The organism is Oleiphilus sp. HI0066, from assembly GCF_001635725.1.
This window is the reverse complement of record NZ_LWFH01001001.1, coordinates 1-57,671: the sequence shown is the minus strand read 5'-3', so window position 1 is coordinate 57,671 and position 57,671 is coordinate 1. Positions and strand designations below refer to the sequence as shown.

Here is a 57,671-nt window from a genome sequence, read left to right as displayed (position 1 = left end):
CTAACAACCGCTCCAGCTTTTGGCTCAATAGCACCAAACACGACGCGCTTTAAACGTGCATGAACAATCGCTCCGGTGCACATGGTGCATGGCTCTATGGTGACATATAGGGTCGCTTCAGGGAGTCGATAATTACCAACACGTTCGCAGGCATCCCTAATTGCCAGAACTTCTGCATGGGCTGTCGGGTCGCAACTGCCAATTGGCGCATTGCAACCCTGCCCTACAATCTCATCATCTATGACAACAACAGCCCCTACAGGAACTTCCTGATTTCCAGCAGCTTGCTCGGCCAGAGCCAAGGCCTTTTGCATCCAGAAAACATCGTCTTTTTTCATGATGAGTATCTTTCTAGTTGATCTGAATAACGAATTATTCCCACTCAATTGTTGCAGGTGGCTTAGACGAAATATCATAAGTCACGCGCGACACACCAGAGATTTCGTTAATAATTCGATTAGAAACTAACTCTAAAAACTCATACGGCAAGTGAGCCCATCGCGCGGTCATGAAATCAATTGTTTCTACTGCCCGAAGCGCAATCACGTATTCATAACGACGCGCATCTCCAACAACACCTACAGATTTCACTGGTAGGAATACTGCAAAGGCTTGGCTTGTTTTGTGGTACAAGTCGTGACGGTGTAATTCTTCAATAAAGATATTGTCCGCAAGACGCAATAAATCCGCGTACTCTTTTTTGACTTCACCCAAAATACGAACACCTAAACCCGGGCCTGGGAAGGGATGACGATAAACCATGTCGTAAGGCAAGCCCAATTCGAGACCAATCTTACGCACCTCATCTTTGAACAGCTCACGCAATGGCTCTACAAGTTTGAGCTTCATGTCTTCTGGCAAGCCACCTACGTTGTGGTGCGACTTAATAACATGTGCTTTGCCTGTCTTCGATGCTGCAGATTCGATAACGTCAGGATAAATAGTGCCTTGCGCCAACCACTTAACATTCTCGATTTTGGCTGACTCTTCATCGAACACTTCGATGAACGTGTTACCAATAATCTTGCGCTTATCTTCTGGGTCTGATGCGCCCTCGAGGCGACTTAAGAATAAATCAGCCGCGTCTGCGCGAATCACTTTAACGCCCATGTTTTTCGCGAACATTTGCATGACTTGATCGCCCTCGTGCAAACGCAACAAGCCATTATCAACGAACACACAGGTCAATTGATCGCCAATCGCCTTGTGCAATAAAGCAGCGACAACAGATGAATCAACACCACCCGATAAACCAAGCAACACGTGATCACTACCCACTTGCTCTCTAATCGTCTCAATTGCATCCGCTACAATTTTGCTTGGCGTCCAAAGCGCATCACACTGCGCAATCTCGAGCACAAAGTGTTCTAAAATACGCTTACCTTGAAGAGTATGCGTTACTTCTGGGTGGAACTGTACCCCGAAGAAATTGCGAGATTCATCGCACATCCCCGCAACAGGGCAAGAAGGCGTTAGCGCCATCAACTCAAAGCCTTCTGGGATTTCTACAACTTTATCGCCATGACTCATCCAAACATCAAGTAGAGACTCACCATTCTCACCAAGATGATCGCGTACATCAGCAAACAAACGGCTATTACCTACTACTTCAATTTGTGCATAACCAAATTCGCGAACTTCTGAGCTTTCAACACGACCACCTAATTGTTCCGCCATGGTTTGCATGCCATAGCAAATACCAAGAACCGGTACACCTAAGTCAAACACAGCTTGCGGGGCTCTAGGGGTGTTATCGCCGGTTACAGACTCAGGACCACCTGCGAGAATAATCGCTTTAGGCTGATACTCTTTGATCTCTTCGTCGCTCATATCAAATGCGCGAATCTCACAAAACACACCAATTTCACGAACACGACGAGCAATAAGCTGAGTGTATTGAGAACCAAAATCTAAAATAAGCACACGATGTGCATGAATGTTTTGCGATACAGATTCAGAACTAGACATACTTTTTAATACCTTAAAAAACAATCGGGAGCCGCTGACTCCCGATTGTTGTTACTTAAAACTTCACTCTACTTATCAACCGACGCGGTAGTTAGGCGCTTCCTTGGTAATTGTTACATCATGAACATGACTTTCCTTCATCCCTGCTGCAGTAATCTTTGTAAATTCAGGTTTAGTGCGCATTTCTTCAATATCCGCGCTGCCTGTATACCCCATACTAGAACGCAAACCGCCCATAAGTTGATGGATAATAGCAGTCATTGGTCCCTTACACGCAACTCGTCCTTCAATACCTTCTGGCACGAGTTTGTCGACACCAGATTTCGCGTCTTGGAAATAACGATCGCTCGAACCTTGAGCTTGTCCCATTGCACCTAATGAGCCCATGCCACGATATGCTTTGTAGCTACGACCTTGATATAACTCAATCTCACCAGGCGCCTCATCAGTACCAGCCAACAAACTGCCAATCATGATCGTGCTAGCTCCAGCAACAATCGCTTTTGCCACATCACCAGAAAAACGAATACCCCCATCTGCGATAAGCGGAATACCAAGTGGTTGCAGGGCTTCAGCCACGTTTGCAATGGCAGAAATTTGAGGAACGCCAATACCTGCAACAATTCGAGTGGTACAAATCGAACCAGGGCCAATCCCGACTTTCACAGCATCGGCGCCCGCTTCAGCTAAGGCAATTGCAGCCTCTGCCGTCGCAATATTACCGCCAATAACGTCAACTTGAGGGTAGTTATCTTTTACCCAACGGACACGATCAAGCACGCCCTTCGAATGACCGTGTGCGGTATCGACTACAATCACGTCGACACCTGCTGCAACGAGCGCAGCAACACGCTCTTCTGTCCCTTCACCCGTACCAACAGCAGCACCAACACGAAGCTGGCCATACTCATCTTTGCTTGCGTTTGGATAATCTTGAGACTTTTGAATGTCTTTAACCGTGACAAGCCCTTTTAATTCAAAGTCGTCATTAACAACCAAAACCTTTTCGATACGATTTTTATGCAACATATCTTTAATGGCATCACTTGTCTCGCCTTCTTTCACAGTCACCAATCGTTCTTTCGGCGTCATGATTTCTGACACTTTAGTATCTAGACGGCTTTCAAAACGAATATCGCGTCCAGTTACAATTCCAAGTAAGTCCTTGCCATCGACAACTGGGAGGCCTGAGATTTTGTTTGCTGCAGTAATCTCTAATACTTCGCGGACAGTATTATGAGGCGATACAGTAATGGGGTCTTTCACCACGCCACTTTCGAATTTTTTAACGGCTTTTACCGTTGCAGCTTGTTCCTCAACGGTCATATTTTTGTGAACAATACCGATACCACCTTCCTGAGCCATCGCAATCGCGAGATTCGCTTCGGTAACAGTATCCATCGCCGCGGACAATAAAGGGATATTGAGGTCGATATTACGAGTGAGTCGAGTTTTGAGCGACACTTGGTTGGGAAGGACTTCCGAATACCCAGGAATGAGTAGGACGTCGTCAAAAGTTAATGCGTCTTGAGCTATTCGCAACATAGGGAGGATTCCTTAGCCTTGCCGAGAAAAGCGGTTTATTATAGTCGCCCTAGCAACTTGCTGTAAATCACTAATTTATATAGACTTTTCATAACCAACTGGTCAACATAAGCCCGCTATGCTCCCTCAAGAAGCCACCAACAATAAACCGACCGCACTTAGCGTCTCAGAACTGAATCGCCAAGTTAAACGAATGCTTGAAGTCAGTTACGCACAAGTATGGGTAAGCGGTGAGCTTAGCGGCCTTGCAAGACCAAGTTCAGGCCATTGGTACTTTTCTTTAAAAGACCAAAAAGCGCAAATTCGCTGTGCCATGTTTCGCGGTGCCAATCAACGACTACGCTTCCAACCAAAAGACGGTGATGAAGTTATTGTTCGTGGGAAACTCAGCCTATATGAAGGTCGCGGCGATTATCAACTGATCGTCGATAGCATGGAGCCAGCTGGGCTCGGCGCACTTCAAGCCGCATTTGACGCTTTGAAGCTTAAGCTAAATCAAGAAGGTCTTTTTGACAGACAGCATAAAAAACCAATTCCTCAAATGGCTAAGCGCGTTTGTGTCATTACATCTCGTTCGGGAGCCGTCATACACGACATCATCCACGTTACGAAGCGCCGCTTTCCAGGATTGGAAATAATATTAATCCCTGTCAAAGTGCAAGGCGAAGGCGCTGCACAAGAAATCGCAAAAGCAATCCAACTCGCAAATGATAAACAGATTGCAGATGTATTGATCGTAGGCCGTGGAGGTGGCTCTTTAGAAGACTTATGGGCATTCAATGAAGAAGTTGTTGCTCGTGCAATCTTTGATAGTGCATTGCCAATTGTGAGTGCGGTTGGGCACGAAGTAGATGTATCCATTGCCGATATGGTTGCAGACATGCGCGCCCCCACACCTTCTGCTGCGGCAGAATACATCACACCAGATCAGTATGAGCTCACCCAAAAATTAGATGATCAACATCGTCGATTACAGTTTTTGTTGCGAAACAAACTTCACCAATCTCAGCAGATCTTGAATACGCATCGTAATCGACTGCAAAGTCCGAGTTACTTACTCGCCCAAAAACGATTACACGCAGAAAATTTGGTTGGTCGCTTACATCAAGCCGCGCAAACGAAAATTCAAAACAATGCAGTATCGATAAGCAAAATAGAGGGGCGACTAGAGCGATTCCACCCGAAGTTGCAACTCGCTCAAGCTAAGCACAAGACCCAGCATCTTTCTCAAAAACTCTCCGACATAATACAAAGAGTTATGTCCCAACAAGAGCATCAACTGAGCTTAGCTGTCAACAAACTTAATCTTGTCAGTCCTTTAGCAACAATGGATCGAGGGTATAGCGTCCTACTGAACAATGAAAAAAAGGCGATTGTATCACCAGATCAAGTGGAACATAACGAAGTGCTGACCGCCAAAGTCAAAGAAGGAGAGTTGCGCTTAAAAGTCCAGAAAACGGAACACCCTCAGCAAGAACTTTTTTAAGATAATAAGATGTCTTTGGCTTGATTTAGTTGCGCAGCCAAGAAATCATTGCCTCCCCTATCAGGATGACATTTCTGCATTAGCTTACGATGCGCATCTACAATTTCCTGCTTGCTCGCGCCTTCAGCTAATCCCAATACCTTGAGCGCATCATCTCTCGTGGTAATCGTCGCTTTTTTAAGTTCGTCACCAGACTCATCTTTATCTTGCTTTCCCTTCCTTCTTTCAGACACGAACCTTCGTAAAACAGGCACATAGCGCAGTAAAGGATAAATACGTCGAGCAAAAGGGATTAAACCTGTCACAACCGCAGCGATGTAATGCAGTCGACCGGTTAATGTCAAAAACAACACACCAGCAAATAGCACGCTAAACAAAAAGCCAAAAACAAGCTTCTTTCTTCGTTGAGGAGAACCCGAATTATAAGCTTTCACAAATAGGATGATTGCAATCAAAACAATCACTGGAATCAACAAACGAAACACTGAAACTACCCTCAATGCATTGTAGAAAAATCGTACCACAAGCCAACATGATCACATATCTACCATTCTTATCAGCCGAATTAGTAGCCTATGCTAAACTTAGCGCTATCAGTCGGTTGGGCTTAGCTCATCATGATAAGTGCACTAATATTACCGGCTGAGCACTAAATTATAAAAATAGCGAGGCATAGCTCTTCAAATGAGCGATACAGATTATTACAGTGTTCTACGTATAAAAGCATTCAATGATTTAGCAAATCGAGCAAAACCAGGCATTTTTATTTATGCCATCGTTTGGTTTGCCATTGCGTTCTCGCTTAATCTGCATGAATCAAGCCCTCTATTCTTCCAAATCAATAGCGGTCTGATTGTCTTAATATTTATCACTCGCTTAACCCATCTATTTCTACGAAAACAAGTAGACAAACATAACGTCAACTTCTTAGAGATGTGGCTTACAACAAGCATTCTTCTTGCGGCGTTGCACTGGGGATTGATGAGCGCGTGGATTTTCTATGACAGCGAATTGACGAACATTGAGCCACCGATGCTCATTGTTCTAGCCGCCTTCGCAATGGGGGGAACCAGCACTTTAAGCATCTCTCCACTCATTCGAAAACTTTATCCAGTCGTTTTATTTTATCCAAGCATTATCTATTTCTTATGGAATCAAAACGCTAATGACCTCTTATATGCAGGCTTAATGGTCACGTCATGGGGATATATTTTAATTGCCTCAAAATCAGCCGAGCATGATTATTGGCAGGCTATTTCAAACAATCTTATTGCCGAAGAACGCGCCAAAGAACTTGAAAAACTAAGCGTCACTGACCCTCTCACTCAAATCAAAAACAGAATGTTTTTCGATGCCGAGTTTGAAAAAGAATGGCAAAGAGGTGCTCGCTTGAAATCATGCCTATCCATATTGATGGTAGATCTCGATTACTTTAAACAGATTAATGATAACTATGGCCATATCTTTGGCGATGAAGTTCTAATCAAAGTCGCGAGCTGCTTGTCAGAAACACTTATGCGCCCTGCAGATTGCGTTGCACGATACGGCGGTGAGGAGTTTATATTATTACTTCCTAACACTGGCGAAGAAGGCGCATCAACAATCGCAGAACGTTTAACCAGAAAAGTAGCTGAACTGCACTTTGAGCATGATGAAAAGAAAGTTCAAATCACATGTTCTATCGGCGGTGCAACGGCATACCCTCACCCAAACCAAGACCGCGCAGACCTTGTAAAACGCGCAGACAGTGCGTTGTATGAAGCAAAAGATCAAGGTCGTAATCGATTCATATTCAATGAAGAAGCGCTCGACCCTTCTGTACCGTTAATTGGGCGGTAATGCGTAGCTCCCTGTTACATGGGCCACTAGCTCTTTCGATTCCGAAGTAACAATATCAACTTCACAGTAAGCGATACATTTACCTAACTTTAGAATTTTACCTTCAGCAATAATATCTTCCTCGCCTGGGCGCTGCATAAAGTTAATATTCAAATTACTCGTAACCGCCATCGCGACCTTGCCCATAGAACCTAAAATCGCGACATACATCGCGGTATCACCAGCAGCCATTAGAACTGGGCCGGATACACTCCCACCAGGGCGCTTATTTTTGTCGTCAAATGGGATACGAATTCTTGAGAATCCCTCTTCAATCGTTTCTACGCGCAAATCAATTTCTTCAGCCATGGGGATCCATGCGCGAATCAAGCTTTGAACTTCTTCTGCTTGTAAGGCCATATTAAATGTTCTCTTGTTATTCAAACTTAGACTATACGATTAGTCTCAGGCTCTTTAAAATAAGCGCCATTGAGCAATACGATCACCTGCCCTCTCATACATGGCAATACTTGATCACGTTAACTGACTATCTCTACTACAGGACAATCACAGCAAATGCGCGCTAGCCGATTCCTTATCGCAACTCAAAAAGAAACCCCATCTGACGCTGAAGTTATTAGCCACCAACTCATGCTGCGAGCAGGTTTGATTCGTAAACTCGCATCTGGTTTATACAATTGGCTCCCCATGGGCTTGCGAGTGCTACGAAAGGTCGAACATATCGTTCGAGAAGAAATGGATCGAGCAGGTGCACAAGAGCTTTTGATGCCAGTTGTTCAACCAGCTGAACTATGGGAAGAGTCTGGGCGCTGGCAACAATATGGAGGAGAATTACTTCGTATTAAAGACCGTCACGAACGCGATTTTTGCCTTGGCCCAACGCACGAAGAAGTTATCACTGACATCATTCGCGATGAACTAAAAAGCTACAAACAGCTACCTGCTAACTTTTATCAGATCCAAACCAAATTCCGTGACGAGCGCCGCCCACGTTTTGGCGTGATGCGCGCACGCGAGTTTGTCATGAAAGACGCTTACTCGTTTCACGTAAACAAGGAATCATTAGACGAGACCTACGAGCAAATGCATGCGGCATATGTTCGTATATTCGAGCGATTAGGCCTTGATTTTCGTCCAGTACAAGCCGATTCAGGGAGCATTGGTGGCAGTTCTTCTCATGAATTCCATGTGCTAGCTGGTTCAGGCGAAGATGACATCGCTTTCTCAACAGAAAGCAGCTATGCCGCAAATATAGAAATGGCCGAAGCTCTAGCACCTACTGGAGAGCGTAATGCGCCAAGTCAGGATATGGCTGAGGTTGCGACACCAGAACAGAATACAATTGCTGAAGTAGCTGAAGCGCTTAATATCAGCGCAGAACAATGCGTGAAAACGCTCATTGTGCTAGGCGAAGCACCTGAAGGCGAAGACGATGCCGAAGCGCCTTTGGTAGCGCTTGTTCTACGTGGCGATCACGAACTGAACGATATCAAAGCCGAAAAAATTGAAGGGGTCGCATCTCCGTTACAATTTGCACCGGAAGAACGTATCGAGAAAGAACTAAATGCAAAAGTTGGTTCACTAGGCCCTATCGGTTTAGACATATTAACAGTCGTGGATCGCAGTGCTGCGCATCTTTCAGATTTCTGCTGCGGCGCAAACAAAACAGGTTTCCATTTAACTGGCGTTAATTGGGAAAGAGATGTCGCACTCAACACAATCGCAGACCTTCGCAATGTTGTTGAAGGCGATGCAAGCCCTGACGGTAAAGGGTCACTCGTTATTAAGCGTGGCATCGAAGTGGGACACATCTTCAAGCTTGGAGATAAATACAGCTCAGCCATGAATGCTTCTGTGCTCGATGAAAATGGTAAAGCCAAAATTATGGAAATGGGGTGCTACGGCATTGGCGTTTCACGCATCGTCGCCTCTGCAATCGAGCAAAACAACGACGACAATGGCATTATCTGGCCACAAGCTATGGCGCCTTTTGATCTCGCCCTCGTGCCTTTAAATATGCATAAATCCGAAGCTGTCGCAGAAAAAACTGAAGAGCTGTATGAAGCGCTTAAAGCCAAAGGTATCGATGTGCTAATGGACGATAGAAACGAGCGCCCAGGCTTCAAGTTCGCTGACATGGAATTGATAGGTATTCCGCATCGCGTAGTGATCAGTGATCGAGGTCTGAAGAACGGCACACTCGAATATAAAGGCCGTTCAGATGCTGAAAACCAAGAATTCTCTGTCGATAGTGCAGTAGAGGAAATTTGTAATAGGCTTGGTCTTGCATAAACAAGCTTTATATCGCATTTATCGCATTGTTCTGGCGGCCATTTTACTATGGCTGCCCGTTCTTGGTTGGGCCATACAAGAACCCGATACCGAACTAACCAAGCTATTACAAGAAGCAGTCACCGATGCATCAAGCTTTGATGATCGCTTTGACGCGGAAGTTTGGCTAGTCGATATGTCGAGCAGGTTAAAACGTTACATCAAAGACCCAAAAGAGCGTGTTGATTTTCTGAAGCTCGTGCACTCTGAAGCAAAGCGCGCAGGGCTTGAACCCGAACTCGTTCTATCAGTGATTCATGTCGAGAGCTTATTCAAGCGTTTTGCTATCTCCGTCGTGGGTGCTCAAGGCCTAATGCAGGTCATGCCATTCTGGAAAAATGAAATTGGTCGAACCGAAGACAATCTCATGGATACAGCCACTAACTTACGCTATGGATGCACAATACTTAAGCATTACATTAACCGAGAAAAAGGTAATCTAATTCGAGCACTCGCTCGCTATAATGGCAGCCTAGGCCGAACAAAATACCCTGAAAAAGTACTATTATTCTGGGAACGATACTGGTTCGTGAAACACGTTTAGCCTATATCACGCACGACATGCAGCAGATTATTGTTGATTTACGCATATCAAGAGAGGAATGGCTCAGGCTCTACCGAGGAGAGTCGCAGCTTGTTCGGGCTATGTCTCGCGATGGCCGTAGCGTGCAATTTCCAGCCAATATCCTAAGCTCTTTCACCACACATGATGGAATCAGTGGAACATTCGCTATTCAATTTAACGAGCAAGGCAAGTTCCAAAGCATTACTCAGATCGCCTAACAACAGCACCTTTAAAAGCGCAGAAAAATAGAGACCACTATGACCACACTTTCTCATCACGACATCATTAAACTCAATGAAAAAGAGCTCGTAGCAGCTTTAAAGTCGATGTCTACGAATGAACTCGAAGTACATGCAAACAACATTATGCATGACTTAGGGGGCGATGATTATGGGACGATCATGAAGCTTGTTATGCAAACACTAGAACAAGATCAACACGCAGGCTCAGATCGCTTTAAAACCATTCAAAACGTATTACGTGACAACCTTCCAAATAAAGCGCATATGAGCGATATATACGAGCGCCTAGCGAGTATTGTGATGCTAATTATCATGCAAAAATATCGCGAAATACTGAGTACAAAAAAATCATAAGATCAGTTGAACAATGGAATTCGCGCTCACAACTTATCGACTTCACCTTCAATGAGCTCAGATCAAATCAAGTCTTTGATCTGAGCTCTTAACCATTGGCGCAAGGGATCATTTTGAGTGCGCTCATGCCATATCTGATTAATCCGAATTGATTGATCTGGCAAAGGCAAAGAGTGTACTTGCAGTGAAGGGTATAACTCACATGCCTTTTCTGCGATCGTACCCAAACAAGTCACCACTAAATCGGAATGCACGACCACACTTGCCGGAGATAAGAAACTCGATACTCCTGCAATCACATTTCTCTTTTTACCCATACGTTTTAAGGCTTTATCGATATTCCCGTTTAAATCTCCCGTTAAAGTCGTGACCAAATGGTGACAACGCAAATAACTTTCTAAATCAAGCTGATCACCCACAATACTATTTGAGCGATCAACCAACACTTTGAACGTCTCAGTATCTAAGTACTGATTTCGAAATGAATCAGGCAAATCAGAATAAAACCCCGCAATCGCAATATCACACAAGCCATTCTCTAGTTCTGATCGAGGCAAACGCCCCATTGTATTTTTGAATACTAGACTTAAGTTAGGCGCATGTTCTTGAACATAAGGGAGCAATGTTGGCAATAAACGCTGCTCCATATAGTCCGTACTGTAGATAACAATCCGATCTTCGCGATGAAGAAACTCTTGCTCATCTAGATCCAAATAAAAAGCCTCAAGCTTATCGACAAGCTGTGCAATTTTTGGCGCTAACTCGTGTGCTTTAGGTGTAGATGTTAAACCCCGCTGCGTTTTTACAAACAAAGGGTCACCAATTTCTGACCTTAGTTTGTTCAAACGCTGGCTCAAAGCCGGCTGACTAATAGCTAGACGCTCAGCGGCTCTCGATACATTCAACTCTTGATATACCGCGTGAAATGTCACTAAAAGATTTATATCTTTATTTCTGATATCCAAATTTCTTATGCCTGATATGCAATCATTCAATTTCTCTTATTTCAAAGACTACCCTAATCTCAAGCTCGAAAACATATTCATTTGTCAGGAGACTTATTGATGCGCGTACTAATGGTTTTAACATCACATTCACAACTCGGCGAAACGGCTCATGCAACAGGGCTTTGGCTAGAAGAGTTCACAACCCCGTACTACACATTCAAAGATGCTGGCGCTGATATCGTTATCGCGTCACCTAAAGGCGGGGCAGCGCCGATTGATCCGAGCAGCACTAATCCAGAAGCACAAACCGAAACAACTGAGCGTTACTATCAAGACGAAGGCTTACAAGAACTCATCGCTAACACTCAAGTATTGACCGATATGGATGCAGAAAACTTTGATGCGATTTTTTATCCAGGCGGCCACGGCCCTTTATGGGATCTCGCCAATGACGAGAAATCGATTTCTTTGATTGAAACATTCTGGAATCAAGAGAAACCTATTGGCGCCGTATGCCATGGCCCCGCTGTTTTTAAATCAACCAAAGATGAATCTGGACAATACATTGTGTCTGGTCGAAAAGTGACGGGGTTTTCTGATAGCGAAGAGGCAGCAGTAGAGCTAAGTGAGGTCGTACCATTTTCTGTAGAAGAAATGCTCAAAGCAAATGGCGGTATATACTCGGCGAAAGAAAACTGGCAAGAACACATTGAAGTGGATGGTTTGCTAGTGACAGGCCAAAACCCGGGATCTTCGCACGCAACTGCAGACGCGCTTTTAAACTTGTTGAAGTAGCCTGTACAGCACGCTATCCAGTAAACCGATAGCGTGCTTATCTATTTTTAAGCTCACAGCGATCGTTCTGGTATCGCATTGAAAACTTCTTTATCTATCGAACGCAAACGCAAATCACGTTGAGGAAATGGTATTTCAATCTCGTACTCACTGAGTTTGGTTTCGATCTCCCACAAATACATACCAATTGGGTGCTTATCGATAGGCAATTCATTTCCATTTACCCAAACAATTAACTCAAAATCTAATGAACTGTCGCCAAAATTGATCAACCACACATCTGGCTTGTGTGCCCCGTGATTAATGGTGCATGACAGCTCGAGCGAAGCTTCAATAGCAGCGCGTTTAACAATTTCCTTATCAGAACCATACGCGACACCAAAAGGGATATGCAGACGGCGCACGTCATCACTCAAGGTATAGTTGATCACTCTCCCTGAAATAAATTCCGAATTAGGGACAAGTAAATCAATGTTATCCCACGTCGTGATTTGAGTACTTCGAACATTTATTGCTTTGACTCTGCCTCGCGTACCCGAGTCGAGTTCAATTAAATCTCCAACCTTTATTGGCCTCTCGAACAGTAGAATCAAACCAGAAATAAAGTTGTTAAAGATAGACTGCAAGCCAAAGCCAACACCGACACTCAAAGCACCTGCGACAATCGCTAACTTCGTAAAATCAATGCCCAGTAAGGCAAAACACAAAAATACGGCAATGAGTAAAATCAGGTAGTGCAATAATCGGCCAAGCGTAAACATGCCTGACACTGAGAAGCTTTCATGTTTAACGGTAAGGCGGTTTAAGAAGCGACGCAGTAAGGATGAAAAGGTAAAAGCCCCAACCAGAACGACAACTACCCACACCAAATCAATAACGGTAATATCTGCCTCACCAATACTGAACAGCGCAGTATTCGTCGCATCGCTATACCAATCTTTTACATTGCTCGCGGCATGATTCGTCGTTTCACCGGCAGCAGCACTAATATCCGAAACAGTGCTGCCGATTACGCTTGTTGAAAATAGAAGAAGGAACAGTAGTCGAAGCATTCAAAAGCAATCCTTATTTGAAAGATTGCATGAACTATAGACGCTAATTTATGACTTGTTAGAGGATCTTTGACGCATCGCCTCAAACAGGAAAACACCCGTTGCCACAGAGACATTGAGACTACTTACCGAGCCCGCCATCGGAATTTTTGTCAGCTGATCGCAGTGTTCACGCGTGAGACGGCGCAAGCCACTTCCCTCGGCCCCCATAGCAATAGCGGTTGGACCATTAAAATCAGTTTGATAAATATCCGAAGCGCCCTCACCTGCAGCGCCGGTTATCCAGATTCCACGATCTTGCAAGGATCGCATGCTCCTCGCCAAATTAGTCACTCGAATCAAAGGCACATGTTCCGCAGCACCCGAAGCAACGTTTTTCGCTACAGCATTTAAAGGTGCAGATTTATCTTTTGGTGTAATGACAGCATGTGCACCTGCCGCATCAGCAGAGCGCAAGCAAGCGCCAAGATTATGCGGATCTGTCACTGAGTCTAAGATCAATAAAAACGGAGGCTCGTCTAAGCCATCGAGCAACACTTCAAGATCGTTGTCATTAAGTTCTTTACTCGGCTCGACAAGCGCGACAATACCTTGGTGACGACCACGCACAAGATCATCAAGTTCTCTTCGAGGGCAAAGCTTATAAGAAATTCCTGACTTATCAGCAAGAGATAACACGCGCTGCAAGCGCTTATCCTCGCGCCCTTGCATCACTAGAAGGCTCTTTACGCTGTCAGCTTCTTTTTCAAGCAGCGACTCAACCGCATGCAGACCAAAAACTGTATCTAACTTACTCATCAGGTTGTACTTTCCGTTTTCTAGGTTGCGCAACAGGCCTTAGCTTCGCACGACGCCTCGGCGCCGCATCATCATGCAAACCTACTTCTTTATTGCTCGGTAAACTCGGTGCATTCAGGTCCTGCCCCACTTTCAAAGGCTTCGCCTTTTTCTTCGATTTAAGTTTATCCTTGCCGCCCATTTTCTTACCACTTAAGGATGGTTTGGCAGACTTAGGATGAGCCTCTGAGTTAGATTTTTTAGTGCGTTTACCCGAATTCTCATGACCACTTCTACGGTCTTTACGTTTTCCGGCACCAGCGCTTTTCGACTCATACAAACCAGCCTCACCGCGTCGAGATGCACCACCTTTACCACGATGAGAACTTTTATCTCGGCGATCTTCGGTACGTTTGCCACGTCTAGCTTTGGCACTCTTACCTTGACCCACCAAAATGAGATCAATCTTGCGTTCTTCTAAGTTAATCGCTGCAACTTGCACGAGAACTTTATCGGCTAACGCAAAGCGTTTACCTGAACGTTCACCGGTTAAACGTTGTTTCTGCTGATCAAACTGATAGTAATCACCTTCGAGGCTCGCCACATGCACAAGCCCTTCAACATACAAATCGGCTAGCTCGACAAAGAAACCAAATCCCGTCACTGCGGCAATTAAGCCCTCGAATGTTTCGCCAAGATGTTGCTGTAAATACTCACATTTAAGCCAGTTTGTAACGTCACGAGTTGCCTCGTCTGCGCGGCGCTCAGCCATCGAGCAGTGCTCACCCAAATTGAGCATGCGCTCAAAGTCATATGGAAACTTCTGTGCACCATTCTGATCGGGATGACGTCGAACACGATCCGTTTTTCTATCACTAAAAATCACCGACTTAATCGCTCGGTGGACAAGCAAATCTGGGTAACGCCGGATAGGAGAAGTAAAATGCGCGTAGTGTTCGTATGCTAGGCCAAAATGCCCTTTCTCTTCTGGGCTGTATACCGCTTGGCTCATCGAACGCAGCATCATTGTTTGAATCACGCTAAAGTCAGGACGATCAGCGATCTGCTCAAACAAGACTTGATAATCAGCAGGATTGGGGGTTTCTCCTCCACCCAAAAATAAGCCCTGCTCGTTTAGGAAGGCGCGTAAGTTTTCGAGCTTCTGTTCACCCGGCCCCTCGTGAACACGGTATAAGGCAGGCAATTTCTCAGCGATTAGAAATTCCGCTGTCGCCACATTCGCACATAGCATGCATTCTTCAATGATCTTATGTGCATCATTTCGTTCACGAGGAACGATCGCATCGATTTTGCGCTCTTCACCAAAGATAATTTGCGTTTCAACTGTTTCAAAATCGATCGCGCCACGTTCTGTTCGGCGTTTTCTTAAAGCTTGGTACAACTCGAAAAGGTCATAAATCTGCGGTAAACGCTCGGCAAAGTCTTCGCATAATTGGATTCCTTCAACACTATCAGGCTCATCCAAAATCGTGCCGACTTGGTTATAGGTCATGCGAGCATGACTATGCATAACAGCCTCGTAGAAATAACTCTTTTCTACTTTACCCTCTGGGCTCAACTCCATTTCGCAGACCATACACAGACGATCAACTTTAGGATTCAAAGAGCATAGGCCGTTAGATAGCAACTCCGGTAGCATCGGTACGACATGATCTGGAAAATATACCGATGTCGCGCGCTTGTTCGCTTCATGATCTAAGGGGCTATCAACATTAACGTAATGACTAACGTCTGCAATCGCGACATATAGACGCCAACCACCTTCGTCGCGGCGCTCGCAATACACAGCGTCGTCAAAGTCTCGTGCGTCTTCACCGTCGATAGTAACTAAAGGAAGATCCCTTAAATCAATGCGTCCAGATTTATCGGCCTCGCTAACCTCTGGTGTAAACGATTCAATCTGAGCGATTAAATCTTCCGGCCATTCATGAGGAATATTATAAGAACGAATCGCTACCTCGATCTCCATACCCGGTGCTAAGTGATCCCCGAGCACTTCGGTAACTTCACCCGTCGCGTGTTCTCGTTTAGATGGCTGATGCAAGATTTTAGCAACAACATATTGCCCATGCTTCGCACCTAAGGTGTCTTCTTGAGCAACCACAACCTGTTGAGTCTCTCGAACACTTTCGACTTCAACAAAACACAAACCACTTTCAAAGAAAATGCGCCCAACAACATCTTTTGTATTGCGTTCAATGACCTCCATGATCACAGCATGACCGCGACCTTTCGCATCAACGTGATCAACCCGAACAAGCACTCTGTCACCGTCAAACACACTTTGCATTTGTTTCGCTGACAACAGTAGATCATCCCCGCCTTTCTCGAGTTTCACAAAGCCAAAACCATCGCGATGCCCTATGACGATTCCTTTCAAGAAATCGACTCGAGCGGCTGGCTGATATTGCTGTCGACGATTACAAACTAACTGACCATCACGGCTCATCGCGATCAAACGACGACGTAAGGCTTCAAAACCCTCGGGATCTGAGATTTCAAGAACATGAGCAATTTGCGGATGTGTTAATGCTTCGCCACTTTGCTCAAGCAAATCTAAGATATGCTCTCTGCTCGCAATAGGCTGCGCATACTTTTCGGCTTCTTTCGCCGCATGAGGGTCATGTTTCGATTGGGAAGGAGGATTTTGCGACTTATTTGGGTCGGATTTTGACATTCAATTGTTCAACGCTATGGATATAGCGCCAATTATAGTCTTTCTATCTCGTCAGTGCGATGAGTTAAAACAGCCTTATCGAACACTCACTGCAAAGTCGCCCGCTAAATGCTTGAACCCCTTTCTAAGATACGCCATCTGATCATCCAAAATACTGTGATTTTGAAGATACAAAAGTTCTGAAAACGTGGGTTTGAAGGGCACGGCGAGCAGAGGCATGTTTGCTTCTTCAGGCGTTCTCGCTCCTTTGCGCTGATTGCAGGGTTTACATGCTGATACAACGTTAGTCCACACATCCTTGCCGCCTCGCGACCGCGGGTGAATATGGTCACGCGTCAGCGATAATCGCGAGAAATGTTGTCCGCAGTACATACAAGTATGTTGATCGCGACGAAATAGATATTTGTTCATCAAAGGGATGTTTATGGCGTGTTTAGAGACAGAACCATCGACCGCCATAATCGGAGACAAGTAGACAACTGAACGCTCCCCTAGACGATTATAGCCTCCGCGCATCGCCACAGTTTGATCGCCAAACGCCCACAACACTTTGTTTGTACACACTAAATGAGTTGCAGTTTCTTTGCTAATCCAACGGACAGGACGCCCGCTTTTGTCGATTTTAAGAATCGCCTGAAAGTCCATAGTTGTCGTCCCGGTGCATAACATGAATGTTCGACCACTTTAGAAAGCTACACCTTTAATATGACGACTTTAAGTCAATCAGATCACTCAGGCGGCGCTTTCGAACGAACTGACTCCTTCATTTAGCTACAGCCTCTAAAGATACGCAAGTATGGTTTTACTTTTGTTTTCTTAACAAATTGAAAGTTGTACATAAAATAGCCAATACATTCCACGTAACAGTATGAGGTCGTTACAATGCAGAATGGAAAATCACGCGAGATCAGCAAGCTTCGTTTGAAAGATGTTGACGTACGCAAAACTGCGCTTGGTCGTGTTGAGCTACCCAATTTTGATGAACTAATGCGCCTCGCAAGCGAGAATCCTGAACAGCTCGAAAGCATTCGGAAAAATGCAATTGAAACCGTGATTAATGGTGCTCCGAAGCACATGAGAGAGCGCTTACAAGGGCTCCAGTTTCAGATCGACATGGAGAGAAAGCGTTGTAAGAATCCAGTGCAGGCATGCATGAAAATTTCATCAATGATGAATGATTCGATCGCAGAGCTGCGCTATGCACTCAACCAGCCAGACGATTACCTCAAATCGCGCACTAAGCACGAAGCGAAAGTCTTATCTTTTACTTCGCCGTCAAGAACAAAATAGACGCTTAGCTTTAGTAACGTAACGCGCTTTAATATACTATTTCAGGCGCGTTACTTTAGGACAAACAAGCTAGGCTTTATGCAAAACCTCAAACCAGAGCATCGTTACTCCAATTTCCTCAAACCCAAATTTTGGCCAACATGGCTTTTGATCGGTCTAATGCGGCTTCTAGCCCGCTTGCCACATGGCGCTCGTATGGGCCTCGGTCGATTCTTAGGCCATAGACTCTACAAACTCAAAGGTAGTCGCTACAAAACAGCCCGAGGAAATATCAACGCCTGCTTCCCTGAGCTCTCTGAAGAAGAACGAGAGCAGCTTGTGTACGACACATTTATATCAAACGCCACCGGCTACATGGAGAGCCTGGCAAGTTGGTGGGGAAACTACACTCCATATATTGATAAACTTACAGTACATGGCATTGAGAACTTAAAAGAAGCACAAGAGCGAGGTAAAGGAATTTTGCTCGTTGGCGGCCACTTCAGCATGCTGGATTTAGCTGGGCCACTTCTTAACTCCGTAACACAATTTGGCTATATGTATCGCCCTCAAAACAACCCTTTGCTTGATGCTGCAATAGAACGTGCGCGCTTAGTCTACAACGCGCGCCCCTACAGCAAACGCCAAGTCAAAGATATGATAGAGGATATCAAGGCCGGCGCTTTAGTGTGGTACGCGCCAGATCAAGATATGGGCAAAAAGCAGTCTGTTTTCGCACCATTTTTTGGAGTACCCGCTTCCAGCATTACAACAACGGCTTGGATCGCGCGCGAAACCGGATGTACGGTACTTCGGCTTGCGCAATATCGTGAAGACAACGATGGTCATTACAGTCTTTACTTTGGAAAACCTTATGAAAACTTTCCAAGCGATGATGAAGTCGAGAATGCAACAATCATCAATAAAGGCTTAGAAGAAGACATTCGACGCCACAAAGAACAGTATCTATGGCTTCATCGCCGCTTTAAGACGCGCCCTGATGGAGAGCCCAGTCTTTACTAATAAAAAAGAGCCGAACGGATATGCGCTTTCAACGTTTAAATAGCTTTAACCCCTTTAATACTAGAGTTGGCCTTGCGCTTGGGGGTGGCGCAGCAAAGGGCGTTGCACATATCGGTGCGATCAAAGCGCTCAAACAAGAGCGTGTATCAATCGACTATGTTTCCGGCACAAGTATCGGCGCGTTCGTCGCCAGTTATTATGCATTTGGGAAATCAATTGAAGACATGACAGCCGTTGCGGAGAATCTAACCTTCAAAAGCATGGCGAGCTTTAGCTGGCGGGCTTCAGGAGGATTATTTTCTACCAATGCAGTCCGAGAAATGCTGATCAAAGATCTTGGCGATGCCCAAATCGAAGATGCACAAATACCCCTATCTATTTCCGCGACCGACATTTGTACCGGAGAGCAAATTATCTTCACTAAAGGCTCAGTTGCCGATGCCGTTTGTGCGTCAGTCGCAGTACCTGGCCTTTTTGCGCCTGTGGAGCTCAATGGACGAAAACTCGTGGATGGAGGCATTATTGAAAACGTACCCGTATCATTAGTCCGTAAGATGGGTGCGGGCATCATTATTTGCGTTGATCTTACGCACACAAAACGCTATCAAGCACCTAAAAACATGGCTGACACGCTGGGCAACGCCATTGATATCTGTATTGACCATAAAACCAAAGAACAGCTCAAGCAAGCCGATATCGTTGTCGGTTTAGATCTCTCTTCTTACAGCCGATCAGACAATAGAGAGCGCACCAGTGAGTTGATTAACGAAGGTTATGTCGCAATGCTTAAGCGTGCGAAATCAGCCCAGCAATTGAAACACGTGGCGCTCATCCGCTATATCGTGCGCCTAGTGAGGGAAGTCATACCTCTGAAGGTTCCCCACATCCTGTCTCGATTTTATAAAGCAAAACAAAGCCTGATAGATATGGGGTCTAAGAACTAGCAAAGCATCCATTTCGATAAAATAGATGCTTTTGTCTCAAGATCTTGAAAAACTACTTATCGAATTAGAAACGATAAAGCAGTTCAGCGCTGACGCTTGAATCGATAAAGAAAGTATCTTCCTCAAATAAGGCATATTCAAGGCGAATGGCTGTGTCCTGGCTGAAGAACCATCCTGCGTTAAGGCTATAAACCAGCTCTTTGGAAGCTGGGCCATGACTCAACTTTGTGGATGTATACGTGAGACCAACATCGATAGCCTTCGTCGGAAAGTAGGTCACACCTAAACCAAGTTGAGTCTCTTCTAAAGGATTTGTATCTAAGTTTCGAACGGTATTGTTCACAACCGACAAATCTATCTCATCGTGCTCTATTTCAAGATAAAGCGCTGACAGTTCAATAAATTGACCCAAATCAGCAAGCTCAAACAATGCATCGACGGTTAAACCATAGGTATCACCAACTGCATCATTATAAATCAATGATGCGATCATGTGTTCTGATGCATAAACACCTAGCTCAAACTCCGTCATGCTATCGCTATTGGTGAACGTAGTCCCATCTCTAAAACCAAGCTCTGCGTCATCACTAAACACATGATTTACCGATAACCAAAGTGGAATACTCTCATGCGTGATAGTGCCACCAAGGCCAGTGCGATCATTATCTACTGTTTCTAAAATACGACCACCTCTAACTTGAGCAAGGTCGGAGTATTCGAGCTGCGTATGATAAGCAAATACGCTTGAGACTTGTTGATATTTCGCTGCCAAGGCAAGTGGCTTGCTTCCATCAAGCATGATCGGATCTAAATATGCCGTCGCGCTTAAGCCTAAGAACTTACCTGATCCTGAATTGTCTTGAGAGATACTCGCTCCCGCTCCATATACAGCAAATTGAAAAGAATTTTCTGCCAAGGTCATGGTAGAAAAACAAAGCGATAGAAAAACAAATGAGATGACTCTGCTCATTAACAGTACTTCCTTGATTTATTGTTATGCACAAAAAAGCCCCGTTGTTTCCAACAGGGCTTTTAGCTAAAAGAACTAAGGCTTACTTAGCTTCTTTCTTAGCCTTTTCTTCAGCAATTACTTCTTCTGCCACGTTCATTGGGCAAGGTGCGTAGTGAGAGAACTCCATTGAGAACTGACCACGACCAGAAGTAATAGTACGTAGGTGACCGATGTAACCGAACATCTCTGAAAGAGGAACGTCCGCTTTAACACGTACACCAGTGTTACCAGCTTCTTGGTCCTTGATCATGCCACGACGACGGTTCAAGTCACCGATAACATCACCAACGTGATCGTCTGGAGTAAACACGTCTACTTTCATCACTGGCTCAAGAAGTTGAGGACCAGCTTTTGGCATTGACTGACGGAATGCACCTTTTGCTGCAATCTCAAATGCTACTGCTGATGAGTCAACTGCGTGGTAAGCACCATCGTATAGTTCAACTTCAACGTCCAATACAGGGAAGCCTGCAAGTGGACCAGTTTCCATCATACCTTGGAAACCTTTCTCGATTGCTGGGAAGAATTCCTTAGGAACGTTACCACCAACAACTGTTGAAGTGAAAGTAAGACCAGTGTTTTGCTCACCTGGCTTGATGCGGTAGTCGATCTTACCGAACTGACCAGAACCACCAGACTGCTTCTTGTGCGTATAGCTGTCTTCGATTGCTTGCGTGATAGTCTCACGGTATGCAACCTGTGGCTGACCTACTTCTAGCTCAACACCGAAAGTACGCTTCAAGATATCTACTTTGATATCTAGGTGAAGCTCACCCATACCTTTAAGGATGGTTTCGCCTGAATCTTCGTCAGTTTCAACGATGAACGTTGGATCTTCTGCAACCATCTTACCGATAGCAACACCCATTTTCTCAGTTGAACCTTTGTCTTTTGGCTTAACTGCGATCGAGATAACTGGATCAGGGAATACCATCGCTTCAAGTGTACATTCATGCTTAGTATCACAAAGCGTGTGACCTGTTTGTACGTTCTTCATACCAACAACAGCGATGATGTCACCCGCTTGTGCTGAATCAAGTTCAATACGCTCATCCGCTTCCATTTCACACATACGACCAATACGCTCAGTCTTACCTGTGAATGAGTTAAGGATGGTGTCACCCTTGTTCAACTTACCAGAGTAAATACGGATAAACGTTAGTGCGCCGAAACGGTCGTCCATGATCTTGAACGCCAATGCGCGGAATGGCTCGTCAACAGATACTGTTGCAACTTCACCGGTAGGCTCGCCGTGCTCATCAGTAAGAGGCTGAGCTGGAACTTCTGTTGGAGAAGGCAAGTAATCAACAACAGCGTCAAGTACAAGCTGAATACCTTTGTTCTTAAATGCAGAACCACAGTAAGTTGGGAAGAACGCAAGCTCGTTAGTACCTTTACGGATACACGCTTTAAGTTGCTCATCAGTTGGCATTTCGCCATCCATGTAAGCCATCATCAAGTCGTCGTCCATTTCTACAGCAGTTTCAACCATCTGCTCGTAGTACATGTCTACGTCTTCAACCATGTCTGCTGGTACATCTTCAACTTTGTAGTTTTCAGGGAGACCAGAGTCATCCCAGATGTATGCTTTCTTAGACATGATGTCTACAACACCTGTAAAGGTGTCTTCACGACCAATTGGAAGCGTCATAACAAGAGGCTTCGCGCCAAGTGTGTTTTCTACTTGGTCAACAACTTTCAAGAAGTCAGCACCAACACGGTCTAGTTTGTTAACGAAGATCAAACGTGCAACGCCTGATTCATCCGCATAACGCCAGTTAGTTTCTGATTGAGGCTCAACACCGCCCGAACCACAGAATACGCCGATACCACCATCAAGTACTTTCAAAGAACGGTATACTTCAACTGTGAAGTCAACGTGTCCAGGAGTATCGATGATGTTCATACGGTGATCTTTCCAGAATGCTGTGATCGCCGCTGATTGAATAGTAATACCACGCTCTGCTTCCTGATCCATGAAGTCAGTTGTAGATTCACCATCGTGTACTTCACCAGTTTTGTGGATCTTACCGGTGAGTTTCAAAATACGTTCTGTTGTAGTGGTTTTACCCGCATCAACGTGCGCGAAAATACCTATGTTTCTGTACTTGCTTAAGTCTGTCATCGTCTTACTCGAAGTTCGGGGTGAAAAAAATCGCGCGAAGTATACAGTATTTGAGGTAAATAAAAGAGTTAAAATCGTAAATTTTAGTGTCCAAGCCGAACTTTTTAAAAATATGCCGAAAAACCCACTACAAAATAGGCCACCATTTAAGATTCATATGCCCTAGACCTTGGCCCTCATGCCGCCCTACACTATGGAAAACTGCACAAAATAAGAGAGTAAGTTTTGACTAACAGAAAGATTGCTTGGGTCGCTGGCGCCAGCGGCTTAATTGGACGAAGTCTCGTACAACAGCTCTGTGAAGATAAACAATACGAAGAAGTCTATGCCTTTGTTCGATCACAAAACTCATCAGATTATCAGCATCAGAAACTCAGCTACTTTATTTGTGATTGGAACAAGCTTCTTCAGAATCCAAGCTCTTTCGAAGCACCAAGTCATGAGGTATCGGACTTATTTTGCGCCTTGGGCTCAACCAAAAAGAAAACGCCAAATGCTATGGAATATGTGCGTATTGATGTGGAGTATCCTGAAGCTTTCGCGAAACTAGGTAAAGAGCATGGCGCTGGTTTCTACGGGCTTGTCTCTGCAAATGGCGCAGACGGAAAAATGCCATCCACTTATCTCAGCATGAAAAAAGATGTCGAACACAGAATCAAACATTGCGACTATGCACACGCCGCTATTGCACGGCCAAGTTTATTGCTAGGAGATAGAGAAGAATTTCGCCTTGGCGAAAAAGCATCTGAGTTCATCTGCAAACTATTGCCCGGAAATTTGAAAGCCATTGATGGCGCAGATGTCGCAGCCGCATTGATTCGTTCAGCCTCATCAAAAGATTTAGGATTTTCGATTCTTAGTTCGAAATCCATGCAAGGTGCTGCTAAGTGAGCAACATAAGTACAAACATCGAATCACTAATTGCAGATACGCAATCATGCATGCTTGCCACGCTCGATCAAAATAAACAGCCCGACGCATCAACAACCCCTTATATTCTCGAAAACAAAAAGCTGTACATTTTTATCAGTGAGCTTGCGGCCCACACACAGAATTTAAAGCAAACAGCCAAGTGCTCGTTGATGCTCACGCAAGACGAAACAGACACAAAAAATATCTTTGCAAGAAAACGACTGATATTTAAAGGCGATGCTCAATTCATCGACAGATCATCATCAACGTTTAACACAGTCATGCCTATCTTCGAGCAACAACGAGGAAAGACAGTCTCGTTATTAAAAAGCCTAAATGACTTTCACCTCGTAGAAATCAAACCGAAATCGGGAACCTATGTTGAAGGCTTTGGCGCGGCTTATCGTTTTGAAGAAATGGAATTTGAAAACGCGAAGCAAGAGACGGGGAAATAGCAATTCAAACTCGAGTCAGAGTCCTTGTACTCTGACACCAATATCACCATCTACTAAAACTTCCCGCTATAGGCTTTAAAGAATTGCTGTGCAGTGCGACCACTACGTCCACCTTTGCCGGTCGCAAAACGCTTAGCTTGGGCGTGCATGGCCTGCCGATTTTCGACCTGCCCAAACAGTTGGTCGACAATCTCAATATATTGATCTTGATTGATTGAATAAAACGACAACCACAAACCAAAACGATCCGACAAAGATATTTTTTCTTCGACCACATCAGCAAAGTGCAATTCTGTTTCTACGACTTTGGTGCCTTCGTTATCGCTCATGTATTCCGGCATAAGATGACGTCTGTTAGAGGTCGCGTAAATCAGGACATTATCGGGGGGCAATTCAATTGATCCTTCGAGAATACTCTTCAAAGCTTTATAAGTTGCATCACCCTCTTCAAAGCTCAAATCATCACAGAAAACAATAAAGTGGTAGGGCTGCTCGAAGAGTTCATCGACGATCTCGGGAAGATCAAGTAGATCATCTTTATCTATCTGAATCACGCGCAGACCTTTGTCAGCATAAGCATTCAAAAGTGCTTTAATAATGCTTGATTTACCTGTGCCGCGGGAGCCCCACAGCAAAGCATTGTTTGCCGGCAGTCCAGCGATAAAACGCTCTGTATTCTCTACTATTAGTTTTTTCTGACGCTCAATCCCCAACAACTGATCAAGCTCAATGCCATCAATCCGTGTCACTGCACGGAGATGCTGCTGCCTCGCTCGCCAGATTGCAGCTACCGTCTTCGACCAATCGATGACTGAAGAAGAGCTCATGTTCGATCTTCTCCCCACTTACTAAGAAGCGTTTGCTCAATTCCTAACTGAGACAAAATACGCGCAACAATGAAATCCACAAGATCATCAACACTTTGCGGTTTGTGGTAAAAACCAGGCGAAGCGGGAATCACCACAGCTCCCATTTTTGTCAACTTCAACATATGCTCAAGGTGAATCTCTGAATAAGGAGCCTCGCGAGGAACGAGTATTAATTGGCGCCGTTCTTTTAATGCAACGTCTGCCGCTCGCTCAATCAAATTATTGCTCGCGCCATTAGCAATTGCAGACAACGATCCAGTGCTGCATGGGCAAACAACCATTTTGGTTGGAGCTCCCGATCCAGAAGCAACCGGAGCCATCCAGTCCTCTTTACCGAATACTTTCACCTGCCCTTGCTTTGCAGAGAACTGTTGCGTCAAAACCTGCTCTAATTGCGCAGCTTGGGCAGGCCATTTATGCTCAGTTTCTGTCGCAATGACCATATGCGCAGCTTTAGAAACCATTACAAAAATCTGATGCCCTTCTTTAACCAGAACATCTAACAAGCGCGTCGCATACTGAACACCTGAAGCCCCGGTCACCGCCAAAGTAATTGTTTCTTTAAACTCGCTCATACAATCCTCAACAACAGGGATCAAATAACAGGTTCAGAGTACTTTTACTCTGAACCTAATTTTTTTAGCAAAGCTTCGCGTACTCCGCCAAAGCCACCATTACTCATCATCAACACATGAACTTTCGTGCCGCCATGCATCTCAATGAACCGATCTACCACACCTTGTATAGCATCAACTGAGATTTCGATATGTTGATTAGCGTATTCGGATAGTTCAGGCGTCAACCACCCTAACTCGTTATTACCCGACAGATCAGCCCATATGATCTGATCTGCATCTTGAGCACTCGGTGCTAATTTGTTTGCATGAATACCCATACGCATGGTGTTTGAACGCGGTTCGATGAGGGCTAGAATCTTTTCAGACCCAACCTTAGCGCGAAGCCCTGAGAGCGTCGTTTTAATAGCACTAGGGTGATGTGCAAAATCATCGTATAAAGCAATTTGCTCTCGATCGGCCAATACTTCCATGCGACGTTTAATGCCGCCAAATTGACTCAAAGCTTGCGCAGAATGCTCGAGCTCAACACCAACATGACGCGCAGCAAGCATCGCTGCCAAAGCATTCGACACGTTGTGCTCACCAGTCATAGACCATGTAACTCGATGCGTCTGGTCCGCTAAGCGCACATCAAAGACTGAACCATCAGATTCAACTAGGTGATAACGAGCTTCTGCACTAGAGCCCTCTCCACCAAAACTTTGTTTCTCAGCCCAAATGCCCTTTTCAAGCGTCTCGTCAATAGCCTTACTGCCTTGAGGATAAATCACACGACCATTGCGCGGCACAGTACGAATAACATGATGGAATTGCTTTTGAATAGCGCTTAGGTCTTCGAAAATATCGGCGTGATCAAACTCGAGATTGTTGACGATCAATGTTCGAGATTTGTAATGGACAAACTTCGAGCGCTTATCAAAAAATGCGCTATCGTATTCATCCGCTTCGATCACAAAGAAAGGGGTTTCGCCCAAACGAGCTGAAAATTCAAAATCCTTTGGCACTCCACCGATTAAGAAACCCGGCTTCATTCCAGCATATTCAAGAATCCACGCTAGCATGGTCGTTGTCGTGGTTTTGCCGTGCGTACCGGCAACACCCATCACCCATTTTCCCTGCAGGATATGTTCTGCAAGAAATTGAGGGCCTGAGGTATAGGGCAAACCTCGATCTAGAATCTCTTCAAGCAAGGCATTACCACGACTAATTGCATTGCCAATGATAAAAAGATCGGGTTCGAGATCTAGCTGTTGCGTATCGAAACCTTGAATCAACTCAATACCGAGTGACTCAAGTTGCGTACTCATTGGAGGATAAACGCCCTGATCACAACCCGTAACGCGCAAACCCTGTTCTTTTGCGAGCGCGGCAAGCGAGCCCATAAAGGTCCCGCAAATACCTAAGATATGAATGTGTTGAACAGACAAAATATGACTCAAATGCTGTTAACTAAAGACTACCGTTGACGTCGAGCTCAATCGCTCTATCCATTTCTTCAAGAAGCCCAGCTCTCGCTTTAAGCTTAGTGCCTTTGTGCGCATGACGATTAAGCTTCTTCGTTGCTTTAGCGTATTCAATCGCCGTCTCGACAACTTTTTCAAATTCAACGATTTCGTCTAGAAAACCCGCTTCAACAGCTGTTTCAGGATCAAACATTTCCGCCAAATAAAGTGAACGATTCAAATAACGATCCGTCACACCATGTTTTGCCATCGTAATACCCGCATGGTGCATCGTCATACCGATCGCCACTTCATTCAGGCCAAGCTTGAACTCGCCAGCTGCACCAATTCGATAATCGCTACATAAAAGAGTAAATGCACCTTGCGCTACAGCGTGCCCAGTACATGCCGCAATCACAGGCGTCGGGAAAGACAATAATCGGCGCGTCAATGTAGAGCCTTCTTTAACCAAAGCCATCGCAGCATCCATACTTTTCTGCATAACTTTGAGATCAAAACCCGCAGAGAACATTCCAGGGTGTCCAGCGATCACAACAGGCGCTTTCGCTTCTTCTGCTTGGTCTAAGGCTGCGTTGAAGTCAGCAATCATCTCATGTGAAAACGCATTCACTTTGCCGTTGTTAAGCGTTAACATGGCAACGCCTTCATTAATTTCTACTTTGACTAATTCACTCATTTTAAAAACCTTATAGTGTTTTCTTATCTCACAAGGCAATCTCAGCGATGTAAGACGCTTAAATTTATATCTTTAACACGTGCTCACGATAATATTGCAGCTCAGCGATCGATTCACGAATATCATCTAATGCTAAATGTGTCCCCTGTTTTTTAAAGCCATCTAAAATTTCAGGCTTCCAACGGCGAGTCAGCTCCTTCAAAGTACTCACATCGAGAGTTCGATAGTGAAAATAGGCTTCCAACTCTGGCATGTATTTGACCAAGAAACGACGATCTTGGCCTACGCTATTTCCACAAATCGGTGATACACCTTTATCAACCCACTCTTGCAAAAACTCAATGGTTTTCAGCTCTGCATCACGCTCTGAGAACTCGCTATCTTTTACTCGCTGAGTTAAACCAGATTCACCATGTGTTCGAGTACACCACTCATCCATCGAATCAAGTAATTCGTCGCTCTGATGCACTGCCATAACGGGCCCTTCAGCTAAGGTATTGAGGTTCGCATCGGTGACGATAGTGGCGATTTCAATAATACGATCAGACTCTGGCTCTAAACCAGTCATCTCAAGATCAATCCAAATCAAATTATCTTTATGCTTCATGCAAGTTATTCGCTTCTGTATTTTTAATCAGAGCTAAAATATAGGCTTTAGTGAACTAGAACAACCGCCTATGAGAAAAACTGATAGAATGCTTGCGCCTTTTAACAGAGAAGCCCATGAGCAAACGTAAACTCAATCGCCGTCAAAAATGGCGCATCGAAAAAATACAAGCAGAGAAAACAGCCCGAGCTGAAAAGAAGCAACGCAAACTAGACGATCAAGTGTTAGGAGGCGAACTTGGCGCCGAACAGCGCGGTTTAATTATTGCGCATTTTGGGCAAACGCTTGATGTCGAAGCGCTAGAAGGCGAAACAAAAGGCGAGATATATCGCTGTTATGTCCGCGCAAACATCGATGCTTTGGTCACCGGTGACGAAGTGATATGGCGACCCGGAGCCGACAACAGTGGAGTCATTGAAGCGCGTCTAGAGCGCAGCACTCTACTGCAAAGGCCTGATAACTACGGCCAACTTAAGCCAGTCGCATCGAATATTGATCGCATACTCATTGTCGTTGCGCTTGAACCAACACCTTTCGCCAACCTCATTGACCGCTATCTTGTGGCCGCCGAAACAACGGGCATTGAGCCAGCCATTCTGTTCAACAAGAGTGATTTGATTACCGATGATAATCGGGACTTTATTCACGGCTTGATGGATACATACAAAGCGCTCGGCTATGAAGTATTGCTCACCTCAGCAAATGACGAACAAGACTGTAGTGAAACACTCTTAAGCTGGCTATCGAATCACACAAGTGTGTTTGTAGGGCAATCTGGTGTTGGTAAGTCTTCACTTATTCGCACCATTCTCGGTGATCAATCTATTCGCGTTGGTGAACTCTCAGAAAACACACGAAAAGGCACCCACACCACTACGACCGCTAAATTATTTCACCTCCCACAAGGTGGCCGTTTAGTGGATTCACCAGGAATTCGAGAGTTTGGACTCTGGCACATCACAGAGGCTGAACTACTTGAAGGCTTCACAGAGTTCAGGCCCTTCATTGGTTATTGTAAATTCCGCGACTGCAAACACGAGCAAGAACCTGGATGCGCAATTCAACAAGCGTTAGAAGAAGGTAAAATTTCAGAAACCAGAATGCAGAGTTATCGCCATATCTTGTCTACACTAGACGACATAGAAACACATTGATGATGATGAATGGCCGAAACAAAAAGTTATCCGCAAGATCTACAATCATGGGTGGAGTACTTACTTAAACGTAAACTACCCTCTGCCTTGAGTCTGGCGCCGAAGGCCGTTTTGCTGATGGAAAACGAAGCGCCGAGTTATTTGAAGTTAGCTCAAATACTCGCCCCAGACCCTGTTGTGTCACTCGCAATCATGCGCAAGGCCAACGACAATCCTCGTCCAGAAAGCGTATTCAGTAAAACTCTTGATCACGCTATGAGCATGCTAGGCCACCAGCAAGTCAAAGAGCTACTCGTTGCCATCAAAAAACTCGACATCAAATATGGTTATCGCGCTTACTACCAAACTCTCGGAGCAAGCTTAACCAAAGCCTATCTCGCACAACGATTCGCAAAGGCAAAAGGATCAGCAAAATCCTTAGATATCTTCTGGGGGAGTTTATTTTCCGACGCACCCATGTGGTACATGTGGTGTTATGCCACACCATTAATGCGAGAGATCAGTCGAGCCAGCATACCAAAGAGAAAAGCGCTTGAACTAGATTTATTGGGCTGTTCACTCAAAGACATTCAATTAGAACTCTTAACGGCACTGAACGCTCCAGATCTCGCTCTAAAAACGCAACAAACGCAACACTGTTTGTCCTTGCGAGACTGGGCGCAATTATCACGCTTTGGCCAAGCTTCAGCACCGACTAGCGCCTCACAATCAGTGGCTCAAGCAAATCCTGCTGAGCCTATCGAGCTTAGCCCCGCATTGAAGATCGCGCGTCAACAACCTCTTTTCTTCATTGAATTATCGCGGTTTTATCTGCATTACTATTTAAAAGATAGCTCGCCAAAACAGATGTCTCGAGCCTTAGCAACAACCGCCGCTGGACTCGATATGCCCGTTTATAAGGTAAGAACACTCTGCACAAAAACGCTGTTGAAAGCCGCACATCGCTACCAAATGCCCTATTCAGCTAATGCAGTGTGTCGTGTATTTGATGATGTAAAAGAGTACGTACCTGACGCGCAAGGCGAGACTTCAACAACGGGCGATGCACGCACTGTATTTAGTCGCGTTATTCCATCAACAGGGAAAGTTGCTAAATCAGAACGCATGATCGAAAGCACTGGCGCTAAAAAACCGGAAGATCAAAAAACATTCACACCAGAAGCGTCATTCCTTCACCTATTAAAAGCCATCAAACAACAACCAACTGATTTCAACTCAGCCTCAGCTCTAATGACGAAAATGGTTGAACAGATCCAAATCGGACTTCGCCTTAAACGTTGCGCTCTGTGCGTTCTTAGCAAAGATAAATCCAAGTTAAACATCGTATTTAAGTCGGGCATCGACGGTGACGACCCACTCGCTAGTTTTAGCACACCTATTATCAAAGGAACGATTTTTAGCGTATTGTGCGACAAACCAGCGGCTCTATGGCTTAAACCGAGCGTCAAAAAAGAAGTCTCTGATCTTGTTCCCATGAACTTTAAGCAGACGACGCAACGTGATGAAGCGTTCTTCGCTTCTATCTTTGTTAAAGGTAAGCCTATTGGTGTGGTGTATGCCGACCAAGATCCTGATCAACGCATCGATGAAGCTCAGTTCAGGTATTTCAAACTAGCGATCAAAGCATTGGAATCATCGTTAGGAACGATTAGCCAAGACGCACAAGATTCGTAATAAAAATCAAAATAAAAACAACACATGAGAACTTCTAAGCACGCCATTAATTGAAAGCTCATCGATTAATTGCATCTGTCTTTCGCAGCAATCTGGAAGTTCTGTTATTATCCGCGGCCAATAATGATTAAGTATTTTGGAATCCGCATTTATGAAAAGCGATGATCTGTTTGTATTCAGTCAGTACATCAGCCCACAGCACTTTATTTCGCGCGTTGCTGGCAAAGTAGCGAGCACAACATTCGAACCAGTCAAAAACAACTTTATCAACTGGTTCGTCGACAAGTATGACGTCGACATGAGCGAAGCGGCAGAACCAAACCCAACTGCCTACCCTAGCTTCAATGATTTCTTTACCCGCGCTCTCAAAGACGGTGCTCGCCCTGTTGTAGAGGGAGATAACATTCTTTGCTCGCCAGTTGATGGTGCAATCAGTCAGTTAGGTGAAATCAAAGGCGGACAAATATTCCAAGCAAAAGGCCAAAGCTTTAACGTCAATGAATTGCTGGGTGGCGATGAAAAACTTGCTCAACCGTTTATGGATGGTGACTTCGCAACGATTTATCTTTCACCTAAAGACTACCATCGCATTCATATGCCTATCACAGGCACATTGAAAAAAATGATTTATGTTCCTGGAAAACTCTTCTCGGTTAACCCTGTAACAGCGCAACGCGTTCCAAATTTATTTGCACGTAATGAGCGAGTCGTAGCGATTTTCGATACAGCAATCGGCCCGATTGCAATGGTTTTGGTTGGCGCAATGATTGTTGCAAGCGTCGAAACAACATGGGCTGGTCTTGTCGCGCCAATGCGTAAAAATGTTGTCAGTTTTGACTACGACAACGAAGAGCCAATCACGATTGAAAAAGGCGCAGAAATGGGCCGTTTTAAGCTAGGGTCTACCGTCGTCTTCTGTGCACCACCAAACACCATCAACTTCGAAGAGTCATTGAAAGCAGAATCACCTGTTCGTATGGGCGAAACATTCGCAACAATAAAGTAAGGCTCTTCAATCGATACTAGCGGTCGCAATGCACCGCTAGTTTCTCTTCATTTATTAACTTTCCAATCAATAGCACATGGCGTTGAATCAAGGCTTTATTGCGTTGAAAAACAGCTGTTCTCTCTTTCCTCCATCGCGCATAACTCTCACTGAGCATCGGTGCTAATTCGCCCTCCAAATCGGCCATTGCTTCGCTCAATGCGTACTGTCGGCGATTAAGATCCGCAGCCCACTGCTGAACCTCACCCACAAAATATTTTTGTACGACGTTTTGCAGTATCTTTGACGAGTGTCTCCCTGCTACACAGATTTGCTCAGAATCGAGCACGCCTTCGAGAAAGCTATTGAGCACTTCAAGCCTGTTATTCAAAAGACTAAAACTTGATAGCAGTGCTCCGCCATCACCGATATTTATCTGAAATAACATCGTCTCTAGTTCTTGCTCCGTTTGAACATAATTCTCTGACTGCCACTGTTTGAAAAGCGACACAACAGAACTCAGGGCAAGGATAGGCTCAAGATTAGTATTTTCGGGATAAGACCCTAAGTTTTTAGGCAGGCGCCAAAAACTCGAAAACTCATCCCCTTCAATCAACATGGCGGTAGAGACATAAGGAAATTGTTGGCGTTTATACTCTATCTCTTGCTTCACGATTCGAGCAAGCTCCGTCTTTTCTTCAGTCTCGAGCATCGCAATGCAACTTGGGGCATCTCGTAAAAAACGCACAAGATACAAAACGCGTTGCGATGCGGTTGCTACACGCCCTAAGCTGGAATTTGCTTGGGCAACGGTTTCTTGTAATCGACATCCATACAGGCTCATAAAGTCCAGAATATCGATACTTTCTGATGATTGAGCTTGCCATGCTTGAACTAGTGGCTTCTGTGGAAGTGTCGGAACCGACAATGTATTGAAGTCTTGCGTTTGAATTTCACCTGCGTCAGAGATGTCCGCAAACACATTTTCTAATCGAGCCTGATAGTTATCCAACACTTGCTCACCATGACTCGCTGAACTAAAGCCACAAGCACTCAACAACAATGAAAAGAAAACAACGATGACTACGCCAAAAAACTTGGCTTTGTATCGGTTCCGAAGTTCAGAATTACGCGCGATCAATGGGAAAGCTCAACACCTCTTGAATAGAACTGACTTTCAGCTTGAGCATCAACAAACGGTCAACACCAAGTGCAACGCCAGAACACTCAGGTAAGCCAGAAGCTAATGCACTTACAAGATTCTTATCATACGGTACATTGGCCAGTTTAAGTTCATGACGCGCGCGTCGATCTTCTATAAATCGCGCCTCTTGCTCACTGGCATCCACTAGTTCGTCGTAGGCATTCGCGAGCTCAATGCCGTTCACATACAATTCAGCGCGCTTCCCTACTCGATTGCCAAACGAGTCTACTTCAATACGCGCCAATGAGGCCTGACTCGCTGGGTAATCAGTAAGAAAACACGGTCTATCAAATCCTAATTTAGGTTCGATACACACAGAAATAAGCAAGTCTAAGCATGCGTCACGGTCAGGTGTTTCAACCTCAGCAAGCCCAGCTTGGCTCGAACACAATGCCTGTAACTCGCTTAATTCGGCTGAGAATGGGTCAATCTCTAAGTACTTTAAAAAGACTTCACGGTAGGTATATACAATGGGTCGCTCAAGGCTCAACTGCTCACAAACGAGATCTGCGATTTCTTCCATTAATTCAGTCAAACTGAACCCTACTCGATACCACTCAAGCATTGTGAATTCGGGGTTATGCCTACCCCCCTGCTCGGCTTCACGAAAACTTTTACAAAGCTGATAGATATCGCCTAAACCGCTTGCGAGTAGACGCTTCATCGCAAACTCTGGAGAGGTTTGAAGAAAAAAGTTTAAGGATTGATGCGCATCTTGATTGCCTGAAGCACGATAACTTGCAAGATGTGGGTCCGTTGACCCTGAAACACTCATCAACGGCGTGTCGACTTCGAGAACATTACGTGCAGAAAAAAAAGCCCGCAGCTGAGCATACAACTCAGCACGGGCTTTAATTGCAGTATGTGAACAACTAGGCTGCCACATAAAGAGAAACTTAACCTTTCGCGCGGCTTACGTATTCGCCAGTACGCGTATCGATTCTCAACACTTCACCAATATTAATAAACAAAGGCACGTTAACCACTGCGCCAGTGGTTAGTGTTGCTGGCTTTGTACCACCTTGCGCTGTATCGCCCTTCAAACCAGGATCTGTTTCTACAACTTCAAGTTCAACAAAGTTTGGCGGTGCTACGTTTAATGGCGCTCCGTTGTATAAGGTTACAACGTAAACGTCTTGTTCTTTCAACCATTTTTGCGCTTCAGCCACAGCATTCTCATCTGCACCGTGCTGTTCAAAAGAACCGTCGGTCATCATGAAGTGCCAAAACTCACCATCGGTGTACAAATACTCCATATCGTGCTCCATTACGTCAGCACCTTCTAGAGATTCACCAGACTTAAAGGTACGCTCCCAAACACGTCCAGTTTTGAGGTTACGCAGTTTTACACGGTTAAACGCTTGTCCTTTACCCGGCTTTACATATTCGTTCTCAAGGATCGAACATGGGTCGCCATCAAGCATTACCTTAAGGCCACCTTTAAATTCGTTTGTTGAAAAATTCGCCATTTTATCACCTAACTGTCCCTACTTAATTTGTAGGCTTCTGATACAAAGTGCAATAACTAAGCAGTAAACAGCTATACCGCTACCACTTTCAGTTACTAAAGTGTAGATTATGCGGCCGATCTAAGCGGCCAAAAAGTGGCGGCAATCATACACGCTTCGGTTTATTCTGTCGAAATACTCGTCTACGTATTAGCACTATGCAAGAACACATTCAGCATTCGCCTCTTATCGCTCGTTCGATCGACAAAGATTGGCAATCGATTTACAGTCAAAGCACACTGACTGTCGGCGATCTATTAACGCAGCTAGGCCTAGACGCGCACCCCTTAGCAACACAACAAACGCTCGATTTTCCACTTCGTGCACCGCAGCCCTATCTCGATAAAATCAAACCTAACTCACCCAATGACCCCTTGCTTTTGCAAGTTCTACCTCAGACTAGAGAATTCGAACAGGTTGATGGTTTTACAGCTGAACCCTTACTCGAACAAGATTACTCGCCCGTCCCTGGTTTAATTCATAAATATCAGTCTCGGGTTTTGCTCGTCTTAACGCAGGCTTGCGCCATACACTGTAGATACTGTTTTAGACGTAATTTCCCTTATTCAGAGCACCAGCAATCTCGCAAACAATGGGACAAGGCTCTGGCTTACATTCTGGAAAATAAGCAAATTAATGAGGTCATTCTAAGTGGTGGCGACCCACTAAGCTTGCCTGATAAATACCTATCCGATTTGTTACATCGTATTGATTCTATCGCGCACATAAAAAGGATACGTATTCATACGCGAATGCTCCCTAGCCTGCCGCAACGAATTAGCGATCCCTTTATCGAGATTCTCAAGACACTCAACAGCAATATTGTTTTTGTTGCGCATTGCAATCATGAGAATGAATTGGGTGACGACACGGCAATTGCATTTAGAAAACTCAAAGCCGTCGGCGTTACCTTACTCAACCAATCAGTATTGTTAAAAGACATAAATGATAACGCAGGCATCCTGCAAAATTTGTCAGAAAAGCTATTCGATCAAGGCGTATTGCCCTACTACCTTTTCACCCTCGACAAAGTAGATGGCGCAGCACATTTTGATTTGAGCCGAGAAAAAGCCAAAGAGATTTACAAGCAGTTATCCTCCTTGCTACCTGGGTTCCTACTTCCCAAACTCGCTGAAGAATGTCCGGGGGAAACAAGTAAATCCATACTTACTTGGTAAGCCTTGCGAAACATTAACCCGAACCTTGTCACTTAATTAAAAATGTTTGCTCTTAGGGCTCAGCAATAGCGAATTTCCCTGCTATTATAAGGAGATAGAACTATATGCTGACTAAGTGTTCAGCCTAATAACCAATTAAAACCGACAAACATCAACAGGAAGAACTACAACAGATGTTGGGTCCAGACCTTGAGCTTTTGATAAGTATCCCCGAACAAAACTTGGGTGAACTTTCATACACTGATTCCACCCCGGAAGCCTTTGCTGACTGGGTCGCGAATCTGCCCATGGCGAATTTAGGCGAGCTGTCTCGTCAACTATATCGTGCGATTAATGAACTAAATCGCCTTAAGTGCAAGCCAGAAACTCGCTCAAAAATGCTTGAGGACATTCGAAAACCTATCCATTACGCATGCGAAGAGCTGTCAAAACATTTTCTTAACGCATCTATCACACCTCAAGAAAAGCAACGCAAAGTTATCAACCTTGTCACGAGCCTTCATCTTTCTCTAGCCGCTGGCTACAAAGCAGTGCTATTAGAGAGCGTTCCTAATCTTGGGTCAGAACATACACGTAAAAACTTCAGCTGCGCAGCACACCGAACCATTACAGAATTTGGACGTGTTCAGCTTTTGTCAGCCAAGCTCTATATTTCCGTACCGAAAATGCTATGGAAAGAAATGAACGAGATCTATCGTTTTAGCGATGAGTTAGGCCTAATGAAGTATCTAGTTCGCGATGAAGACAATCTTGTCGAACCAGACTCATCGATCAAAAGCGCCTATAAACGAAACTTGTTACTTGCCTGCTGCCGCTCAAACCAGTTGCGTAAGCAAGAGATCGATTCTGTTTGGGTACTGTTCGAACGATGGGCTAACTACGTAGAGCTAGGTAGAAAGTACCTCGCCTCAGCTGTCTTCTGCATCAATTTATCCGAAGACCAAGCTCCGCGACACAAGAGCCTACTGCATGAAGAGCTGAGTGATTTTTACTATGGGTTTGATACGGCTGAACTCATTACCCGCATCACTTCGCACCTAAGTTCAGCGAATTCGACGATCACCCATTTAGAAATGCCGATCAATATCAGTAATGGCTTACTGCATCACTTGCATCATTCACTTGGTATTCTCACCAAACGAACCTTTAAGCGTATCGCAAGCGATGGCTCGCTTGAGCTTGCTGTTGGTTTGAGTGCTATGCACTACTACACCTCAGGTCGAACATCCTTCCAGCCACACTTGTTTGGGATGGAACCTATTGACCTTGATAACTCGACCGAATCTCGCGTTAGTCGAGCCAAAAGTAACGACCCTTGGTCTAATGCCTTTGATGCGGCCGCTATTACAAGTCCGAAATCGATTCCTAGCGAGTCGGTGATTGACTATACCAATCATCCTGAGAGCGCTGACAAAGACTTTCCTGTGCACACCACTAGCCTGATCAATACAAGCCCTGGTGGATATTGCATTCAATGGGGCGGTCACATTCCAAAGAATGTTCAAGCTGGTGAACTTCTTTGTGTGCGCGAAAACGATGAGAAATCATGGAGCATTGCTGTTATCCGCTGGATTCGATACTCCAAGCAAAAAGGTACGCAGCTTGGTATCGAGCTACTCGCACCTCGCGCCAAACCATGTGCGGTGCAGCAACTCAACAAAACTGGCAAACACAGTGAATTTTTGCGTGGTTTGCTTCTACCAGAATTGAGCAGCATCAGCCAACCAAGCACGCTAATTACGCCTCGCCTCCCATTCAAAGAAGGCAATAAGGTGATTTTGCGTTTCAGCGGCATCGAATCTAAATGCATTCTAGCCGCCACTGTTTCAGAAACTGGTAGTTTTAGCCAGTACACCTTACGCGCAACAGATGTTCTAGATTCGAAATCTGCGCAACTCGAAGAAGAAACACAACAACCCAAAACCGAAATAAGTCTCGAAGACGAATTCGATTCTCTTTGGCCTAGTCTGTAGTTAACGCGGTACCAATAAGTAATGACAAAACAAACCGACACCCTCTTCCTTCTTGTACTTGAAGACTCTCAAAATGATGCAGAGAAACTTGTCAGCCTATTACGAAACGCTGGCATTGCAACTAGAGCAAAACTCATCGAAGACGAAGAAGAACTAGAGCAAGCGTTATCCGACGGACAATGGGATTTATTTGTTGCAAGAGAATCAGCGGCAGACTTCGATCTAAGCCAAGCTTGCATTCAGATATCAAAAAAAGACTTATATATCCCTCTAATTATTATTTCTGAAGAATATGACGAAGAAAAGGTCAGTGCGCATCTAAAGAGTGGTGCGCATGATGTCGTATCAAGCACTCAAGAAAAACACTTCGTTGAAGTGGTCAAACGTGAGTTATCACACGTTCGCGCAATACAAAAACTGCATCACCTTGAAGTTGAAATTCGCGATGTCGAACATCGTTGTGAATTACTGCTCGATAGCTCTAAAGACGCAATCGCATATATCAACGACGGAATGCATATCTATGCCAATAGCTCATATCTTGAGTTTTTGGACTACGACGATATTGACGAAATGATCTGCATCCCAGTGATGGACACCCTCAGCGGCGATTCGCAAGAAAAATTCAAAGAGATCGGTAAAGACTTTTTAAATAGCAATAGTGACGCTAAACCTGTCGAAAACGTTGCACTCACATCAATCAGAGAAGATGGAACAGAAATCCCTGTTCTTGCTAGCTTCTCGCATGCGAGCTATGACGGCGAAAGCTGCCTTCAAATCATTTTGCGTCCTGAAGAAAACTCCGCTGAACTCGAAGCAAAACTGAAAGAAATGAGCCAGATAGACTTACTAACAGGTCTGTATAACCGCTCATACTTCATGGATGCTCTTCATGAAAGCAAAGAAGGCGCCCTCAGCGACGACAGTAAAGCTGCTGTTTACTATTTAGCGATTGACCACTTCCACAGTGTCAAAGCGAATTTAGGTATCGGTGACGCCGACTTTGTATTACGAGACTTAGCCCAGATTCTTGAAACCAAGAAGAGCGACAAAGTCACCCTTGCCCGTTTAAGCGATGACGTGTTCGGCATGATCATCAATGACACCACCGACGCACAAGCAATGGATGTCGCAAATAGTCTGTGCAAAGAAGTCGAAGATCATTTGTTCGACGTAGAAGGCAAAACTGTTCAAGTCACATTGAGTATTGGTGTAACAATCATTAATGCCAACGCTCCAAACATTAAAGACATCTTGGGACGTGCGCAAACCGCGTCAGAAGGCGTTAGAAAGCTTGAAGGCAAAGCCAATGGTAACGGTGCATTGTTATTTGAACCTAAAGTAGAAAACCCTCTAGGTAATCACGACACCGCTGGCAGCTACATTGAGAAAGCGCTAGACGAAGACAAATTCAAACTGCTCTTCCAACCAATTCAAAGCCTTCGCGGCGGAACGCACGAGCACTACGAAGCGTTTGTGCGCATGATTGATGATAAAGGCCAGGAAGTTTCACCTTACGAATTCCTACCACCTAATGGTCCATCAGAGGTTGCTGGCAAGATCGACAAATGGGTCATCCTACAAACCATCAAGCAACTTAGTGAGCACAGATCTCAAGGGCATGATACGCGCCTATTCATCAATTTAACGGCCGAGTCCTTGCAAGATCCTAACTTCATCTCTTGGTTAAATGTGGCATTAAAAGCAGCGCGCTTACCCGGCGACTCTTTGATTTTCCAAATCTCGGAAAACAATGCGATTACTTATCTAAAACAAGCAAAAGAGTTCGAAAAAGGATTAAACACCTTACATTGCAATTTATCCGTGAATCAATTTGGTCGTGCGATCAATCCATTCAATCTTCTCAAACACCTTACTCCGGAGTATGTGAAGCTTGAAGGGTCATTTACTGAAGAAATGCAGAAGAGTCCTGAAGGCAAAGAAGCAATGAAAGAAGTGATCACTTCTCTGCAAGGCATGAATAAATTGACGGTTGTTCCGTTGGTCGAGAGCGCTTCACTACTCGCAACCCTATGGCAAGCAGGCGTTAACTATATTCAGGGTTACTACCTACAAGCACCTAGCACAGAAATGAACTTCGACTTCAGCGAAGAATAATCAAAGCTTAAAAAAGTGACCGCTACTCCTTATTCCGTAGCGGTCTGCTTCATCCGCACTCTCTTCCATATAATCCGCTAATTCGTAATACACTTGTCGACTTATTAGAGCTTGTAAATTCCGGCGCACTGTAACCACAGGCAAAGCTTCACCCGCGCTATTCTCAAGCAAAGCTATCGGATGATCTGGCGACAACTCAAAGGTATCACCAACGTTTGTCGACAAAAGGACACGTTGATCTCGCCCTTCGCCACTTACCTCTGCAAGTCGTACAACGAACGGCAAACACTCAACTGTAATCTTCACCTTCTCAGCAGGCGTCACCAAATAGTAATCTTCTTCGTCGAGCAGAAGAATGCGAGAGAATAACTGAACAGTCGCCTCTCGCGTCATTTCATCACCGTTATACCACCAAGAGCCATCCCGTTTAATAACAATATTGAGCTCACTCTCACGCGATGGCGTCCACGTTTCTACTGGAGGAATTTTACCTTCGAGTGCAAGGAGGTCTTTTAACTCAGATGCGAAATTGGGAAGTATCTTCTGTGTAGTCATATCTAAAACTTTCTTAGTAGATTAGCGGAACTGGAGATCAGTACATTCTTGAACTATTGTTACAGACATCGGAGCTCGACGCCTAATCACTTATGACTGAAACCGCTAATTTATACGTTAGTCAGGCCTTAACCGACTTTACGGTTGAAGAATTAGAGGCCCTACAACAAATTTCTTATAGTAATAATTTAGTTCTAGAGATTTCAGGCTACCTATATTTTGAAAATCATAGGTTCTTTCAATATCTTGAAGGGGAAGACTCAGTTGTTCATCAAGCATTTGAACGTATTAAGAAAGATCCCAGACATAAGATTATTGGGGTGCTCGAGCAACAAGATATCGTGCGTAGATTTCCTGACTGGTCAATAAAGTGGCTTCAAAGCAGCATATTCGCCAATCTCAATTTAGAAAAACTGCTGATTGATCACCTATCTATTATGAGCAACTTTAAGAACGACGGACCAGACTTCTCTGGTTCAGCATTTCAAATAGTCGATACCTTATCTAAGCACCAGATACAGCTAAGCTAGCGCACACGCACTGCTATAAGCCGCGCTGCCACTCTTCACGTAGTTGAATTTTCTCAGGTGTATTAATTGCTGTATCAAGTTGCATTAACAACTTGGTTTTATCTCGTCCTAACTGCCCCTTTAAAGGCAAGTAATTCGATGCATGATCCGAACGGAATGTAGAATCTTCAAGTTCAAGGTGTGAGATAAACGTGTGCAGCTCTCTAAATAATTGTGTTTGGGTTAAGGGCTCCCAATCAACAAAACGCTCTCGATAACGCTCTTCTCCCATAGGAAAACTCACCACAAGCGTTGAAACATAATCAGGTTGTGCGGCATTGATCGCCTTAGCGGAATTCACAGCATGTTGTTGCGAATAACGTTGCCCGCCCAAGCCATTCAACACCATTACCGAAGACTTGATACCTGCCTGCTTAATCTTTTGCAAAGCGGATACAGAACTTTCAAAACTCTCGCCTTTATTCACCATCTCGAGCACAAATTCATCACCAGACTCTAAACCAACGTAAAGCATTTCAAGCCCAAGTTCGCGCAATTCTATTAACTCTTCAACACTCTTCTTAGCCAAATTACGCGGTAAACAATAGGAGCTCACGCGCTCTAAATTTAGGAAAGAGTCTTTCAAGTTTTCAAGCACCGACTTCAAACGCCGCGTTGGCAAAATCATCGCATCACCATCCGCTAAGAAGACGCGCTTAGTCTGAGGAACTTGTGCGGCGACTTTAGCAATGTCAGCTTGAACTTCTTCATCTTTGCGTGCGCGAAACTTCTTTTGCTCTTGGGTATACATTTCGCAGAAGGTGCATTTATTCCAAGAACAGCCATTAGTAAGTGGCAAAATAAATGAATAAGCCTCGCTTGGTGGACGAAACACCGGCTCGATATAGTCAATCGGGTAGAAATTCATAACTCTAGTAAAAAGTTTGTTCGTTAAACGGGGACGATATCACACATGCCAGAGGCGATCACTTCACCACGTAAGTGCACTAACTCGCTTGTTTGAAAAGGATAGCTAGTGTAGGGGTGCCCTTCTGTTAAGAGGCTGACTAGCTCTCCAAGCAATGGCATATGCGCCACAATCAGCAAGGTTTGATCATCGCGTAATAAATTTAGCTTTCTTGTCGCACGCTCAGGGTCAGAATCAGGACGAAGAAACGTCTGCTCTTCGACGATAAGACTATATTCTGATGAAAATAATTGCGCTGTCTGTTGTGCTCGCATCAAGTCACTACACCAGATGTCGCTTACAGACATATTCATTTTAGATAGGCGAAGAATAGTTTCTTTTGTCTTTGCAGTGCCGGCATCGGTCAATGGACGTTGTCGATCACTTGGCGCATCAAAAGATGCTTCACCGTGACGGCACAAAAACAAATCAATCATTCGTACTATCTCGCTTGCTCTCGGGTTCTGGCCAGTCAGCGAAAGGGAACGGCTTTTCGTCTGAGGAGAAACTGATAAATTCAGAGATTTGCTTTAAATACACACCCAGTCGCGCACCAAAATCCTTAAGCGTTTCGCTTGGTTCGCCGACTGTCACACTCAAAATACTCTGAATTAAAGCGATCACCGCAATGACGATCTCAGAAAAGCTGAAAACAACACAAAACAATAAAACATACGCGATACGCATTAAATTTCATCCTTCGGTAAAGTATATTCAACATCTGTATTACGCTCAGCGAGCATCAATCCTTTTACAACCATTGAGATCGGCTGCTGCTCATACATAACCTTATATAAGCCCTGCACGAGCGGCATGTAAATATCATGTTCATCCGCATAGCGTTTTACCTGCTTAAGCGTGTTCACACCCTCAGCGACCTCACCCAAGCTTTCGATTGCTTGCTCGAGGTTTTTCCCTTCGCCAAAGGCAAAGCCCACTCGGTAATTTCGGCTCAATGGAGAACAACACGTTGCGATCAAGTCACCCACGCCAGATAAACCTAGAAAAGTCATCGGATTCGCGCCCTGATGCTCAGCAAAACGTCCCATCTCAGCAATGGAACGTGTTAGCAGCATAGCAATCGTGTTCTCACCTAATTTCTTAGCCGCAGCAATGCCAGCAATAATCGCGTAGATATTTTTGAGAGCACCGCCAAGCTCTACCCCGTACACATCGGCACTCGCATACACTCGAAAGTATTCGCAGCTAAGCGCTTCTTGCACAATACGGCGCAAATCAGAATCTTCACTCGCAATTACAGTAGCGGTAATTTCATGTTTCGCAATTTCTTTTGCGAGATTAGGCCCACCCATGACACCAACACGATTGTTTGGCAATTCAGAGCGAAGAATATCGCTCATCAGATTTAGTTTGCCAGGTTCAATGCCTTTAGTCGTACTAACAACCATCTGTCCTTCAGAAATGAAGCCTGAAACTTGCTCCACAACCATACGAAATGACTTACTAGGGATCGCAAAAAAGATAACATTCGCGCCATCGACCGCAGTCTTAAGATTGCCACTGACGGATAAGTTTTCGTGAAGTACTAAATCTGGCAAGTATCGTTGGTTGATACCCGTTTGTTGAATCTCTTGAACGGCGTCTTCATTGCGCATCCAAAGAGCAACGTCATATCCATTCTCGGCAGCAATATTTGCAATGACGGTGCCGAAGCTCCCACCACCAAGAACGGCAATGCGTTTGCAATCGCTCATTTAAAAATCTCTTGAATAACTTACAGGGCTAGCCTGCTTTAAAGGTCACAACGTCGTTGCCTTCTAGTGCATCAACAAGGTCACGAAACTTCGTACAATTGCTCTCGTTAATGTCCATCAAGACTTTATGCGCTTTTAAAACCGTCTGGCGCATTTCTTCTTCTTGAAGAGGGCTTTGTGGCATTTCTAACAGTTCTGACTCATTTTCAATCGGTTCACGCGTAATCAAGAAAACGCTGTCAAAACCCATTGACTCGATAACTCGGGTGACGTCTGGATTGGTAGAAACAATAGAGGGTAAAAAGTGGGACTTTTCTTTTGCTTTTACAGCAAGCTTGGCCAGCATGCCTAGTGTAGTGCTATCAAGATGTATGGTTTCAGTGAGATCGACAATGAGACTCCGAAAATTGGGATTTTCAGAAATCGTATCAATCGCCACATCAATGGTCGAGCACGCATTTAAGCGGACTTCACCCACCAACTTTAATACATATACACCGCTACAATCGGCTTGTAACACTCTACATTCGGACATCGCTAACTAACTCTTGATAATGCAAGCAACACCCTACCATCCGCTACGACGCATCCTTATCGCAGACCGTTAACACGGCAATATCGTCCGGTAGATCATCGATATCATCCAATCCAACCGATGTCAGTAATGATTTTATCCCTCCTCGCTCACGAGAAACAACATCTAAAAGTAACTTTTCTTTCTCTTTTAGTGTCTCACTCGGCAAAACTTCTAATATCCCATCTGAAAAAACAGTGATTTTAAAGTCTTGTGGCAAAGGGCATACAACCCGCTCAAACTTTGGATAAGGAAATAAACCAACCGCGACACCTTTTGCATTTAAGTACTCCGCACCAGACGGACTACTCAGTATCGGCAAGGGAAAATGCCCGCCAATGGCATAGGTTAGGCTGCGATCACTATGATCAACAATACCTACGAATACGGTTAAGTGCTTTCCTAGATCCGACACAATCAATTCCTGATTGAGTCTTTTCAAAAACTTCACTGGACAGCTTAGCTCATCACTTGAGTTTCGGCGTAAATTTCTCAGTAATCGTGCTGATAGATTTTTTAAGAGAACCGTGACGAACGCAGACGAGGCTCCGTGCCCAGATACATCTGCAAAATAGAACAAAGACTTTGTATCATCGATACGGAAGTAATCTAGAAAATCACCACTTAAGTACAAAGACGGACGAACAATATGATCAAAATGGAAATCGTTAATGATTTTATCTGGCTGAGGAAGCATCTTGAGCTGAACCTGCAAGCCGGCTTTTTGATCTGTTCGTAACTCGTGAATACCTTCGCGAAGCTTGCGATTTCGTTCCTCGAGCTCTGATCGCAGTCGTTTATTCAACTTACTGAGACGGATTTGATCCAGTGTTTTATGAATCACTGAGTCTAAACGCTCAAAGTCTTTCACTGGCTTAAGTATGAAATCCCCTGCCCCACCTCTGAGACAAGCTACAACATCACCCGCCGACTCAACTTCAGACACAATTATCAACGATATTTCTTTCTTATCACTTTCGAAGAATGGCAATAGCGGGATTTGTTCGGAGGGAACATCTGCGAAAATCAGGTCGGGAGCTTCAGGAAGAGCTAGTAAATGCGCCGTTTCGACATTAGAAGCCGCTTGGACAAAATACCCTTTTCCAGTGAGATAACTCACTAGATTCTCACGATCAACAGGGTTGGAATCGATCACTAAAATTTGATCTGAGCTTGGACTCATAACTACGCAATATTCATTGTTCTTTTATGCAGTATAGGCGAGCAAACGAGTTGGTAAAGCCTTATGCTAATATTGCCCGTTTTCATCAAGATTTCTCGCTATACTAACTTTAGGATCAAAAAGAAAACTAACGATAAGGAAACACTTTGCAACTGCGTATTAACGATTTATTGGGCAACTACCATAAATTAATTATGGACCCCGTCCATGGCGGTATTCCTGTTTCGAGGCTTGAAGTTGCCATTATTGATCACCCTTTGTTTCAGCGCCTGCGTTTTATTTGTCAAAACGATATTTTGTCTCTTGTGTTTCCCGGAGCGACCCATTCACGCTTTCTCCATAGCGTAGGAGCCATGCATGTCGGCGGACGTATGTTTATGGCAATGGTCGAAAATGGACTAAAAACATTTGGCAGCAATGCGAGTGTTTCCGCCGAGACATTAGAAGCGATTAGTTATTTCCATAGAATAGTACGCTGTGCATGTTTACTACACGATAGTGGACATAGCAGCTTTTCTCATCAATTCAGTCGAACACCGACTATTCAAAATATCTTAAGCACACCTGGTATTTTCGAGCAATTATGGTCTGGAGAAGACAGCACACAGTTCTATGCTGAACAGCCTAGCGCTTTAGAGCATGAACATTATTCTGTTCGCGTAGCGCATCATATTTTGCAACAAGGGCAAGATGTCACTGAAGATATTGCCCCCCAAGATATCATTGCGCTAATGGAAACAAGCGCCACACACGCAACTGAGAAATTCTCGCATCACGCGAAGGCTATGTGGCCTTTAGTCATAGGTAACCAACAATCACAGCCACCAGAAGACTTTCCTGAACTTTTCCGCTCATTGCTTTCAAATATCGTCTCTGGGGAACTTGATGCTGACCGCGCCGATTATATGCTGCGCGACGGTTTTCACTCATCCGTGACGATTGGCAGCTTTAACCTTGATCACCTATTGAGCAATCTAAAATTTGGACGATGCAGCCAAACCGGGTGGGTTGGCATCGGCATAGCCGCCAAAGGTTTAAGTTCTTTAGAAGACTTCGTGTACAGTCGACATCAAATGTATCGACAAGTGTACGCACATAAAACAGCGCAAGGCTTTGACCTTCTGCTTCGCGCAGCAATCGAAGAAGTGATGAAAAACTCTGAAGTCAGTACCTTCATTCAACAGTGCCTATCGGATTTAGAATACTTTCAGCACCTGAGTGATAGTTATTTCTGGGAAGCATTTCGACGCTATAGTTTTAGAAACAAAAACTCATATAGCTATTGCATTCTCAACCGAATCAAAATGCCGCATTTATCGACCAAGTCGAACTTATCAGATGCGGAACTGCCTTCTTACATCAAACTCATCGCACAAGAGCATGCGATTGGCGAAGATGATGTAATCACAGCGAAACTTACTGCCCGCTTTACCAAGATCGACGACAGCTATACCGCGATGAAAGTGCTCGTGGATAGTGAAGCCCATGAGCCAATGTTCAAGCGCATCAGCAAAACCACGCAATTCTTTGATCAATTTAAAGATGATCAAATTACGCACTTTTATATTGACCCTACACGGGTCAAAGCGTGACTATATGTGGAAAGGTTGAGTCTGCTTTAAACACCTATGAAAACGCGCGATAGAATTCTTCACACAAGCCTTCGCTTATTTAACGAGATGGGCGAACCGAGCGTCACTACCTTATTGATCGCTGACGAGCTCGATATTAGCCCGGGCAACTTGTACTACCACTTCAAAAGTAAAACAGACATTTTAGAAGAGCTGTTTCAACAATTTGAAGAATGCATGTATAGCATTCTCATTGTTCCAGAATCAGAAATGGATATTGAAGATCTCTGGTTTTACCTCCATCTGATCTTCGAAAATATCGCGAAGTTTCAGTTCCTGTACAAAGACCTCGTCACCATCATGGCGAAATATCCACAATTCGAAAAGCGCTTTCAGAAGATCTTAAACACAAAACGTAAAGCCAGTATTTCTGTACTTGAAAACGCACGGAAGAATGAGCGATTACATGCGTCAACAGATGAAATAGAAGCACTCACTGAGCAAATCATTCTCACAACTACATTCTGGTTAAGCTATTCCTCAGTAAGAGAAGGCCAAGTCGCAGATGATGCCCTTGCGAGAGGCGTTTACCAAGTCATGTCAGTTGTCGCGCCTTTCCTCGAGCCAGAGCGAAGAGCAATGATCAACGGACTGAAAGACGCTTATCTATAAGTTATCGACAGAAATGCCTACCAATACCAGTTCATCACGATATCACCGCCGACTTCATAGCCATGACTTGATCGAGTGTATGCGCCAGCAAGGCTTAATAACCAATCTTCTTGAAACTCATGATCAACACCTAGCGCAAAAGTGAGCGAGTGCGGGCCCCGATTTTGTCCAACAAAACTCTAGGTATTGCTGGGATCAAAATTAAACGAAGCGCTAATATCATGTTCGCTATTGCTATCAGCCTGCACATCATAGTCATAACGAAGTTCCGTACGCATATGGGTTGAGTCAAACTCATTCAGTGCTCGAGATGCCTCCATACCAAGACTAATAATCCCTGAACTAACAATCGCTCGATCAATGGTCATTCCAAGGTTTGGTGCATTCGTTTCGGAGAATTCGTCCTGATCAGCGCGCAAATACGCCAAGCCAATGTATGTGCTGCTATCGACTTGCTCAAGCCAACTTGTATCGTAACGGGCACGCAAACCAAGGTAATTTAACTGAGAATCGTACCCGGCTTCAGCCGTTTCACTGATCGAGCCAAGGGTGGTGCTACGTGATGATTCGGTGGTCAACCAAGCATGACCCAAACCCCCAGATCAGATCCCAACGATCATTCAAACGGTATCCACCATACAAGCCTAAGTGGTAGGCGTCCGAATCAAAGCTCACGTTAGCTTGGTCATGTTCCGTCATGCTCTCGTTGGATAATCCAAAGAATAATCCAAGTTCATAATCATCATGATGGATAAAACTATTCCCAAAGGTATAGCTTGTTAGGTAGTAATCAAAATTACCTAAGTCGCCCTGCCCATCAACCTTGCCATCGATGTAATTAATATTGGCCCAAACACCACTAGGGTGTGAGTTACTGCTTCCGAAGAAAAATGAACCATAGCTCTGAAGATCTACCTCGGTGTCGCGCGCAAGCGTATTCACGCCCAATACCGTATTCAGCATATTGTCGGCTTGCTCAATTTGCACCGTCATCTGCGATGAAATTGGCTCAGGGTGAATACTAGAGAAACTTGGAGCAGCTTGAGAGTTTGTCGTTGTTTGAACCGCGTTAAAGATATTTTGCTGAGCTTGCTGCTGGGCAGGCGTTTGCACGGGCGGTTGAGGGTTACCCGGCGTGCTAGGTGGAGGTGTTGGTTGCGTCGCGACTGTTGGTAATAAATTCGTCACCGATTGTCGATTCCTATGCGCTCTAGCACCAGGGTGCTTTTTCAAACTAACCGGCAGCTGCTCTTCGGCGTAGATGGTTAGATCGGATTTGCCATTGGTGTTGTCGTCAGCAATAAAGAAGTCTATCAATACCGGAACATTTGGTCCTTCCTCCAAGACCACATCATTCTCAATGGTTTGACGCTGCATGACGATATTGCCTGTCGCACCGCTTTTTGCCTCTATCATACGGAACGACTTTCGGTGAAGTTGCGCAGCGGTTGAGTTGTCAGCCACATCAACACGGATAGATTTCATGAGCGTAAGATCAACGCCGCCAGCACCATAAATTATTTTATCGTTTACAGGTGTTGTTCCTCCGGTTAGACCAATATCAACATCGTAGTAGCCACCATCAAACAAACCTGAATCAATAGCAGCTTGAGAGTTTGTAACTAAACCATTCACAAAACGAACTTGGTTTTCGGTTGTAAGCGTTCCATACGGATCAGACGCAGTGCCCAAATCTAGTACACCAAGTGTTGGAGTTAAGTTAGAGTCACCTTGGATATCTATTCTACCTCCAGTACCACCAATCGTGCCTGAACCAGACAAGCGCCCTTCGACAGTTACGGCAGTATCCACGCTGTTCAAAGAAATATTAATGACGGCCCTAAAACTAACTCGGTGGTCTCGCCGACAACAAAATCACCATTATCAATATTGATAGTCGCGTCGTTCCCCGTAATTTGACCAAATGCCCCAATCACTCCGCGATTATCAACATTGATCGAACCACCTTGAAGTCTTAAATCTGAGCCAGTCAGCATACGCAAAGAGGCTCTATCCAAATTAATCGTCAAATTAGGGGTCAATAAAAGAGTTTCTGCGCGAATTTGATTGAGGTGTGTCGCGTTTAAAATAGTGGGGCTACTTGTATCTTTTGTCTTAATCACTTCCGCTCTTAGATAATCAACAGAGCGATCACCCGTTACCGTGTTGTGTCTTCCCGACAAAACCAAACGCCTCGTTTCCAGGTTACCGCTCACTAAATTTACAGTCGTGTCGTTCAGATTTGCGGTGGTGGGTAAAAAAGAGATCGCACTACCCTCGTATGCAAGCGTCGCTCCATCTACGTTCAAGGTATCGAAAGTAGCGATCGTCTCAGAAGTTCTGAAGCCAAGTGTTGAGCCAGGATCCAAGGTCAAGACAGAGTTCGAGCCAAAGTCCAAAACCGATTCATGGAACTTTAAGGTCGCGCCCGCTTCAACATTCAGACGATTTTGCCCAGTGAAACTTAATGCACGTCTTGCCGCACCAGCACCAAAAAACTCAAACGTGGTTCCGTTTTTGATATTCCAATCAATGTCCGCAGGGATAGTCGTCCCAGCCATTCCTTTCCACTGATTTGAACCAGTTTCGCTCGTCACGGTAAGCTTCGTACCGCTATGAAAGATTGGGTCTCGGGTATGCCAGTAAACCTTACTATCCTTGAAAGTGAGCGTATTGCTGAGTTGATCGAATTTGAAAATTACATTCGCCTCCAAATCAACATTGTCTAACGTGAGCTTACTCGTCGTAATTGTTTTTCGGAGATTGTCTTCCTGATAAGGCTTGGCACTGCCAATACCACGAACAGAGAAAATTTCTAGTACTCTCTGGCCGGTCCCCTCACCTTTAATCGTGAGGTCGTTCCAAAATTGATCGAGCCCTGGAGGACCAACATCCCCTTCCACCAACATATCGTGATTTCGAGTATATTTCAGGATCACAGAATCTGGCTGCACTGGGTTAGGACCAGCTCGCGTAGGATTAACGATGCATTCCCCTGAAACTTGGGTAATCAGACTTCTATTAGTCACCTCGCAAGGCGCGGACTACACTTGATTGATGAAAACAATCTGAGCAATAGCAAGAAAAAGCGCAGAGCGTTTAAAGTGACGGACATTATTCTTAGACATCAAAACACCTCCTGTTATTCGCTTTAATACAGCCCAAGAAAAGAGGAATGATTAGTAATTAATCTCTTATTAAAATTGGCTCTTGCTCGAGCTCAATACCATATAGATCTTTGATCTTATCCTCCACATAGGAGGCTAATCGAATGATATCTTGTTGCTGCGCCCCACCCTGATTGGTCAAGACCAGCGCTTGTTTATCATGCACGGAGGCATTGCCTTGAACATATCCTTTTAAGCCAGCATTTTCTATCAGCCAGCCTGCTGCCAGCTTCATAGAACCTTCGCCAGCAGGGTAACAAACTAAGCTTGGAAAGCGTTGCTTTAGCACCTCACACGTAGATCTCGAAATCACTGGATTCTTGAAAAAACTACCGGTATTCGGAATAACTTTAGGATCCGGAAGTTTCGCAGATCTGACCCCAATAACGGTGTCTCGCACTTTGGATAAACTCAGGTTTGCCTCATGCGAGAGAGTTTTAAGCTCACCATACTCCAGTACAAACTGCGCTTTGCGCGCCAATCTTAAAACTACTTCGCTAATCACATAACGTCCGCACTCACGTTTGAAAATGCTATCGCGATAGCCGAAGCAACAACGTTCATTAGATAGATCAACGAATACTCTTTGCACTCGATCAAAGGCTCGTACACTCTTTAGAACATCTTTAAGCTCTACGCCATATGCCCCAATGTTTTGCACGGGTGCAGCACCAACACTACCAGGAATCAAAGAAAGGTTTTCTAAACCGTAGTAACTGTTTTCAACAGCCCATGCGACAAGCTCATCCCAAACAACCGATGCGCCAACTTTTACCACTACATGATCAAGGTCTCGTGCGATACATTCTAGAGTGTGATTAACAACTTGAACGACAGGACGTTGAATAACAGGAGGAAGCACCACATTACTTCCACCACCGAGAATCAATACATCCTCTGGATGCGCGTAAAAAAAGTCACTGATCGCTTGTTCTGAACTTAACTCAAAAAATTGCTCCGCGACACAAGGCAACGCCATCGTATTCGAGGAGGACAGATCTTTTCTAAGTGGCTCAAGAGACATAAGAAATAACAGACTAGCTATAGGCGACTTTGTATTTCATCGAGCAATCCATCGCAGGCAGATTCAACAAGATCCAATACATGCTCGAAACCTTGTTCGCCGCCGTAGTATGGATCGGGCACTTCTTGTTCGGAGAAAGCCCCATAACTCAAAAACAAAACCGGCTGCGTTCGTGCTCCAGCAGGTATGATACTTTGAAGGTCTTTCAGATTTGCGTTATCCATCGCAAGAACATAGTCAAAGGTATCAAAATCATCAGGACTAACCTGCCGTGCTCTTAGATGCGACAAGTCATAACCGCGCTTTGCAGCATGTTGCGAAGCACGAGGATCGGGGCTTTCTCCAACATGCCACGCTCCAGTGCCACATGAATCGGTATACACCTGAGAAGCCAAACCTCTTTCGCGAACCTTTTCTTCAAACACACCATGTGTAGTGGGAGAGCGACAAATATTACCTAAGCAAACGAATAAGACTTTCATCGTTATCGGTTCTCGAAATGCGCACGAACTCGGTCTAAGTCTTCTTGCGTATCGACACCTGCTGGGGGAGTTTGCTTGGCAAGCTCGATATGAATTTTGACGCCATTACTCAAGGCCCTAAGCTGCTCAAGTTTTTCCACTTTCTCAGTCATACTCGGTACCCATTGAACATATTGCTTCAAGAAGCCAGCTCGGTAAGCATACATTCCAATATGACGAAAATACTCAGCTATCGAAGATAAGCGCGGCGGTTTTTCGCTCAATGCATCGCGCGCATAAGGAATCGGTGCGCGACTAAAATAAGACGCGAAACCATGTTCATCAAATACAACCTTTACTGCATTCGGGTTCAATACCGTATCTGAATCTAGAATTCTCTCGCAAAGCGTTGCAATACCAGCCTCAGGATGTGCACTCAAATTCTGAGCAACTTGCTCAATGAGTGCTGCAGGAATCAACGGTTCATCGCCCTGAACATTGACGATTATTTCATCATCATCCATATCAAGTTCACGAACAACTTCTTCCAAGCGGTCCGTACCAGATGGATGATCAGGAGATGTCATCACCACATCTGCGCCGAAGTCTAAGCAGGCTCGTTCGATATCCGTATTATCAGTTGCAACGATAATGCGCTGCGCACCAAGATCTTTCACTTGCTCGTAAACGTGTCGAATCATTGGTTTGCCCGCGATATCTATAAGAGGCTTTCCAGGAAGTCGTTGCGAAGCAAAGCGCGCGGGGATAATAACGGAATAAGGTTGCATCGGATTTCCAGATTAGTCTTTGCTAAGTTTTTCATCTGTCGTGAGAGTGCGGGCTTCGTTCTCAAGCATCACAGGAATGCCATCGCGAATAGGAAAAGCTAAGCCATCCGCTTTGCAGATGAGCTCTGACGCATCACGGTCATATTTTAGTTCGCCTTTACAAATTGGGCATGCGAGGATCGCCAGAAGTTTTTTATCCAAAACTAAGTTCCTAATCGAATATCGAAATTAATGTATGGTGCGCAAGCGGCCAGAAAGTTTGAGCTGATTGTAAAGCTTATCCGTGAGTTTGTCTTGGAGCTCCGGACTTACACGCAGAAACCACGCATCTTGAATACCTAAATCTCTACATTTCGCTGCGTCTTTTTCAGTCATCACTACCACCCCATTGATCGAAGAAAAGTCTTCATTACTGTAGGCATAGTGATCTGGCTTTGCAGTGTTCTTTGTTGTCAGACCAAGAGAGGCTAGCAAAGAGAAAAAACGCTGAGGATTTCCAATTGCTGCTACGGCACTGATAGGCTGCGATGCATATTTTTCAACAAATGCTGCGACCTCCAAACATTCAGAACCGTCCAAACGCACGAACTCTTTCGGCAATAAAGTCATTGCACTTGTTGAAACCGAACGAGGTAATTTTATAGATGAATCTAACTCACCATTGATGACAACCGCATCCATATCAGCCAAACGGTTAACAGGATCACGCAAAGGGCCAACGGGTAACACCCAGCCATTGCCAAAGCCACGCTGTCCATCGATAACGCAGAGTTCAATATCTCGATACATGGCATGATGTTGCAGACCATCATCTGCAATCACTAAATCCACACCTAAATCTTCTAATGCTTTAACTGCCAATGCGCGTTGCGGTGATAAGGCAATATCACACGCCAATAATCGTTTGAGCATAAGTGGCTCATCACCTACTTCACTTGCTGAACTATCAGCATGCAAAAGACGCACTTCATTTTTTGGAATAGAGACACCATAGCCGCGGCTCACAACGCCAACACGATACCCGCGTTGCTCAAAGTCGCGCACCAACAAACTCACCAGCGGAGACTTACCCGTGCCACCCGCCGTTAAATTCCCTACAACAATCACTGGGACCTTAGATTTAGAAGGTGAACTTGAAAGCAGTCCAGATATTCGAATGACAAGCCAATAAAGAATGGAAAAAGGCACGAGCAGGTAGATCCAAAGCTTGTTTGAGTACCAAGCTTCGGTAATCGCTTGCTCGATGTTAGAGTGGTCGTTCACGCTTATCGCCTAATCCCTTGAGCTTAGTGATCGTCAGAAAGTGCCATGTTATAGAGTTTTGCGTATTCCCCATCTTTCTCTAACAACTCAGCATGCGTACCTTGCTCAACAATATGCCCTTCGTCCATCACGACGATAATATCTGCATTTTCAATCGTTGAGAGACGATGTGCGATAACTAAAGTAGTGCGCCCTTTTATAAGCTCATCCAACTCACGCTGAATCACTTTTTCTGATTCGTTATCGAGTGCAGACGTCGCTTCATCGAGAATTAATAATGGGGCATCTTTTAACAGGGCGCGAGCGATCGCCAAACGTTGACGTTGGCCGCCAGAGAGAGAGACGCCATTATCGCCAATCTCAGTATCAAAACCGTTTTCTTTATCGTTGATGAATTCGAGTGCGTTAGCTTTCTCTGCGACTGAAGCCAGTGTCTCAGCATCGGCTCCATTTAGAGTGCCGTAGGCGATATTATTGGCGATCGTGTCATTAAATAATGTCACATGTTGCGTCACGAGCGAGATTTGGTCACGCAAAGAACGCAACGTGAAATCCGTAATGGGAACACCATCGAGCTCGATGGAACCAGAGCTTGGTTCATAAAAGCGTGGTAACAAGTTTGCGACGGTAGACTTACCACTACCTGAGCGACCGACCAAGGCAACTGTCTGACCCGGTGCTACGCGCAGATTAAAGCCTTTGAGTACATCATTATCGCTTGTCGGATAACGAAAACGGACATCCTTAAAAACTAGCTCGCCTTGAACTTTCTCAAGAGTGCGCTCACCTTCATCTTTCTCAGGCTCGGAATCCATGATAGTAAACAAGTCACGCGACGCAGCGAGACCACGCTGAATTTTCTCATTCACTTGAGTCAACTGACGAATCGGCTTAGCCATAGTGGATGCCGCTGTGATGATCACGACAAATTGCGCAGCAGTCATATCACCAATGACATCGGGAGCAAGTGCCAACCAAATTAAAATCGCAATAGATAAAGCGACTAAAAGCTGGATAACCGGTGTGCTGATCATCTTGGTAAATTCAAGCTTTAGGCTCTGTATTAGGTTGTACTCACTCGAGCCTTGAAAGCGCTCTTGCTCATACTTCTCGCCACCAAATATTCGAACAACCTTATAGCCCGTAACAATCTCAGAAGTTACATGTGTAACATCGCCAACTGAGCCCATAATGCGCTTACTCAGTTTTCGAAAACGCTTGCTGACGTAACTAATCACAAACCCAATAATTGGACCAAGGCTGAGGAAGATTAAGGTCAATTTCCAGTTCGAGGTAAGCATCACACCAAGTAGGAATAGAACAGTTAAGCCCTCTCGAACAGTCACTGTAATAGCATCCGTCGCGGCCGAGGAGACCTGCTCTACATTAAAGGTGATACGCGAAATCAGATGGCCAGAAGAATTGCTATCAAAAAATGAAGTTGGCAACTTCAAGTAACTATCGAAGATCTCAAGGCGCATTTTATGAACGATATTACGGCCAACATAGGCGATATAATATCCTCCTAAAAAGCCACCCACGCCACGCATGGCAAAGAGAAGCAATATAACTGCTGGCAGTAGAAGTCGCCCTTCAGGAGTCGGAGACTCAATAGTCTCGATCACAAACTCTAGCGCTTTAACCATTGCAGCACTGGCACCGGCATAAACAAAGTTGCCGATCACACTCAGTGCAAAGAAAAATTTGAGAGGTTTGAGATATACCAATAAACGGCGATAAAGCTGCCAATTGGAATCTTCATTTTGCGGTAACGCTTTCGCGTCTTTTGTCATTACAATTTGCTCGCGTAGACAAAGCTCTAGCTTAAGCTAGAGCTTTTTTAGTTTTTCGACTGTGCTCGTTGTGTCGTGATACTAAGCTGAACAAATCCAAGTTGACCTGCAACATCCATCACACGAACCACAAACTCGTGATCAGTTTTGGAATCTGCTGTAATAATGAAAGGAATCTTGGTGTTTCCATTCGAGATTTTCTCGACGGCTTTCTTCAAGGTATCTTCCTGATTGTTGATGAGTGCGCGCTCATTAACCGAGAACTCACCTTCAGCATTGATGATCACTTCTATTTCTTCAGCCAATGGCTTAGCAGGATCTGCGCTCGACTGCGGCAAATCAATCTCCAAGTGGCTTTCTTTGGTAAAAGTGGTCGATACCATGAAAAAAATCAACAACAAAAACACCACGTCAATCAGCGGTGTTAAGTTGACTGATACTTCTTCAGAAGCTTGGCGCTTGAAATTCAAGGTTGTTTTTCCTCTGCACGCGTCGGCTCACGCTCACCGTGAACAATCTCTACAAGACGCAATGCGTCTTGTTCCATGTCTATCACAATTTCGTCAACACGACGTAGGAAATAACGGTGGAAGATCAATGCTGGAATAGCAACAGTCAAACCAGCTGCCGTAGTGATCAGTGCTTCCGAAATACCGCCTGCAAGCGCCGCAGCGTTACCAGCACCCTCTAATTGCAATTGAGCAAAAACCTTGATCATACCGATAACGGTTCCTAACAAACCAAGTAGGGGCGTGATCACAGCTACAGTACCAAGACCCGTTAAGAAACGTTCCATTTCATGCACGACATGGCTCGCTTCTTCTTGAATGCTTTCTTTCATGACTTCGCGGCCATGTTTCGCATTCACTAGACCCGCAGCTAAAATTCGGCCGATCGGCGCAGCTTCTTTCAATTCACGAAGCTTTTTAGAGTCTAATTCTTTGCGTTTAATCCAGCCCCACAAATCATTAACAAGCGCTTTCGGAGCGAGGCGATTAGCACGTAAAGTCCAGAATCGTTCAATAATAATTGCTAAGGCTAAAACAGAACAAAGCAATAGCGGGAACATAATAATCCCACCGGGCTTTAATAGATCTAACACA

Annotated in this window: 59 protein-coding genes (1 of these 59 running past the window's edge); 21 read left to right on the top strand and 38 right to left on the bottom strand. The window is 44.7% G+C overall.

Going from position 1 to position 57,671, the window contains the following annotated elements; translation table 11 throughout:
- From tadA to guaB, 3 genes are all read right to left on the bottom strand, one after another.
- On the bottom strand, nucleotides 1–338 hold the 5' portion of the coding sequence (gene tadA / locus A3738_RS11810) for a tRNA adenosine(34) deaminase TadA (protein WP_068476365.1). 151 nt of this gene lie to the left of the window's left edge; 338 of the gene's 489 nt are visible here — the first part of the coding sequence; its start codon is at nucleotides 336–338; its stop codon lies beyond the left edge, outside the window.
- Nucleotides 339–372: 34 nt separating this feature from the next.
- On the bottom strand, nucleotides 373–1,968 hold the full coding sequence (gene guaA / locus A3738_RS11805; RefSeq protein ID WP_068476367.1) for a glutamine-hydrolyzing GMP synthase: 1,596 nt from the start codon (nucleotides 1,966–1,968) through the stop codon (nucleotides 373–375).
- 75 nt (nucleotides 1,969–2,043) lie between these two features.
- On the bottom strand, nucleotides 2,044–3,513 hold the full coding sequence (gene guaB / locus A3738_RS11800) for an IMP dehydrogenase (RefSeq protein ID WP_068476370.1): 1,470 nt from the start codon (nucleotides 3,511–3,513) through the stop codon (nucleotides 2,044–2,046).
- Nucleotides 3,514–3,631: 118 nt separating this feature from the next.
- On the opposite strand from guaB, the gene xseA reads away from it, so the two are divergent.
- Nucleotides 3,632–4,999 carry an exodeoxyribonuclease VII large subunit gene (gene xseA / locus A3738_RS11795; RefSeq protein WP_068476372.1) on the top strand — a complete coding sequence of 456 codons (1,368 nt, stop codon included), beginning with the start codon at nucleotides 3,632–3,634 and terminating at the stop codon, nucleotides 4,997–4,999.
- On the opposite strand, the gene A3738_RS11790 is transcribed toward xseA, so the two are convergent.
- Nucleotides 4,996–5,484 (bottom strand): DnaJ domain-containing protein, encoded by a 489-nt coding sequence (locus tag A3738_RS11790; protein ID WP_068476373.1) that lies wholly within the window; start codon nucleotides 5,482–5,484, stop codon nucleotides 4,996–4,998. The genes xseA and A3738_RS11790 overlap by 4 nt on opposite strands.
- Nucleotides 5,485–5,683: 199 nt before the next feature.
- On the opposite strand from A3738_RS11790, the gene A3738_RS11785 reads away from it, so the two are divergent.
- Complete coding sequence (locus A3738_RS11785) at nucleotides 5,684–6,838, top strand: GGDEF domain-containing protein (protein WP_068476376.1); 1,155 nt, start codon at nucleotides 5,684–5,686, stop codon at nucleotides 6,836–6,838.
- On the opposite strand, the gene A3738_RS11780 is transcribed toward A3738_RS11785, so the two are convergent.
- Nucleotides 6,824–7,237, bottom strand: a complete 414-nt coding sequence (locus A3738_RS11780) for a PaaI family thioesterase (protein ID WP_068500914.1) — start codon at nucleotides 7,235–7,237, stop codon at nucleotides 6,824–6,826. The two genes, A3738_RS11785 and A3738_RS11780, sit on opposite strands and share 15 nt — an antisense overlap.
- A gap of 156 nt (nucleotides 7,238–7,393) precedes the next feature.
- Here A3738_RS11780 and A3738_RS11775 point away from each other — a divergent pair, with 156 nt between their 5' ends.
- The 4 genes from A3738_RS11775 to A3738_RS11760 are packed head-to-tail and all read left to right on the top strand — an operon-like array spanning nucleotide 7,394 to nucleotide 10,330.
- Entirely contained in the window at nucleotides 7,394–9,130 is a 1,737-nt protein-coding gene (locus A3738_RS11775; RefSeq protein WP_068476379.1) for a proline--tRNA ligase, read from the top strand.
- Entirely contained in the window at nucleotides 9,123–9,713 is a 591-nt protein-coding gene (locus A3738_RS11770) for a lytic transglycosylase domain-containing protein (protein WP_068476637.1), read from the top strand. Before A3738_RS11775 ends, A3738_RS11770 begins: the two co-directional genes overlap by 8 nt.
- Before the next feature lie 17 nt (nucleotides 9,714–9,730).
- On the top strand, nucleotides 9,731–9,952 hold the full coding sequence (locus tag A3738_RS11765; RefSeq protein ID WP_068476381.1) for a DUF2835 domain-containing protein: 222 nt from the start codon (nucleotides 9,731–9,733) through the stop codon (nucleotides 9,950–9,952).
- Between the two features lie 39 nt (nucleotides 9,953–9,991).
- Nucleotides 9,992–10,330: a hypothetical protein gene (locus tag A3738_RS11760; protein ID WP_068476383.1), complete on the top strand. Its 339-nt coding sequence runs from the start codon at nucleotides 9,992–9,994 to the stop codon at nucleotides 10,328–10,330.
- Between the two features lie 62 nt (nucleotides 10,331–10,392).
- On the opposite strand, the gene A3738_RS11755 is transcribed toward A3738_RS11760, so the two are convergent.
- Entirely contained in the window at nucleotides 10,393–11,295 is a 903-nt protein-coding gene (locus A3738_RS11755; RefSeq protein WP_068476385.1) for a LysR family transcriptional regulator, read from the bottom strand.
- A 99-nt stretch (nucleotides 11,296–11,394) separates the two neighbouring features.
- Between A3738_RS11755 and A3738_RS11750 the strand changes: the two genes are divergently transcribed.
- Nucleotides 11,395–12,072, top strand: coding sequence for a type 1 glutamine amidotransferase domain-containing protein (locus tag A3738_RS11750; protein WP_068476387.1), 678 nt, complete (start codon nucleotides 11,395–11,397; stop codon nucleotides 12,070–12,072).
- Between the two features lie 53 nt (nucleotides 12,073–12,125).
- On the opposite strand, the gene A3738_RS11745 is transcribed toward A3738_RS11750, so the two are convergent.
- The 4 genes from A3738_RS11745 to A3738_RS11730 all read right to left on the bottom strand — a co-directional run bounded on the left by A3738_RS11745 (nucleotide 12,126) and on the right by A3738_RS11730 (nucleotide 17,244).
- A complete protein-coding gene (locus A3738_RS11745; RefSeq protein WP_082878316.1) occupies nucleotides 12,126–13,124 on the bottom strand; it encodes a mechanosensitive ion channel family protein in 999 nt (332 codons plus the stop codon).
- Nucleotides 13,125–13,172: 48 nt separating this feature from the next.
- Nucleotides 13,173–13,922 (bottom strand): 23S rRNA (guanosine(2251)-2'-O)-methyltransferase RlmB, encoded by a 750-nt coding sequence (gene rlmB, locus A3738_RS11740; protein WP_068476389.1) that lies wholly within the window; start codon nucleotides 13,920–13,922, stop codon nucleotides 13,173–13,175.
- Nucleotides 13,915–16,599: a ribonuclease R gene (gene rnr / locus A3738_RS11735; protein ID WP_068500917.1), complete on the bottom strand. Its 2,685-nt coding sequence runs from the start codon at nucleotides 16,597–16,599 to the stop codon at nucleotides 13,915–13,917. The genes rlmB and rnr overlap by 8 nt, the downstream gene beginning before the upstream one ends.
- Nucleotides 16,600–16,674: 75 nt before the next feature.
- On the bottom strand, nucleotides 16,675–17,244 hold the full coding sequence (locus A3738_RS11730) for an HNH endonuclease (protein ID WP_068500624.1): 570 nt from the start codon (nucleotides 17,242–17,244) through the stop codon (nucleotides 16,675–16,677).
- 237 nt (nucleotides 17,245–17,481) lie between these two features.
- Here A3738_RS11730 and A3738_RS11725 point away from each other — a divergent pair, with 237 nt between their 5' ends.
- The 3 genes from A3738_RS11725 (at nucleotide 17,482) to A3738_RS11715 (ending at nucleotide 19,835) form a co-directional block, all read left to right on the top strand.
- Nucleotides 17,482–17,889 carry a DUF3135 domain-containing protein gene (locus A3738_RS11725; RefSeq protein WP_082878317.1) on the top strand — a complete coding sequence of 136 codons (408 nt, stop codon included), beginning with the start codon at nucleotides 17,482–17,484 and terminating at the stop codon, nucleotides 17,887–17,889.
- A gap of 78 nt (nucleotides 17,890–17,967) precedes the next feature.
- Nucleotides 17,968–18,891 (top strand): LpxL/LpxP family Kdo(2)-lipid IV(A) lauroyl/palmitoleoyl acyltransferase, encoded by a 924-nt coding sequence (gene lpxL / locus A3738_RS11720; protein WP_068500919.1) that lies wholly within the window; start codon nucleotides 17,968–17,970, stop codon nucleotides 18,889–18,891.
- A 20-nt stretch (nucleotides 18,892–18,911) separates the two neighbouring features.
- A complete protein-coding gene (locus tag A3738_RS11715; protein ID WP_068476398.1) occupies nucleotides 18,912–19,835 on the top strand; it encodes a patatin-like phospholipase family protein in 924 nt (307 codons plus the stop codon).
- A 64-nt stretch (nucleotides 19,836–19,899) separates the two neighbouring features.
- On the opposite strand, the gene A3738_RS11710 is transcribed toward A3738_RS11715, so the two are convergent.
- Both A3738_RS11710 and fusA read right to left on the bottom strand, forming a co-directional pair.
- Nucleotides 19,900–20,805, bottom strand: a complete 906-nt coding sequence (locus A3738_RS11710; protein ID WP_068500921.1) for a hypothetical protein — start codon at nucleotides 20,803–20,805, stop codon at nucleotides 19,900–19,902.
- Between the two features lie 82 nt (nucleotides 20,806–20,887).
- Nucleotides 20,888–22,972: an elongation factor G gene (fusA, locus tag A3738_RS11705; protein WP_068476402.1), complete on the bottom strand. Its 2,085-nt coding sequence runs from the start codon at nucleotides 22,970–22,972 to the stop codon at nucleotides 20,888–20,890.
- Between the two features lie 225 nt (nucleotides 22,973–23,197).
- Here fusA and A3738_RS11700 point away from each other — a divergent pair, with 225 nt between their 5' ends.
- Entirely contained in the window at nucleotides 23,198–23,863 is a 666-nt protein-coding gene (locus tag A3738_RS11700; protein ID WP_068500924.1) for an NAD(P)H-binding protein, read from the top strand.
- Nucleotides 23,860–24,339, top strand: a complete 480-nt coding sequence (locus A3738_RS11695; RefSeq protein WP_068476407.1) for a HugZ family protein — start codon at nucleotides 23,860–23,862, stop codon at nucleotides 24,337–24,339. The genes A3738_RS11700 and A3738_RS11695 overlap by 4 nt, the downstream gene beginning before the upstream one ends.
- Nucleotides 24,340–24,392: 53 nt before the next feature.
- Here A3738_RS11695 and A3738_RS11690 read toward each other — a convergent pair whose 3' ends face one another.
- From A3738_RS11690 to orn, 5 genes are all read right to left on the bottom strand, one after another.
- The gene (locus A3738_RS11690) at nucleotides 24,393–25,166 is read right to left on the bottom strand and encodes an ATP-binding protein (RefSeq protein ID WP_068500927.1); all 774 of its coding nucleotides are present in this window, start codon (nucleotides 25,164–25,166) and stop codon (nucleotides 24,393–24,395) included.
- Nucleotides 25,163–25,783, bottom strand: coding sequence for a flavin prenyltransferase UbiX (locus A3738_RS11685; RefSeq protein ID WP_068476411.1), 621 nt, complete (start codon nucleotides 25,781–25,783; stop codon nucleotides 25,163–25,165). Before A3738_RS11685 ends, A3738_RS11690 begins: the two co-directional genes overlap by 4 nt.
- A gap of 44 nt (nucleotides 25,784–25,827) precedes the next feature.
- Nucleotides 25,828–27,213 carry a UDP-N-acetylmuramate:L-alanyl-gamma-D-glutamyl-meso-diaminopimelate ligase gene (gene mpl / locus A3738_RS11680; RefSeq protein WP_255376164.1) on the bottom strand — a complete coding sequence of 462 codons (1,386 nt, stop codon included), beginning with the start codon at nucleotides 27,211–27,213 and terminating at the stop codon, nucleotides 25,828–25,830.
- A 22-nt stretch (nucleotides 27,214–27,235) separates the two neighbouring features.
- The gene (locus tag A3738_RS11675) at nucleotides 27,236–27,925 is read right to left on the bottom strand and encodes a crotonase/enoyl-CoA hydratase family protein (RefSeq protein WP_068500932.1); all 690 of its coding nucleotides are present in this window, start codon (nucleotides 27,923–27,925) and stop codon (nucleotides 27,236–27,238) included.
- A 64-nt stretch (nucleotides 27,926–27,989) separates the two neighbouring features.
- Nucleotides 27,990–28,532 carry an oligoribonuclease gene (orn, locus tag A3738_RS11670; RefSeq protein ID WP_068476418.1) on the bottom strand — a complete coding sequence of 181 codons (543 nt, stop codon included), beginning with the start codon at nucleotides 28,530–28,532 and terminating at the stop codon, nucleotides 27,990–27,992.
- Between the two features lie 116 nt (nucleotides 28,533–28,648).
- Between orn and rsgA the strand changes: the two genes are divergently transcribed.
- The 3 genes from rsgA to asd all read left to right on the top strand — a co-directional run bounded on the left by rsgA (nucleotide 28,649) and on the right by asd (nucleotide 32,366).
- The gene (gene rsgA, locus A3738_RS11665) at nucleotides 28,649–29,686 is read left to right on the top strand and encodes a small ribosomal subunit biogenesis GTPase RsgA (RefSeq protein WP_068476419.1); all 1,038 of its coding nucleotides are present in this window, start codon (nucleotides 28,649–28,651) and stop codon (nucleotides 29,684–29,686) included.
- Nucleotides 29,687–29,695: 9 nt separating this feature from the next.
- The gene (locus A3738_RS11660) at nucleotides 29,696–31,360 is read left to right on the top strand and encodes an HDOD domain-containing protein (protein ID WP_068476421.1); all 1,665 of its coding nucleotides are present in this window, start codon (nucleotides 29,696–29,698) and stop codon (nucleotides 31,358–31,360) included.
- Between the two features lie 151 nt (nucleotides 31,361–31,511).
- A complete protein-coding gene (gene asd / locus A3738_RS11655; protein ID WP_068476423.1) occupies nucleotides 31,512–32,366 on the top strand; it encodes an archaetidylserine decarboxylase in 855 nt (284 codons plus the stop codon).
- A gap of 16 nt (nucleotides 32,367–32,382) precedes the next feature.
- On the opposite strand, the gene A3738_RS11650 is transcribed toward asd, so the two are convergent.
- From A3738_RS11650 to efp, 3 genes are read right to left on the bottom strand one after another with little or no spacing between them, the layout of a single operon-like run.
- On the bottom strand, nucleotides 32,383–33,486 hold the full coding sequence (locus tag A3738_RS11650) for a DUF3080 family protein (protein WP_068476425.1): 1,104 nt from the start codon (nucleotides 33,484–33,486) through the stop codon (nucleotides 32,383–32,385).
- Nucleotides 33,473–34,435, bottom strand: a complete 963-nt coding sequence (gene epmA / locus A3738_RS11645) for an EF-P lysine aminoacylase EpmA (RefSeq protein WP_068476427.1) — start codon at nucleotides 34,433–34,435, stop codon at nucleotides 33,473–33,475. Before epmA ends, A3738_RS11650 begins: the two co-directional genes overlap by 14 nt.
- A 10-nt stretch (nucleotides 34,436–34,445) precedes the next feature.
- On the bottom strand, nucleotides 34,446–35,018 hold the full coding sequence (efp, locus tag A3738_RS11640) for an elongation factor P (protein WP_068476429.1): 573 nt from the start codon (nucleotides 35,016–35,018) through the stop codon (nucleotides 34,446–34,448).
- Between the two features lie 197 nt (nucleotides 35,019–35,215).
- Between efp and epmB the strand changes: the two genes are divergently transcribed.
- The 3 genes from epmB (at nucleotide 35,216) to A3738_RS11625 (ending at nucleotide 40,326) form a co-directional block, all read left to right on the top strand.
- Entirely contained in the window at nucleotides 35,216–36,235 is a 1,020-nt protein-coding gene (epmB, locus tag A3738_RS11635; protein WP_068476431.1) for an EF-P beta-lysylation protein EpmB, read from the top strand.
- 173 nt (nucleotides 36,236–36,408) lie between these two features.
- On the top strand, nucleotides 36,409–38,208 hold the full coding sequence (locus A3738_RS11630) for a hypothetical protein (RefSeq protein WP_068476433.1): 1,800 nt from the start codon (nucleotides 36,409–36,411) through the stop codon (nucleotides 38,206–38,208).
- Between the two features lie 21 nt (nucleotides 38,209–38,229).
- A complete protein-coding gene (locus tag A3738_RS11625) occupies nucleotides 38,230–40,326 on the top strand; it encodes an EAL domain-containing protein (RefSeq protein ID WP_068476435.1) in 2,097 nt (698 codons plus the stop codon).
- Here A3738_RS11625 and A3738_RS11620 read toward each other — a convergent pair whose 3' ends face one another.
- Complete coding sequence (locus tag A3738_RS11620; RefSeq protein ID WP_068476437.1) at nucleotides 40,327–40,881, bottom strand: DUF1285 domain-containing protein; 555 nt, start codon at nucleotides 40,879–40,881, stop codon at nucleotides 40,327–40,329.
- A 92-nt stretch (nucleotides 40,882–40,973) separates the two neighbouring features.
- Between A3738_RS11620 and A3738_RS11615 the strand changes: the two genes are divergently transcribed.
- Entirely contained in the window at nucleotides 40,974–41,411 is a 438-nt protein-coding gene (locus tag A3738_RS11615) for a BLUF domain-containing protein (RefSeq protein ID WP_068475487.1), read from the top strand.
- A gap of 13 nt (nucleotides 41,412–41,424) precedes the next feature.
- Here the strand turns inward: A3738_RS11615 and A3738_RS11610 are convergent, their stop codons facing one another.
- Genes A3738_RS11610 through A3738_RS11585 form a run of 6 tightly spaced genes read right to left on the bottom strand, consistent with a single transcriptional unit; the run spans nucleotide 41,425 to nucleotide 45,829 of the window.
- Nucleotides 41,425–42,318, bottom strand: coding sequence for a radical SAM protein (locus tag A3738_RS11610; RefSeq protein ID WP_068476440.1), 894 nt, complete (start codon nucleotides 42,316–42,318; stop codon nucleotides 41,425–41,427).
- Nucleotides 42,319–42,341: 23 nt separating this feature from the next.
- Nucleotides 42,342–42,794 carry a phosphohistidine phosphatase SixA gene (gene sixA / locus A3738_RS11605; RefSeq protein ID WP_082878318.1) on the bottom strand — a complete coding sequence of 151 codons (453 nt, stop codon included), beginning with the start codon at nucleotides 42,792–42,794 and terminating at the stop codon, nucleotides 42,342–42,344.
- Entirely contained in the window at nucleotides 42,787–43,044 is a 258-nt protein-coding gene (locus tag A3738_RS11600; RefSeq protein ID WP_068476442.1) for a DUF4389 domain-containing protein, read from the bottom strand. The genes sixA and A3738_RS11600 overlap by 8 nt, the downstream gene beginning before the upstream one ends.
- Nucleotides 43,044–44,072, bottom strand: a complete 1,029-nt coding sequence (locus A3738_RS11595) for an NAD(P)H-dependent glycerol-3-phosphate dehydrogenase (protein WP_068476444.1) — start codon at nucleotides 44,070–44,072, stop codon at nucleotides 43,044–43,046. The genes A3738_RS11600 and A3738_RS11595 overlap by 1 nt, the downstream gene beginning before the upstream one ends.
- A 28-nt stretch (nucleotides 44,073–44,100) precedes the next feature.
- A complete protein-coding gene (locus A3738_RS11590; protein WP_231876632.1) occupies nucleotides 44,101–44,592 on the bottom strand; it encodes an STAS domain-containing protein in 492 nt (163 codons plus the stop codon).
- Nucleotides 44,593–44,650: 58 nt separating this feature from the next.
- Nucleotides 44,651–45,829 (bottom strand): SpoIIE family protein phosphatase, encoded by a 1,179-nt coding sequence (locus A3738_RS11585; protein WP_068476448.1) that lies wholly within the window; start codon nucleotides 45,827–45,829, stop codon nucleotides 44,651–44,653.
- Nucleotides 45,830–45,975: 146 nt separating this feature from the next.
- Between A3738_RS11585 and A3738_RS11580 the strand changes: the two genes are divergently transcribed.
- Entirely contained in the window at nucleotides 45,976–47,421 is a 1,446-nt protein-coding gene (locus tag A3738_RS11580) for an HD domain-containing protein (protein WP_068476451.1), read from the top strand.
- 36 nt (nucleotides 47,422–47,457) lie between these two features.
- Nucleotides 47,458–48,072, top strand: a complete 615-nt coding sequence (locus A3738_RS11575) for a TetR/AcrR family transcriptional regulator (protein WP_068476453.1) — start codon at nucleotides 47,458–47,460, stop codon at nucleotides 48,070–48,072.
- 179 nt (nucleotides 48,073–48,251) lie between these two features.
- Here A3738_RS11575 and A3738_RS32335 read toward each other — a convergent pair whose 3' ends face one another.
- The 11 genes from A3738_RS32335 to A3738_RS11520 all read right to left on the bottom strand — a co-directional run.
- Complete coding sequence (locus A3738_RS32335) at nucleotides 48,252–48,650, bottom strand: autotransporter domain-containing protein (RefSeq protein WP_068476455.1); 399 nt, start codon at nucleotides 48,648–48,650, stop codon at nucleotides 48,252–48,254.
- A complete protein-coding gene (locus A3738_RS32330; RefSeq protein ID WP_068476457.1) occupies nucleotides 48,628–49,884 on the bottom strand; it encodes an autotransporter outer membrane beta-barrel domain-containing protein in 1,257 nt (418 codons plus the stop codon). Before A3738_RS32330 ends, A3738_RS32335 begins: the two co-directional genes overlap by 23 nt.
- Before the next feature lie 5 nt (nucleotides 49,885–49,889).
- Nucleotides 49,890–51,101 carry a hypothetical protein gene (locus A3738_RS11560; RefSeq protein WP_156502737.1) on the bottom strand — a complete coding sequence of 404 codons (1,212 nt, stop codon included), beginning with the start codon at nucleotides 51,099–51,101 and terminating at the stop codon, nucleotides 49,890–49,892.
- A 157-nt stretch (nucleotides 51,102–51,258) separates the two neighbouring features.
- Nucleotides 51,259–52,263: a UDP-N-acetylmuramate dehydrogenase gene (murB, locus tag A3738_RS11555; RefSeq protein ID WP_068476461.1), complete on the bottom strand. Its 1,005-nt coding sequence runs from the start codon at nucleotides 52,261–52,263 to the stop codon at nucleotides 51,259–51,261.
- Between the two features lie 17 nt (nucleotides 52,264–52,280).
- Entirely contained in the window at nucleotides 52,281–52,745 is a 465-nt protein-coding gene (locus A3738_RS11550) for a low molecular weight protein-tyrosine-phosphatase (protein ID WP_068502691.1), read from the bottom strand.
- Nucleotides 52,746–52,747: 2 nt separating this feature from the next.
- On the bottom strand, nucleotides 52,748–53,512 hold the full coding sequence (gene kdsB, locus A3738_RS11545) for a 3-deoxy-manno-octulosonate cytidylyltransferase (protein WP_068476462.1): 765 nt from the start codon (nucleotides 53,510–53,512) through the stop codon (nucleotides 52,748–52,750).
- A gap of 12 nt (nucleotides 53,513–53,524) precedes the next feature.
- Nucleotides 53,525–53,713, bottom strand: a complete 189-nt coding sequence (locus tag A3738_RS11540) for a Trm112 family protein (RefSeq protein WP_068476464.1) — start codon at nucleotides 53,711–53,713, stop codon at nucleotides 53,525–53,527.
- Nucleotides 53,714–53,740: 27 nt separating this feature from the next.
- Entirely contained in the window at nucleotides 53,741–54,775 is a 1,035-nt protein-coding gene (gene lpxK / locus A3738_RS11535) for a tetraacyldisaccharide 4'-kinase (protein ID WP_197472477.1), read from the bottom strand.
- A 23-nt stretch (nucleotides 54,776–54,798) separates the two neighbouring features.
- Nucleotides 54,799–56,568, bottom strand: a complete 1,770-nt coding sequence (gene msbA, locus A3738_RS11530) for a lipid A export permease/ATP-binding protein MsbA (protein WP_068476466.1) — start codon at nucleotides 56,566–56,568, stop codon at nucleotides 54,799–54,801.
- A 47-nt stretch (nucleotides 56,569–56,615) separates the two neighbouring features.
- Entirely contained in the window at nucleotides 56,616–57,038 is a 423-nt protein-coding gene (locus A3738_RS11525) for a biopolymer transporter ExbD (protein WP_068476202.1), read from the bottom strand.
- Nucleotides 57,035–57,671, bottom strand: a 637-nt coding sequence (locus A3738_RS11520; protein WP_369819798.1) for a MotA/TolQ/ExbB proton channel family protein, incomplete at its 5' end; no start/stop codon positions are given. The genes A3738_RS11520 and A3738_RS11525, both read right to left, overlap by 4 nt.

What these genes read in the sequence shown, in the direction of transcription:
- guaA (WP_068476367.1), bottom strand. Translation starts at nt 1,968, where the DNA reads ATGTCTAGTTCTGAATCTGTATCGCAAAACATTCATGCACATCGTGTG.
- guaB (WP_068476370.1), bottom strand. Translation starts at nt 3,513, where the DNA reads ATGTTGCGAATAGCTCAAGACGCATTAACTTTTGACGACGTCCTACTC.
- xseA (WP_068476372.1), top strand. Translation starts at nt 3,632, where the DNA reads ATGCTCCCTCAAGAAGCCACCAACAATAAACCGACCGCACTTAGCGTC.
- A3738_RS11785 (WP_068476376.1), top strand. Translation starts at nt 5,684, where the DNA reads ATGAGCGATACAGATTATTACAGTGTTCTACGTATAAAAGCATTCAAT.
- A3738_RS11780 (WP_068500914.1), bottom strand. Translation starts at nt 7,237, where the DNA reads ATGGCCTTACAAGCAGAAGAAGTTCAAAGCTTGATTCGCGCATGGATC.
- A3738_RS11775 (WP_068476379.1), top strand. Translation starts at nt 7,394, where the DNA reads ATGCGCGCTAGCCGATTCCTTATCGCAACTCAAAAAGAAACCCCATCT.
- A3738_RS11765 (WP_068476381.1), top strand. Translation starts at nt 9,731, where the DNA reads ATGCAGCAGATTATTGTTGATTTACGCATATCAAGAGAGGAATGGCTC.
- A3738_RS11760 (WP_068476383.1), top strand. Translation starts at nt 9,992, where the DNA reads ATGACCACACTTTCTCATCACGACATCATTAAACTCAATGAAAAAGAG.
- A3738_RS11750 (WP_068476387.1), top strand. Translation starts at nt 11,395, where the DNA reads ATGCGCGTACTAATGGTTTTAACATCACATTCACAACTCGGCGAAACG.
- A3738_RS11745 (WP_082878316.1), bottom strand. Translation starts at nt 13,124, where the DNA reads ATGCTTCGACTACTGTTCCTTCTTCTATTTTCAACAAGCGTAATCGGC.
- rlmB (WP_068476389.1), bottom strand. Translation starts at nt 13,922, where the DNA reads ATGAGTAAGTTAGATACAGTTTTTGGTCTGCATGCGGTTGAGTCGCTG.
- rnr (WP_068500917.1), bottom strand. Translation starts at nt 16,599, where the DNA reads ATGTCAAAATCCGACCCAAATAAGTCGCAAAATCCTCCTTCCCAATCG.
- A3738_RS11730 (WP_068500624.1), bottom strand. Translation starts at nt 17,244, where the DNA reads ATGGACTTTCAGGCGATTCTTAAAATCGACAAAAGCGGGCGTCCTGTC.
- A3738_RS11725 (WP_082878317.1), top strand. Translation starts at nt 17,482, where the DNA reads ATGCAGAATGGAAAATCACGCGAGATCAGCAAGCTTCGTTTGAAAGAT.
- lpxL (WP_068500919.1), top strand. Translation starts at nt 17,968, where the DNA reads ATGCAAAACCTCAAACCAGAGCATCGTTACTCCAATTTCCTCAAACCC.
- A3738_RS11715 (WP_068476398.1), top strand. Translation starts at nt 18,912, where the DNA reads ATGCGCTTTCAACGTTTAAATAGCTTTAACCCCTTTAATACTAGAGTT.
- A3738_RS11710 (WP_068500921.1), bottom strand. Translation starts at nt 20,805, where the DNA reads ATGAGCAGAGTCATCTCATTTGTTTTTCTATCGCTTTGTTTTTCTACC.
- fusA (WP_068476402.1), bottom strand. Translation starts at nt 22,972, where the DNA reads ATGACAGACTTAAGCAAGTACAGAAACATAGGTATTTTCGCGCACGTT.
- A3738_RS11690 (WP_068500927.1), bottom strand. Translation starts at nt 25,166, where the DNA reads ATGAGCTCTTCTTCAGTCATCGATTGGTCGAAGACGGTAGCTGCAATC.
- A3738_RS11685 (WP_068476411.1), bottom strand. Translation starts at nt 25,783, where the DNA reads ATGAGCGAGTTTAAAGAAACAATTACTTTGGCGGTGACCGGGGCTTCA.
- A3738_RS11675 (WP_068500932.1), bottom strand. Translation starts at nt 27,925, where the DNA reads ATGAGTGAATTAGTCAAAGTAGAAATTAATGAAGGCGTTGCCATGTTA.
- orn (WP_068476418.1), bottom strand. Translation starts at nt 28,532, where the DNA reads ATGAAGCATAAAGATAATTTGATTTGGATTGATCTTGAGATGACTGGT.
- rsgA (WP_068476419.1), top strand. Translation starts at nt 28,649, where the DNA reads ATGAGCAAACGTAAACTCAATCGCCGTCAAAAATGGCGCATCGAAAAA.
- A3738_RS11660 (WP_068476421.1), top strand. Translation starts at nt 29,696, where the DNA reads ATGGCCGAAACAAAAAGTTATCCGCAAGATCTACAATCATGGGTGGAG.
- asd (WP_068476423.1), top strand. Translation starts at nt 31,512, where the DNA reads ATGAAAAGCGATGATCTGTTTGTATTCAGTCAGTACATCAGCCCACAG.
- epmA (WP_068476427.1), bottom strand. Translation starts at nt 34,435, where the DNA reads ATGTGGCAGCCTAGTTGTTCACATACTGCAATTAAAGCCCGTGCTGAG.
- efp (WP_068476429.1), bottom strand. Translation starts at nt 35,018, where the DNA reads ATGGCGAATTTTTCAACAAACGAATTTAAAGGTGGCCTTAAGGTAATG.
- epmB (WP_068476431.1), top strand. Translation starts at nt 35,216, where the DNA reads ATGCAAGAACACATTCAGCATTCGCCTCTTATCGCTCGTTCGATCGAC.
- A3738_RS11630 (WP_068476433.1), top strand. Translation starts at nt 36,409, where the DNA reads ATGTTGGGTCCAGACCTTGAGCTTTTGATAAGTATCCCCGAACAAAAC.
- A3738_RS11625 (WP_068476435.1), top strand. Translation starts at nt 38,230, where the DNA reads ATGACAAAACAAACCGACACCCTCTTCCTTCTTGTACTTGAAGACTCT.
- A3738_RS11620 (WP_068476437.1), bottom strand. Translation starts at nt 40,881, where the DNA reads ATGACTACACAGAAGATACTTCCCAATTTCGCATCTGAGTTAAAAGAC.
- A3738_RS11615 (WP_068475487.1), top strand. Translation starts at nt 40,974, where the DNA reads ATGACTGAAACCGCTAATTTATACGTTAGTCAGGCCTTAACCGACTTT.
- A3738_RS11610 (WP_068476440.1), bottom strand. Translation starts at nt 42,318, where the DNA reads ATGAATTTCTACCCGATTGACTATATCGAGCCGGTGTTTCGTCCACCA.
- sixA (WP_082878318.1), bottom strand. Translation starts at nt 42,794, where the DNA reads ATGATTGATTTGTTTTTGTGCCGTCACGGTGAAGCATCTTTTGATGCG.
- A3738_RS11600 (WP_068476442.1), bottom strand. Translation starts at nt 43,044, where the DNA reads ATGCGTATCGCGTATGTTTTATTGTTTTGTGTTGTTTTCAGCTTTTCT.
- A3738_RS11595 (WP_068476444.1), bottom strand. Translation starts at nt 44,072, where the DNA reads ATGAGCGATTGCAAACGCATTGCCGTTCTTGGTGGTGGGAGCTTCGGC.
- A3738_RS11585 (WP_068476448.1), bottom strand. Translation starts at nt 45,829, where the DNA reads ATGAGTCCAAGCTCAGATCAAATTTTAGTGATCGATTCCAACCCTGTT.
- A3738_RS11575 (WP_068476453.1), top strand. Translation starts at nt 47,458, where the DNA reads ATGAAAACGCGCGATAGAATTCTTCACACAAGCCTTCGCTTATTTAAC.
- murB (WP_068476461.1), bottom strand. Translation starts at nt 52,263, where the DNA reads ATGTCTCTTGAGCCACTTAGAAAAGATCTGTCCTCCTCGAATACGATG.
- A3738_RS11550 (WP_068502691.1), bottom strand. Translation starts at nt 52,745, where the DNA reads ATGAAAGTCTTATTCGTTTGCTTAGGTAATATTTGTCGCTCTCCCACT.
- kdsB (WP_068476462.1), bottom strand. Translation starts at nt 53,512, where the DNA reads ATGCAACCTTATTCCGTTATTATCCCCGCGCGCTTTGCTTCGCAACGA.
- msbA (WP_068476466.1), bottom strand. Translation starts at nt 56,568, where the DNA reads ATGACAAAAGACGCGAAAGCGTTACCGCAAAATGAAGATTCCAATTGG.